The following is a 56,437-nucleotide window of genomic DNA, read 5'->3' on the forward strand; positions in this document are numbered from 1 at the left end:
ATCAGCGGGAAACCGTCCGGGTTGAACGGGCCGGCGTGGGTGATGTGCAGCACGCTGGCGTCCTGCACGCTGGTGCGCGCACCGATGCGGATGCGGTGCATGTCGCCGCGCACCACGGTCATGGGCCAGATCGAGCTGTCTTCACCGATCTCCACGTCGCCCAGCACCACCGCCGAACGGTCGACGAAGGCACGTAGTCCAACTTTCGGAGTGTGTTGCTGGAAGCTTCGGATGGCCATGATAGCGTCTCTCATCTGTGCCGATAGGCAGGCTGCCTGCTGCGGTCGGCGTCGATTGTAATTAAGATGGGGCAGTGTTTCTTCTGCCAAGGTATCCAAACCGTGACTGCGAACAACCCGCTTCTGCAATCCCACGATCTGCCGCCCTTCTCGCAAATCCGTGCCGAACACGTGTTGCCGGCGATCGAAGCGATCCTGGCCGACAACCGTAAAGCCATTGCCGAGATCCTCTACAAGCAGGGCAAGGCCCCTACCTGGGCTGGCCTGGTGCTGGCCATGGACGAACTGAACGACCGCCTGGGCGCTGCCTGGAGCCCGGTCAGCCACCTGAATGCGGTGTGCAACAGCGCAGAACTGCGCGAGGCCTACGAGTCGTGCCTGCCGGCGTTGAGCGCCTACTCTACCGAACTGGGCCAGAACCGTGCGCTGTTCGATGCCTACCAGGCTTTGATCAACAGCCCTGAAGCCGCCGGTTTCGACGTGGCGCAAAAGACTATTCTGGAGCATGCGCTGCGTGACTTCCGCCTGTCGGGTATCGACCTGTCGGCAGACAAGCAGCAGCGCTACGCCGAAGTGCAAAGCAAGCTCAGTGAGCTGGGCAGCCGCTTCTCCAACCAGTTGCTCGACGCCACCCAGGCCTGGACCAAGCACGTTACCGACGAAGCCGCGCTGGCCGGCCTGACCGACTCGGCCAAAGCGCAGATGGCTGCCGCTGCGCAGGCCAAAGGCCTCGACGGTTGGCTGATCACACTGGAGTTCCCCAGCTACTACGCGGTCATGACCTACGCCAGCGACCGCGCCCTGCGCGAAGAGCTGTACGCCGCCTACTGCACTCGCGCCTCGGACCAGGGCCCGAACGCCGGCCAGAACGACAACGGCCCGGTGATGCAGGAAATACTTGGCCTGCGCCAGGAGCTGGCCGAACTGCTGGGCTACAAGAACTACGCCGAGCTGAGCCTGGCCACCAAGATGGCCGAGTCCAGCGACCAGGTGTTGAGCTTCCTGCGTGACCTGGCCAAACGTTCCAAGCCGTTTGCCGCCCAGGACCTGGAGCAGCTGAAGGCCTACGCCGCCGAGCAAGGCTGCCCTGAGCTGGCCAGCTGGGACGCCGGGTACTTTGGCGAGAAGCTGCGCGAGCAGCGGTACAGCGTGTCGCAGGAAGCCCTGCGCGCCTACTTCCCGATCGACAAGGTGCTGGGTGGCCTGTTCAGCATCGTGCAGCGCCTGTACGGCATCGAAATCGCCGAGCTCAATGGCTTCGACAGCTGGCACCCGGATGTACGCCTGTTCGAGATCAAGGAAAACGGCCAGCACGTCGGCCGCTTCTTCTTCGACCTTTACGCCCGCGCCAACAAGCGCGGCGGTGCCTGGATGGACGGCGCCCGCGACCGCCGCCGCACTGCTGCCGGCCAACTGCAAAGCCCGGTGGCCAACCTGGTGTGCAATTTCACCCCGGCCTCACCCGGCAAGCCGGCGCTGCTGACCCACGATGAAGTCACCACCCTGTTCCACGAGTTTGGCCACGGCTTGCACCACATGCTGACCCGCATCGAGCATGCCGGTGTATCCGGTATCAACGGCGTGGCGTGGGATGCGGTCGAGTTGCCGAGCCAGTTCATGGAAAACTGGTGCTGGGAGCCGGAAGGCCTGGCGCTGATCTCCGGCCATTACGAAACCGGTGCTCCCCTGCCCCAGGACCTGCTGGACAAGATGCTGGCGGCAAAGAACTTCCAGTCGGGCATGATGATGGTGCGCCAGCTGGAGTTCTCGCTGTTCGACTTCGAACTGCATGCCACCCATGGCGATGGCCGCAGCGTGCTGCAAGTGCTTGAAGGGGTGCGTGACGAAGTGTCGGTCATGCGCCCACCGGCCTATAACCGCTTCCCTAACAGCTTTGCGCACATTTTTGCGGGCGGTTACGCAGCGGGCTACTACAGCTACAAGTGGGCCGAAGTGCTGTCGGCAGACGCCTTCTCGCGCTTTGAGGAAGAAGGTGTGCTCAATGCCGAAACCGGCCGCGCGTTCCGTGAGGCGATCCTGGCCCGTGGCGGCTCGCGTGAACCCATGGAGCTGTTTGTCGACTTCCGTGGGCGTGAGCCTTCCATCGATGCGTTGCTGCGCCACAGCGGCCTCACCGAAGACGCCGCAGCATGAGCGAGGTAGCCGTGAACAAGACCAAGAAGCGCTTCATTGCCGGGGCGGTATGCCCGGCATGCAGTGAACCCGACAAGCTGATGATGTGGAACGAGGACGGCGTACCGCACCGCGAGTGCGTGGCCTGCGGCTTTACCGACACCCTCAACGAACAGGGCCTGTCGGTGCCTAAAGAGCTGGGTACGCGGGTTAACCACCTTGCGCCCAAAGCCGCGCCGGCCAAGGTGCAGACGGTGCAGTTCTTCCCCAACCCGAAGCTGAAGAAACCGACCGAGTAAGTCTGTTGTGCCGCCCGGGCGCCATGCCCGGGTGGTAGATAGTCAGGCCACCCTCCGCCCAATGGCCGTGCACGCTCACCTGCTCTTCCTGCGAGCAAGGTGTTTCACCATGGGCAACCCGCTTCTGCAAAACAGCCATACCCCAGTCGATTACCCGGCAATCACCCTCGAAAACATGGCGGCTGCGTTCGACCACGTGCTGCTGCAGCATGCGCAAGGTATCGAGCGAATCGTTGCCGGGCAGCAGGCCATGCCTACCTGGGATGAACTGGTGCTGGCGGTTGATGAGCTGGACAGCCAACTGCTGGCGGTTTTTTTTGCAAGCACACCGTTGATAGGCCGGGGCGTGGACTGGGCCAACGCGATCATTGGGTTCTATGGCCAGGCCATGGCGCAGTTGGAGCAGAAGCTGATCAACAGCACGCTGCAGCATTTGTACGAGCGCTTGGCCAAAAGCGAAGTTGGCAAGCATCTGGATGCCGGAAAGCGCGCAGTCTTGCGGTGGCATCTCGACAAATTCGCTTCCTGCGGGGCATTGCTCGACAGCACGGGCAAGGCACGGCTCACAAAACTTCAGGCGCTGATCGGCGATGCACGCCAGGCGTTTCGCGCCAATATCAACCGGCCGGGGTTTGTGATTACCGATGAGGCCGAGCTTGGCGGTATCGCGCAACGGGTTCGCGATGAATTGGCCGCCAGGGCTGAGGAAGAAGGTGAGCAGGGCTGGCTGATAGCCTGCGAAAGCGTGGCTACCGAAGCAGTGCTCAAGCATGCCGACAACCGCGCATTGCGCGAGCGGGCGTACCGTGCGTATCACGCTCGCGGCGTCAGCCCGGAGCCTCGACTGGATAACCGCACCTACCTGGAGCAATTGGCCCGGCTGCTTGGGGAAAAAGCCCGACTGCTTGGTTATGCCAGCCACCTGGAATTGAGCTTTCAGCGCAAGAGTGCGGGGTCGGTTGCCCAGGTGCGCAGTTTTCTACACAACCTGGCCGGCCACGTGCGGCCGGTGATGTTGCAGTGGCGTGCGGATTTGCAGCGCCAGAGCACTGCCGATGGGCTGGGGGATCTCCAGCCCTGGGATATGCTTTACCTGCAGGCCTCGGCGCGCAGCGGCCGGGCCACCGAAAGCTTGCGCGAATACTTTCCGCTGAATGCTGTCATCACTGCTTTACAGCAGCTGGCGGAGCAGCTCCTGGGCGTAGCTCTGGTGGCCAAGCCGCTGGGGACCTGGCACGACAGCGTGCAAGCTTTCGAGGTATGGCAGGATCATGCGTTCATAGGTTTCCTGTACCTGGACGCCATGCAGCATCCCGGTAAGCAGCCAGACTCGGTGTTCACCACGTACATACGCAACCGCCGGGTGGATGCAGAGGGGATCTACCAGGCAGCGTCGGTGGTGGTCTACTGTGATCTGCCGCAAACACTGGCTGATGGTCAGCCATTGCTGGATCACCAGTCGCTGCGCAAGCTTTTCCATGAGTTTGGCCATGCCTTGCACCATTTGCTGGTACGCACCACCACCCATGTAATGTCCAGTATTACCGAACTGGGTAGCGATGGTGTGGAGCTGTTTGGCAAGCTGTTCGAGCGCTGGGTCTGGGATGCAGATTACCTTGTGTCGATTTCTTCGCCCCTGCGCGATGGCAGCCTGCTCACCCGGCATTCGGCCAAACTATGCCTGGATGACTTGCGCCAACTGGGCGTGGAGGAAATCGCGCGCAAGCTGAGCCTGGCGCTGTTCGACCTGGATCTGCACGGCACGCCTGATGATGGCCGGTCGTTGGAGCAGCGCTTGAATGAAGCCCGTGAGCGCTGTGGTTATTGGCCTGTGCACGACTACGAACACCCGGCGCATGCCTTCGACTACCTGGTGGGGGGCTATGATGCGGGCTACTATGCTTACCTGTGGTCCGATGTGTACGCCTTCGACCTGTTCACCCGCTTCGAGTCTGAAGGCTTGCTTGACCGGGCTGCAGGCCGGGCACTTCAGGAGACGCTGTTCGCCCCCGGAGCATCCCGCCCACTGCGCAAAAGCATCGAAGCATTTCTTGGCAGGCCAGCGAGCCAGGAACCCTACCTGCGCTGGCATGGGCTGAAATGACGCCGCGCTGACCGGAGGTGCTGGAAAGATTGCGATGCACACGATACTGTATATAACAACAGTATCCGGGGGTGGGTCATGATTTCTCCAGCACCGTTAAAAGGCCGTGGAACAGCGAACAATCCGCACAATCGCTTTGCCCCCAGCCATTCTGTGGTGGAGGACGACGGCTGGTACCAGGAAGTGCCTCAAACCCAAGGCACCGAGGTACGGATCGAGACGGCCAAGACGGTAATCAGCCGCAACACCTCACCTGATCTGCCCTTCGATCGCTCCATCAACCCTTACCGCGGCTGCGAGCATGGCTGTATTTACTGCTATGCCCGGCCCTCCCACGCTTATTGGGACCTTTCACCCGGCCTGGATTTCGAGACCAAGCTGATTGCCAAGACCAACGCCGCCGAGGTGCTGGCGCAGCAGTTGAGCAAACCTGGCTACGTGTGCGCGCCAATCAATTTGGGCTCTAACACCGACCCCTACCAGCCGATCGAGCGCGAGCAGTTGCTGACCCGGCGCCTGCTAGAAGTGTTGCTGCGGTTTCGACACCCGGTGACCATCGTCACCAAGGGTGCACTGGTGCTGCGCGACCTTGACCTGCTGGCTGAGATGGCCCGGCAGCGGCTGGCGCGGGTGATGATCAGCCTGACCACACTGGACGACGACCTGAAGCGAGTGCTGGAACCACGTGCGGCTTCGCCCAAGGCCCGTTTGCGGGCGATCCGGGTGTTGCGTGAGGCAGGTGTGCCCGTGGGCGTCTTGTGTTCACCGATGATCCCGATGGTCAACGACAGCGAACTGGAGCGCCTGCTGGAGGCTGCCAAGGATGCGGGTGCACAGAGCGCGGCTTACATGATGCTGCGCCTGCCCCTGGAGGTGGCGCCGCTGTTCGAGCAGTGGCTGCAAGACCACTACCCTCAACGGGCGACGCATGTGTTGAGCCTGATCCGCCAAAGCCGCGGGGGTGAGTTGTATGACAGCCGCTTTGGTGCGCGGATGCGCGGTGAAGGGGTGTTTGCCGATTTGCTGGCGCAGCGTTTTGCCAAAGCCATGAAGCGCCTGGACTTTGAAGGGCGGGAAGCGCAGGCGCTGGACTGCTCGGCGTTCTGCCCGCCCGGCGGGCAGATGGCGTTGTTTTGACATGCCCCTGTGGGAGCGGGCGTGCCCGCGAACACCGGCGCAGCCGGTGCCATACACCGAGTTGCTCTCTTCGCGGGCATGCCCGCTCCCACAGGGACTGTGCAGGTCTCAGGCTACAAGGTGAGGGCCTATTGCCACCCCTGAGTGCAACTAATCCGAGTTGATAATTTCGCTAATACATATTGGCAGCTGATGTTTTTTTGCTATTATCCATTTCCCGCCTTTTACATCTGGAACACCCGTTCTAGAGCCTTCGAATTAAGTTTCAGTTAAGTTTTCCCCGCTAGCGTAGGAAATCAGTCCACACCGACTGTGATCTATGGCCCGTGCGTGTCATCTAAATCCCTGCATAGCCAGAATCTTTCACCGGTAAAATGGATTTACCTACACACCGTCAAGAGGATGAATCATGCCCGTCAAGGACCCATCCAAGGTCGTTCCGCAGGTCCCCGCGGAGAGCGCCGATGCCGCCCTGAAGCACATTGTCGATGGCTTTCTGCGCTTTCACCATGACGTCTTCCCCGATCAGCAAGAGCTGTTCAAGAAGCTCGCCACTGCGCAAACACCGCGCGCCATGTTCATCACCTGCGCCGACTCGCGTATCGTCCCCGAGCTGATCACCCAGAGCTCGCCAGGCGACCTGTTCGTAACCCGTAACGTAGGTAACGTGGTACCGCCATACGGCCAGATGAACGGCGGCGTCTCCAGCGCCATCGAGTACGCTGTACTGGCACTGAAAGTGCACCACATCATCATCTGCGGCCACTCCGACTGTGGCGCGATGCGCGCGGTGCTCAACCCGCATTCGCTGGACAAGATGCCGACCGTCGGTGCCTGGCTGCGCCACGCCGAAGTGGCCCGCACCGTTGTCGAGAACAACTGCTCGTGCGGCAGCGAACACGAAACGATGCAGGTGCTGACCAAGGAAAACGTCATCGCCCAGCTGCACCACCTGCGCACCCACCCTTCGGTGGCCTCGCGCCTGGCCGCTGGCGAACTGTTCATCCATGGTTGGGTGTACGACATCGAGACCAGCAAAATCGAAGCCTACGACGCCGCCAGCGACAGCTTCATGCCTTTGGCTGCTGGCGAGCCAGTCCCCTGCGCCACCCCGAGAGGCCGCTACTAAGCGACCCATCCACCGCTAGAACCTTGATAGCCGGCTGCACCCTGTAGGGGTGTGGCGCGGCCTTCTGCTGCCTTGAATTCCCTGACTGCCTTGCCGGCACGCCTGCTGGCGGCCCGCGCCTGCGCGTTTGTCAGGGGCAAACGTGCCCACGGCCAGGGGAATGGCCGTGCGACTAAGAAAGGAGAAACACGGTGAACATTACACAGTTGAAAGCGGCCCTGCCGCGCGAGTTACTGGCGTCGGTGGTGGTCTTTCTGGTGGCCCTGCCGTTGTGCATGGGTATCGCGATTGCCTCGGGCATGCCGCCGGCGAAGGGCCTGATCACCGGCATTATCGGCGGCATTGTGGTGGGTTTGCTTGCCGGTTCGCCGCTACAGGTCAGCGGCCCCGCTGCCGGCCTGGCGGTACTGGTGTTCGAGTTGGTGCGCCAGCATGGCATGGCCATGCTCGGGCCGATCTTGCTGCTGGCGGGGCTTTTGCAGTTGCTGGCCGGGCGCCTGCGCCTGGGGTGCTGGTTCCGCGTCACTGCGCCAGCGGTGGTGTATGGCATGCTGGCGGGCATCGGCGTGCTGATCGTGCTGTCGCAGGTGCATGTGATGTTCGATACGGCGCCGCAGCCTTCCGGGTTGCAGAACTTGCTGGAATTCCCCTCCACCGTTGCCGCAGCCCTGCCACAGGAAAGCACAGGCTCCGGCTGGATGGCCGGTGCGCTGGGCCTGGGCACCATTGCCATCATGTGGGGTTGGGAGCGCTTGCGGCCGCAGCGGCTGAGGTTTGTCCCTGGTGCCTTGCTGGGTGTAGCAGCCATGACCGCGATCAGCATGTGGCTGGCCTTGCCGGTAAACCGGGTGCAAGTGCCGGCAGACCTGTCCGAGGCCATCGACTGGATTCGCCCGGATGACCTGATGCAACTGGCCGACCCTACCCTGCTGGTCGCCGCCTTCGCCCTGGCTTTCATCGCCAGTGCGGAAACCTTGTTGTCGGCCGCGGCGGTAGACCGCATGCACAGCGGCCAGCGCTCGGACTTCGACCGTGAGCTGTCGGCCCAAGGCATCGGCAACATGCTATGCGGCGTGTTGGGTGCATTGCCAATGACCGGGGTGATCGTGCGCAGCTCGGCGAATGTGCAGGCGGGCGCGCAAACCCGCGCGTCGGCGATCTTCCATGGCCTATGGCTGCTCGCGTTCGTGGTGGCGTTGAGCAGCGTGCTGCAGCAGATTCCGGTGGCGAGCCTGGCGGGTGTGCTGGTGTTCACCGGGGTCAAGCTGGTCGACTTCAAGGCGTTTCGCGGGCTGGGCCGTTATGGCCGCATGCCGATGTTTACCTACGCGGCGACAGCGCTGGCGATCATCTTTACCGACCTGCTGACTGGCGTGCTGCTGGGCTTTGCCCTGACCTTGCTGAAGCTGGCGTTCAAGGCGGCGCGGCTGAAGATCAACCTGGTGGGCCTGGAGAAGGCTGGGCATATGGAGTTGCGGCTGAGTGGTGCGGCGACGTTCCTGAAGGTGCCGGCGCTGACCCAGGTGCTGGACACCGTACCGGCGGGGACCACGTTGCATGTGCCGCTGGGTAACCTGAGTTACATCGACCACTCGTGCCTTGAGTTGCTGGAGGACTGGCACCGAAGTAATGCTGCAAACGGGTCGCGGTTGTTGATCGAGCAGCGGCGGTTGAAGCGGCGGATCGAGGGGCGGTTGCGGACTACGGCGGGGGTTGGGGCCTGAAGCTTAAGTTTTGTATTGCCTGAACTGGCCTCTTCGCGGGCTCGCCCGCTCCCACAGGGACCGCACACAACTCAGATGCTGTGCGGTCCTTGTGGGAGCGGGCGTGCCCGCGAAGAGGCCGGAGCAGGAGTATCAGGCCGGTTGACCCAGCTCGACACCCAGCTGACGCGACAGGCACGGCCAGCGCTTCCACGCCTCACCGGTTGCCGGGCTACTCAGCTTCTCGCGGTAGGCTTCCACCGACTCCACCGCAAAGCTTGCGTCATTGAGCATCTCATCCACCGAGTGGTGCACCACTTCATCCAGCTGGTTGGCAAATTCTTCGCCAATCAACTGGTGGGCAATCAGGTTGGCAACAGTGGTGTCGACCGGGATCAGCGGCTGCTGGAAATGGCGGATGTACAAGTCATTCACCTCTTCCACCAGGCGGTGCGCCAGGTACGCCTCATCCAGCAGGCAGTCCAGCCCCACATGCCCGTTCATGACTTCGGGTGGCTGCAGGAAGTAAGCCTCGGCAATTTTCAATACAGGTTTGATCTGCGACTCGATCCCGGCCTCGCGGGCAACCGCGTGTGCGGCTTCCAGCAGTTCCGGAACCTGGTCGATGTAGGCGCTGACGAAGCGCGCCAAAGTACCCTGGGCGTCCTGCTCAGGCAGTTGGATCGAGGGGTGCAGGTGGGGCAGTTGCAGCTCGAGACGCTGTTTCAATTGGCCGGTCTGGCCTTCATGTTGATGGGCTTGGCTTACCTGCTCGCGTACAGCAGCGATGTTCATGACAACTCCAGGGACATTACGTTTCAAACGGAAGACACTAAATTAGCTCGGTATACAGAATACCTAAGACGCATTTGTTATAAGCCGCGCAAACGTGTGCGCTCTCGGGCATATCGAGGTGCCATTATCTGGCCGTGAGCTCTCAAGCCTGCGGTTTCCAGGGCATCTGGCCATTTCGTGAAGTTCATTTCACTGCCTTCATTGCGTGCCATTGGTCGCTGACTATACTCCCGGTGAACGTGATTCGTTGATGAGGCCCGACTGCTTTTGCAGGGGCTCGGTCGTCGAAGCCAGGCAGTCTTGACCGCCGTTCCCTCTTGCCGCAGGCCACGCCTCCGGGACAACAAGAATTAGAAGGGGAACCCGCAATGATGCGACATCCACATGTCTGGATGGGCCTCCTGTTGTGGTCGGTTTTTGGTCAGGCGAACGCCGCCTGGACCGTGAACATGCACCCGGGGGCGACGGAAGTCTCCAACGCCGTCTTCGACCTGCACATGACCATCTTCTGGATATGCGTGATCATTGGCATCGTCGTGTTTGGCGCGATGTTCTGGTCGATGGTCATCCACCGCCGTTCCACCGGCCAGCAGGCCGCGCATTTCCACGAGCATACCTGGGTGGAGATCCTCTGGACGGTGGTGCCTTTCCTGATCCTGGTGGTCATGGCCATCCCGGCCACCAAGACCCTGATCGATATCTACGACGCCAGCGAGTCGGACATCGATATCCAGGTCACCGGCTACCAGTGGAAGTGGCACTACAAGTACTTGGGCCAGGACGTGGAGTTCTTCAGCAACCTGGCCACCCCCGCCGATCAGATCCACAACAAGGCCCCCAAGGACGAGCACTACCTGCTGGAAGTCGATCAGCCGCTGGTGCTGCCGGTGGGCGCCAAGGTGCGTTTTCTGGTAACCGCCGCCGACGTCATCCACTCCTGGTGGGTGCCGGCCTTCGCGGTCAAGCGCGACGCCATCCCCGGCTTCGTCAACGAAGCCTGGACCCGTATCGAGAAGCCCGGCATCTACCGCGGCCAGTGCACCGAGTTGTGCGGCAAGGACCATGGCTTCATGCCGGTGGTGGTCGAGGTGAAATCCAAGGCCGACTACGACACCTGGCTCGGCGAACGCAAGGCTGAGGCCGCCAAGCTCAAGGAACTGACCAGCAAGGAATGGACCCTGGAAGAGCTGGTGGAACGTGGCGACAAGATTTACCACACCACCTGTGTGGCCTGTCACCAGGCCGAAGGCCAGGGCCTGCCGCCGATGTTCCCGGCGCTCAAGGGCTCGAAGATCGCCACCGGGCCGAAAGAGGGCCACCTGAGCATCGTCTACCACGGCAAGCCCGGCACCGCCATGGCCGCCTTTGGCAAGCAGCTGTCGGAAGTCGACATCGCTGCTGTGGTCACCTACGAGCGCAATGCCTGGGGCAACAACAAGGGCGACATGGTCACGCCGAAGGACGTGCTGGCGCTGAAGCAGGCAGAAGCCAAGTGAGCCGGGTTACTCGCGGCAATCAATGGATTGCAGGAGACAGGACATGAGCACAGTGATCGACGACCACGCCCACGGCCATGAGCACGCCCACGGCCCGGCCAAGGGCCTGATGCGCTGGGTGCTGACCACCAACCATAAAGACATCGGCACGATGTACCTGTGGTTCGCCTTCATCATGTTCCTGCTCGGCGGCTCGTTCGCCATGGTGATCCGCGCCGAGTTGTTCCAGCCAGGGCTACAGATCGTGGAGCCGGCGTTCTTCAACCAGATGACCACCATGCACGGCCTGATCATGGTGTTTGGCGCGGTGATGCCGGCCTTCGTCGGCCTGGCCAACTGGATGATCCCGCTGATGATCGGCGCGCCCGACATGGCCCTGCCGCGCATGAACAACTTCAGCTTCTGGTTGCTGCCTGCGGCGTTCCTGCTGCTGGTCTCGACCTTGTTCAGCCCTGGCGGTGGCCCCAACTTCGGCTGGACCTTCTACGCCCCGCTGTCCACCACCTACGCCCCGGCCAGTGTCACCTTCTTCATCTTCGCCATCCACCTGATGGGCATCAGCTCGATCATGGGCGCGATCAACGTGATCGCCACCATCCTCAACCTGCGCGCACCGGGCATGACCCTGATGAAAATGCCACTGTTCGTCTGGACCTGGCTGATTACCGCGTTCCTTTTGATTGCAGTAATGCCGGTGCTGGCGGGCGTGGTGACCATGATGCTGATGGATATCCATTTCGGCACCAGCTTCTTCAGTGCCGCTGGCGGCGGTGACCCGGTGCTGTTCCAGCATGTGTTCTGGTTCTTCGGCCACCCCGAGGTGTACATCATGATCCTGCCGGCGTTCGGCGCGGTCAGCTCGATCATCCCGGCGTTCTCGCGCAAGCCGCTGTTCGGCTACACCTCGATGGTGTACGCCACCGGCGCAATTGCCTTCCTGTCGTTCATTGTCTGGGCTCACCACATGTTCGTGGTCGGCATCCCGGTGGTGGGTGAGTTGTTCTTCATGTACGCCACCATGCTGATTGCCGTGCCCACCGGGGTGAAGGTGTTCAACTGGGTCAGCACCATGTGGGAAGGCTCGCTTACCTTTGAAACGCCGATGCTGTTCGCCATTGCCTTCGTCATCCTGTTCACCATCGGCGGCTTCTCCGGGTTGATGCTGGCCATCGCCCCGGCGGACTTCCAGTACCACGACACCTACTTCGTGGTGGCGCACTTCCACTACGTGCTGGTGCCCGGGGCGATTTTCGGCATCTTTGCCTCGGCCTACTACTGGCTGCCGAAATGGACCGGCCACATGTACGACGAAACCCTTGGCAAGCTGCACTTCTGGCTGTCGTTCATCGGCATGAACATGGCCTTCTTCCCCATGCACTTCGTGGGCCTGGCAGGCATGCCGCGCCGCATCCCTGACTACAACCTGCAGTTCGCCGACTTCAACATGGTGTCGTCGATCGGTGCCTTCATGTTTGGTGCAACGCAGATCTTCTTCCTGTTTATCGTCATCAAGTGCATCCGCGGTGGGGCACCGGCACCGGCCAAGCCTTGGGATGGCGCCGAGGGCCTGGAGTGGTCGATCCCCTCGCCTGCGCCTTACCACACCTTCCAGACGCCACCGGAAGTGAAATAGGGAACCCGCCATGAAAGGCCTGTCGCTGAAACGCCTGGTAACGCGCCTGCTGATGCTGACGGTGGTGATGTTCGCCTTCGGCTTTGCCCTGGTGCCGATCTACGACGTGATGTGCAAGGCGTTTGGCATCAACGGCAAGACCGGCGGGCAATACGAGGGCAGCCAGGTCAGCGACCCGTCGCGCTCGGTGCGGGTGCAGTTCATGTCGACCAATGCCAGCGACATGGTCTGGGACTTCTATTCCACGGCTGACCAACTGGAGGTCAACCCGGGGGCGGTGAACCAGATGATCTTCATTGCCCACAACCCGACCGACCGGCCGATGAGTGCGCAAGCGATACCCAGCATCACCCCGGCCGAGGCCGCGGCGTACTTCCACAAGACCGAGTGCTTCTGCTTTACCCAGCAGGTGCTGCAGCCCGGCGAACGCATCGAGATGCCGGTGCGCTTCATTGTCGACCGCGACCTGCCGGCCAGCGTGAAGCACCTGACACTGGCCTACACCTTGTTCGACATCACCGCTCGCCACCCGCCGGTCGCTCATGTTGCGGCCCAGGACGTCCAGGGCGCCCGTTAAGGGAAGGAGAACAGCAATGGCAAGTCATCAGCACTACTACGTTCCGGCGCAGAGCAAGTGGCCGATCATTGCCACCATCGGCATGTTCATCACGGTATTTGGCCTGGGCACCTGGTTCAATGACATGAAGGCTGGGCACCCGGATTCGCACGGGCCGCTGATTTTCTTCATTGGTGCGTTGTTCCTGGCCTACATGCTGTTTGGCTGGTTCGGTGCCGTGGTGAAAGAGAGCCGTGCGGGGTTGTACAGCCCGCAACTGGACCGCTCGTTCCGCTGGGGCATGAGCTGGTTCATCTTTTCCGAGGTGATGTTCTTCCTGGCCTTCTTCGGTGCGCTGTTCTATGTGCGCGTGCTGGCCGGGCCTTGGCTGGGCGGTGAAGGGGCCAAAGGGGTTGCGCACATGCTGTGGCCAACCTTCGAATTCACCTGGCCGCTGCTGCACACACCGGACCCGAAACTGTTCCCGCCGCCCAAGGAAGTGATCGACCCGTGGCACCTGCCGCTGATCAACACCATTTTGCTGGTGAGCTCCAGTGTGACCATCACCATCGCCCACCATGCGTTGCGTCGTGATCACCGAGGGCCGCTTAAGTTCTGGATGGCGCTGACCATCCTGCTGGGCCTCAGTTTTATTGCGCTTCAGGCTTTCGAGTACCACGAGGCCTACACCAAGCTGGGGCTGACGCTGGGGTCGGGGATCTATGGTGCGACGTTCTTCATGCTCACCGGCTTCCACGGTGCCCACGTGACCTTGGGCACGATCATCCTGATCGTGATGTTCGTGCGAATTTTGCGGGGGCACTTCAACCCGGAGAAACACTTCGGCTTCGAGGCAGCCAGTTGGTACTGGCACTTCGTTGATGTGGTTTGGGTGGGGTTGTTCATCTTTGTGTATGTGCTTTGAAGGCAGACAGAGAACCCTGTGGGAGCGGGCGCGCCCGCGAATGCGTCGGCACATTCAACATCGCATTCGCGGGCATGCCCGCTCCCACAGGGTCAGGTGAAAACTTCAGAAAGGGGCGTGGGAGACGAGCTGACCACTGATGAAGCCCCAGGCGACCAGCCCTATGGTCAGCGCCGCCAGGGTCACCCGCACAGTCAGCGCTTTCAGCAGGCGGGTCGAGTTTTCATCGTCTTTGACCAGGAACACCAGGCCACTGAACAGGCTGGCAATCGTGGCCATCAGCATCAGGACAATCGCGGCCTTGAGCATGGCGCTACTCCGGGGGGATGCGGTGATGTGGATAAGTATAGCGAGGCGCCCGTGAGGCCGTTTCGCCCAGGCTGGGTACCCACCTTGGTGGTGCTTGCACTGCTACCGGGGCTGATCGCGCTTGGCTGCTGGCAACTCGGCCGGGCCGAGGTAAAGCGCGCATTGCTGGCCAGCTACGCCGAGCGACGTATCGAAGCGCCGCTGGCGACCAGCCAGCTGAATGGCAACGAAGACAACGCCTTCCGCCGCGTGCACCTGTATGGCCGCTTCGACGCCGAGCACAGCGTGCTGCTGGACAACCGCCTGCGTGACGGTCAGGCCGGCGTTGAATTGCTGCAACCCTTCCACGACCAGGCCAGCGGCCTGTGGCTGCTGGTCAATCGCGGCTGGCTGCCATGGCCAGACCGCCGCGTACCGGTGCACTTCGATACCCCTGCCCAGGCCTTGGCCCTCGACGCCTCGGTGTATGTGGCACCCGGCAACACTTTCCAGTTGCACCCGGACCCAGTCGGCGGCCAATGGCCGCACCTGCTGACCGCCATCGACGCCGCTCAGCTATGGCCGCAGTTCGGTCGTGAAGGTTATGCCCACGAACTGCGCCTGGAGCCCGGCCCGGCAACCTACCGCCTGGACTGGCCGGTCGTGGCCATGGGCCCGGAAAAACACCTCGGGTACGCCGTGCAGTGGTTTGCCCTGGCGACCGCGCTGGTTCTGCTCTACCTCTACTTCGGCTGGCACCAAAACAAGGAGAAACGCCATGGCCACCGCCACTCCGCTGGACGTGCCTGAACGTAGCAAACCCAGAGCCCGCGGGCGTTTGCAGCTGTTGCTGATCCTGCTGGTGGTGCTTGGGCCGATGATTCTGGCCACCAGCATGTACAAGCTCAACTTCTGGGTGCCGGAAGGCCGCAGCTACCACGGCGCCATGATCGGCAATGGTGAGACCCGTGCGGATATCGGCGTGGCGGGTGAAGACCAGCGCTGGCAGCTGCTGGTCAGCGCGCCCGAGGCCTGCGCCGAGGACTGCCAGCGCCTGGTGTACCTGGCCCGGCAGATCCAGGTCGGCCTGGGCCGCGATGCCAGCCGCGCCAGCCATGCGCTGGCCGCTGCCCAACCGCTAAGCGCTGACTACCAGGCGCTGCTGGGCCGCGAGTACCCGCAACTGCAACGCTACCCGCTGGACGCACCACGCTACTTGCAGAAGATCGGTGAGCCCGGCCCGCAACTCTGGATCGTCGACCCCCACGGCAACCTGGTGCTGCGCTATGACGGCAAGGTCAACGGCAAGCATGTGCTGGACGACCTGCGCCACCTGCTCAAGCTGTCCAACATCGGCTAGGAGCCTGCCATGGCCAGACCCGGATTCCGCTTAGCTGTGTTCGCCACCCTGCTGGCATTGCTGGTCGTGCTGCTGGGTGCCTATACCCGCCTGACCCACGCTGGCCTCGGTTGCCCCGACTGGCCGGGTTGCTACGGATTCATCAGCGTGCCCAAGAGCGAAGCCCAACTTGCCCATGCCGAGCTGCACTTCCCGGATCACCCGGTGGAAGAGGCCAAGGGCTGGGCCGAGATGGTCCATCGCTACTTCGCCGGCACGTTGGCCATGGTAATCGCCCTGCTGGCCTTCCAGGCGGTGCGCCGGCATGCCCGCGACGGTCAGCCTTATCGTCTGCCTGTGCTGTTGCTGGGCGTGGTGCTGGCACAGGCGGCCTTCGGCATGTGGACGGTTACCCTGAAGCTGTGGCCACAGGTGGTCACCGCGCACTTGCTCGGCGGCTTCACCACGTTGAGCCTGCTGTTCCTGTTATCCCTGCGCCTATCCCGGGCGTTTGCGCCATTGCCCAAGTTGCCGTTGAGCTTGCGCCGCATCGCTGCGTTGGCCCTGCTGGTGGTGATCGGCCAGATCGCCCTGGGCGGATGGGTCAGTGCCAACTATGCGGCCGTCGCCTGCATCGACCTGCCCACTTGCCACGGCCAGTGGTGGCCGGCGGCGGACTTCAGCAACGGCTTCCACCTGACCCAGCACGTCGGCCCCAATTACCTGGGTGGGCAACTGGACAGTGATGCGCGCACCGCTATCCACATCAGCCACCGCCTGGGTGCGCTGCTGGTGATTTGCGTGCTGCTGATGCTCAGCTGGAAGCTGCATCGCTGTGGCCTGCCCGGCTTGGCACGGCTGGTACTGCTGGCGCTGGCCCTGCAAGTCGGCCTGGGCATCAGCAACGTACTGTTCCACCTGCCGTTGGCTGTCGCGGTGGCGCACAACGCGGGTGGCGCGCTGTTGCTGCTGAGCATGGTGCTGGTGAACTACCGCATTCGCGTAGTCGACAAGGTGCGCGTGGGTGTAGGCCACGGCTGGCGCTTGCGGCCCGTGACCGGTGTGGGCATTTCCCATCACATGAGGAACGATTCGTGGCGACGCTTCTGAGTGCACGGCGAGCCAGCTGGCGCGATTACCTGGAGCTGACCAAGCCCAAGGTGGTGGTGCTGATGCTGATCACCTCGCTGGCAGGCATGTTCCTCGCCACCCGCGCGGGCGTGGACTGGAGGGTGTTGCTGTTCGGCAACCTGGGGATTGGCCTGTGTGCTGGCAGCGCGGCGGTGGTCAACCATGTGGTGGATCGGCGCATTGATGCGCTGATGGCCCGCACCCAAAAGCGGCCCTTGGCCCAGGGCCGGGTCGAGCCACTGCCGGCGCTGTTGTTCGCCCTGGCCCTGGCGCTGTCGGGCATGGCCTTGCTGCTGGAGTTTACCAACGCCCTCACCGCCTGGCTGACGCTGGCTTCCTTGCTCGGTTATGCGGTGCTCTACACCGGCTTTCTCAAGCGTGCCACGCCACAGAACATCGTTATTGGCGGCCTGGCCGGCGCCGCCCCGCCGCTGCTCGGCTGGGTGGCGGTCAGCGGCCATGTCAGCGCCGAGCCCTTGCTGCTGGTGCTGATCATCTTCGCCTGGACCCCGCCGCACTTCTGGGCCTTGGCCATTCACCGCAAGGAGGAGTACGCCAAGGCCGATATCCCGATGCTGCCGGTGACCCACGGCGAGCGTTACACCAAGCTGCATATCCTGCTGTACACCCTGATTTTGCTGGCGGTAAGCCTGCTGCCGTATGCCATCCACATGAGCGGCCCGCTGTACCTGGCCTGTGCCCTGGCCTTGGGCCTGCGCTTCCTGCATTGGGCCTGGGTGTTGTACCGTGGCAGCCGGCCGCACGCGGCGATTGGCACGTTCAAGTACTCTATCGGCTACCTGTTCGCGCTGTTCATCGCGTTGCTCCTCGACCACTACCTGTTGCTGAACCTATGACCCGAACCCAGAAAACCGTCTTCATCCTCGTTGCCCTGGTCGCGCTGATCATGGGCCTTACCGTCAACAAGGTGCTCAATGGCCGCGACCAGCCCAACCCCACCGAGCTGATCGATGCGGGCATCATCCTGCTGCCGCAGAGCCGCACCGTGGCCGATGTGACCATGACCAACCAGGATGGCCAGCCGGTGCAACTGGATGACCTGAAAGGCAAATGGTCGCTGCTGTTCTTCGGCTACACCTATTGCCCGGACATTTGCCCGACCACCCTGGCCCAGTTGCGCCAGGTGAAGAGCGAGCTGCCCAAGGAAGCCGTCGACCGGCTGCAGGTGGTGCTGGTGAGCGTGGACCCGAACCGCGACACGCCGAACCAGCTGAAGCAGTACCTGGGCTATTTCGACAAGGATTTTGTCGGGGTGGCGGGGTCGATCGAGGATACCCAGAAGCTGGCGAATGCCTTGAGCATTCCGTTCATTCCGGCGGATACCAGCAAGCCGGGGTATACCGTGGATCACAGTGGCAACCTGGCAGTTGTGGGGCCGGACGGGCGTCAGCGCGGGTTCATTCGTGCGCCGTTCAACAACCAGAAGCTGGTGGCGCAGTTGCCGGGGCTTGTGAAGCGGGATTGATGGGGCATTAAAAGCTTCGCGGGCGCGCCCGCTCCCACAGGGATATCACAAGGCCTGAGGCTAGCGATGTACCTGTGGGAGCGGGCGTGCCCGCGAAGAATGCAGCGCGATTGTTCGGCTTAGAACGCCGGAACCACAGCGCCCTTGTACTTCTCGTTGATGAACTGCTTCACCTCTGGCGAGTGCAGTGCAGCCGCCAGTTTCTTCATGTCTTCCGAGTCCTTGTTGTCCGGGCGGGCAACAAGGATGTTCACGTAAGGCGAGTCGCTGCCTTCGATGGCCAGCGCGTCCTTCTCCGGGTTCAGCTTGGCTTCCAGCGCGTAGTTGGTGTTGATCAGGGCAGCATCGACCTGGGTCAGCACGCGCGGGATGGTGGCCGCTTCCAGCTCACGGAACTTGATGCCTTTCGGGTTCTCGGCAACATCCTTCACGGTGGACAGGATGTTCTTGTTGTCCTTCAGCTTGATCACACCGGCCTTGTCCAGCAGCAACAGGGCGCGGCCGCCGTTGGTGGCATCGTTGGGGATGACCACGGTGGCGCCGGAGGACAGTTCGTCCAGCTTCTTGATCTTGGTCGAGTACACGCCCAGCGGCTCGATGTGCACGCCGGCTACGCTCACCAGGTTGGTGCCCTTGGCCTTGTTGAACTCATCCAGGTACGGCTGGTGCTGGAAGAAGTTGGCGTCCAGGCGCTTTTCGGCCACCTGTACGTTCGGCTGGATGTAATCGGTGAATTCCTTCACCTTCAGTTCCACGCCCTCTTTCGCCAGTTGTGGTTTGACGAAGTTGAGGATCTCGGCGTGTGGTACCGGGGTGGCGGCAACGGTCAGGGTATCGGCGTGGGCCGAGAAGGCCGCGACAGCGGCAGCAACAGCAAGCAGCTTCTTCATCAATCACTCCTTGTGAGGGCCGCGACGGCCCCCGAACGGGTCGGCCGGGCCGACCCCATTGGGGTTACTTACGGGAAAAATGCACGACCAGTTTGTCGCCCACGCTCTGCAGTACTTGAACCAGTACCAGCAGCAGCACCACGGTCACTACCATCACATCGGTCTGGAACCGCTGGTAACCGAAGCGGATAGCCAGGTCGCCCAGGCCACCGGCACCGACCACACCGGCCATGGCGGTGTACGACACCAGGGTAATGGCGGTCACGGTAATGGCTGCGAAGATGCCCGGGCGGGCCTCTGGCAGCAGTGCACTGGTGATGATCTGTCGGGTGGTGGCGCCCATCGACTGGGTCGCCTCGATGATGCCGCGGTCCACTTCACGCAAGGCAGTTTCCACCAGGCGGGCAAAGAACGGCGTGGCACCCACCACCAGCGGCGGGATGGCGCCGGCAACGCCCAGCGAAGTGCCGGTGATCAGCACGGTGAACGGGATCATCACGATCAGCAGGATGATGAATGGCAGCGAGCGCAGGATGTTGACCACCAGCGACAGCAGCGCATACACGCCCTTTTGTTCGAACATCTGCTTGGGCCCGCAGAGGAACAGCAGCACGCCCAGCGGCAGGCCCAGCAGCACGGTGAAGAACAGCGAGCCGAACAGCATGATCATTGTATCGACGGTGGCCAGCCAGATTTCGGCCCAGTCGACGTTGGCAAAGAAATTCAGGGCGTCCATCAACGCAGTACCTCCATATGTACGTCAGCTGCCTTGAAGCGGGCGAACGCCGCTTCCATGTCACCGCCGATCAGGGCGAGTGTGAGCTGGCCATAGGGGACATCCTTGATGCGGTCGATACGCCCGGCGAGGATGCTGTAGTCCACACCGGTTTCGCGTGCCACGGTGCCCAGCAGCGGCGCGTAGGTGGCGTCGCCCTGGAAGGTCAGGCGCACGATGCGGCCCGGTACGTGGGCGAAGTCGTCGCGCTGCTCGCCTTCGTCGACCTGCTCGTCTTCCTGGACGAAGCGCTTGGTGGTGGGGTGTTGCGGGTGCAGGAACACCTCGGCCACCGAGCCTTGCTCGACGATCACGCCGGCGTCCATCACCGCCACGCGGTCGCAAACGCGGCGGATCACGTCCATTTCATGGGTGATCAGTACGATGGTCAGCTTCAGCTCACGGTTGATCTCGGCCAGCAATTGCAGGACCGAGGCCGTGGTTTGCGGGTCGAGGGCACTGGTGGCCTCGTCGCACAGCAGGATCTTCGGGTTGGTGGACAATGCGCGGGCGATGCCGACGCGCTGCTTCTGGCCGCCAGACAATTGCGCCGGGTACTTTCTGGCGTGGTCCGAGAGGCCAACACGAGCCAGCAGCTCGGTGACGCGCTTGTCGATTTCGCTGCGCGACAGCTCGCCGGCCAGGGTCAGTGGCAGGGCGACGTTGTCGGCAACGGTCTTGGAGGCCAGCAGGTTGAAGTGCTGGAAAATCATCCCGACCTGCTGGCGGAAGCCACGCAGCTGGTTGGCGTTGAACGCGGTGACGTCTTCGCCGTCGACGATGATCTTGCCGCCGGAAGGCTCTTCCAGGCGGTTGATCAGGCGCAGCATGGTGCTTTTGCCGGCGCCGGAATGGCCGATCAGGCCGAACACCTGGCCATCTTCGATGGTCAGGCTGGTCGGATTCAGTGCGGGGATTTCCCTACCGGCAACGCGGTAGGTTTTATGTACCTGTTGGAACTCGATCACGTAGCGAACCTTGTGGGGCGCATGGAAATTGGGGTCAGCGGTTAGCTGGGGTCGCGCATTTTAGCCTTTTCCCATAGCTGTTCTTAGCATTTATTTCGTAATGCACCAATCCTTCGGGCATATCGCGACAACCGGTAATCCTGATTGAACGCTCGGCAAAGCCATCCAGTCACTAGTTGAACAAGCCCGAAACGGGCACGCCTGAAGACTGACGAGGAGAGCCGACCATGCCCAGCAAGAAAACGGACGCGCCCAAGCACAGTGAAGCCGCTGGCACCCAGACCCCGGACCGGGCCAATACCAATGCCAAGTTGCAGAGCCTGGAAACCTTCCGCAGCGATGCCACCGGCCAGGCCCTGCGCACCAACCAGGGGGTGAAGGTTGCCGACAACCAGAACAGCCTCAAGGCTGGCGCACGCGGGCCGTCGCTGCTCGAAGACTTCATCATGCGCGAGAAGATCACCCACTTCGACCATGAGCGCATCCCGGAGCGCATCGTGCATGCCCGTGGTACCGGGGCGCACGGCTATTTCCAGAGCTACGGTTGTCATGCCGAGCTGACCAAAGCCGGCTTCCTGCAAGACCCCGACAAAATCACGCCGGTGTTCGTACGCTTCTCCACCGTGCAGGGGCCGAGAGGCTCGGGCGATACGGTGCGTGACGTGCGTGGTTTTGCCGTCAAGTTCTATACCGATGAAGGAAATTTCGATCTGGTTGGCAACAACATGCCGGTATTCTTCATTCAGGATGCCATCAAGTTCCCGGATTTCGTACATGCCGTGAAGCCCGAGCCGCACAACGAAATGCCCACCGGTGGTTCTGCCCACGACACATTCTGGGATTTCGTTTCACTGGTGCCGGAGTCGGCGCACATGGTCATCTGGGCCATGTCCGACCGCGCCATCCCGCGCAGCCTGCGGATGATGGAGGGCTTTGGCGTACACACCTTCCGGCTGATCAACGCCGAAGGCGTGGCAAGTTTCGTCAAATTCCACTGGAAGCCGCGCGAGGGTGTGCACTCGGTGCTGTGGGACGAGGCGCAGAAACTGGCGGGCAAGGATGCTGACTATCACCGCCGGGACCTGTGGGAGGCCATCGAATCCGGTGATTACCCCGAATGGGAGCTGGGCGTGCAGGTCGTGCCCGAGGCCGACGAGCACAAGTTCGACTTCGACCTGCTCGACCCGACCAAGCTGATCCCCGAGGAACTGGTGCCAGTGACGCTGCTGGGCAAGATGGTGCTCAACCGCAACCCGGACAACTTCTTTGCCGAAACCGAACAGGTTGCCTTCTGCCCGGGGCATATCGTGCCGGGCATCGACTTTACCAACGACCCGCTGTTGCAGGGCCGGTTGTTCTCCTACACCGATACGCAGATCAGCCGCCTGGGCGGGCCGAACTTCCATGAAATCCCGATCAACCGGCCGGTGGCGCCCAACCACAGCAGCCAGCGCGATGCCATGCACCGCATGACCATCGACAAGGGCCGGGCTGCCTACGAACCCAACTCCATCGACGGCGGCTGGCCCAAGGAAACGCCGCCCGCGGCGCACGATGGCGGTTTCGAGAGTTATCAGGAGCGTATCGACGCGCACAAGATCCGCCAGCGCAGCGAGTCGTTCGGCGACCATTTCTCGCAGGCACGGCTGTTCTTCCAGAGCATGAGCGAGACCGAGCAGCAGCACATCATCAAGGCCTACAGCTTTGAGCTGGGCAAGGTGGAGCGTGACCCCATTCGCGAGCGTGTGGTGAATGAGATTCTGGCGAACATCGATTTGAAACTGGCGGCAGCTGTAGCGGACAACCTTGGGTTGCCGGCGCCCAAGCGTGGCACGGTCAAGGTGAAAGGCAGCAAACCTGCGCAGTCAAAGGCGTTGAGCCAGATGAGCCACACGGGTGAAGTGGGCATAAAGGGGCGCAAGGTTGCTGTGCTGGTAGCGGACGGCGTGGATGCTGCGAGTGTGGACAGGCTGGTCAAGGCACTGGAAGCCGTGAGTGCGCGGTTGATGCTGCTGGGGCCCACGTCGGCGCCGGTGAAGGCAGCGGATGGCAAGCAGTTGGCGGTGGATGCGTCAATGGAAGGAATGCCTTCGATCATGTTCGACGGCATTGTTGTGCCGGGGGGCAAAGCCTCGACGGATGCCCTGGCGGGTAGCGGGGTGGCCAAGCATTTTCTGCTGGAGGGCTATAAGCACCTCAAGCCCATGGTATTGACCAAAGACTTGGCGAAGGGCCTTGGGCTGAAGGAAGACAAAGGGTTGCTGCTGGGGGATGAACAGAAGGTGGTGGATGCCTTTGTGAAAGCGGTTGAAGGGCATCGGGTGTGGGAGCGGGAGGCAGCTGCACAGGCAGTGCCGGCCTGATAGGGCCTCTTCGCGGGCAAGCCCGCTCCCACAGGAATCGTGCGAGGCTACAGGCCTGCGCTGTACCTGTGGGAGCGGGCTTGCCCGCGAAGCTTTTACTGTTGATGCGGGACCAGAACCACCTGCGCCGGCAGCGAGCGCTGAATTTCATGCTTCTGTTTCAGATCAAACCCGCTGTCGATCTTGCGCACGCGCTTCTCCAGCAAGGTTTTCAACCAAGGCGCGTCGTCGGTGCGCGGTACCTGGAACACCACTTCGCAGTCATAGCTCACCACATCGGCAGCAATGTCATCGAGCTGGCGACGCAGGGCGCGGTTGTCGGTGGTCTTCAAGGCCACCACCGTGCTTGGCGCTGTCGGGTCGATGATACGTGCCCTGGGCTTGGCCTCAGCAGCCTTCAAGGCAGCTTCTGCCTTCTCCAGCTCGGCCTTGCGCGCCTGTGACAGGGGGTCGCCACCGGTCACTGCCGGGGCTTGCGGCATCAATGCACGGGCACGAGCCAGTGCGGTTGCAGCCGCATTCACATCACCCTTTTGCAGCACGATCTGGCTGCGTTGCAGGTAGGCCTCGGCCAACTGCCGCTGGTATTGCTCCAGGCGTGCGTCGTCAGGTGACTGGGCCTGCAGGGCTGCCAGCTGGTCTTCGGCGGTGGCCAGCTCGTTGCTGGCGATGTTCTGTTGCAACTGCTGCCAGGCATCGGCTTGGGCAGGTACGGCGGCCTGCTCGACCGGCGCGCTGGAACAGGCAGCCAGGAACAGGGAAAACGCGGCAACAAGCAGATAACGGGAGGCGAACGGCTTCATTCCTGCGACTCTCTATTTGCGCAAAAAGCGAGCAAGTCTACACCCAGGTGCGCACGCTCGAAAACAGGTCTTACAGACCCTTTACCCGGCAAAAGGTTGCAAGGCGTGCCATCACACGCCCTGTATTTCAACGTTTTGGCAGGGCCAGGCTCAGCAAGAATAGCACCGCCGCGCAGACCACGATCGACGGGCCGGCAGGGGTATCCTTGAACCAGGACATTGCCAGGCCCCCGCAGACGGCGGTAACGCCCAGCAGGCTGGCGCCCAGGGCCATCTGCTCGGGTGAGCGGGCGTGACGTTGCGCCGCAGCGGCGGGGATGATCAGCAGTGAAGTGATCAGCAATACACCGACGATCTTCATGGCGACGGCAATGACCACTGCAATCAGCAGCATCAACGCCATGCGCAGGCCCGCAACGGGCAGGCCTTCGACCATGGCCAGTTCCTCGTGCACGGTCACGGCCAGCAGCGGCCGCCACAGCGCAGCCAGCAGCACCAGCACCAACGCACTGCCGCCGAGGATCCAGGCCAGGTCGGTGGTGCTGATGGCCAGCAAGTCGCCGAACAGGTAGGCCATCAGGTCGATGCGAACATCGTGCATGAAGCTCAGTACCACCAGGCCCAGCGACAAGGTGCTGGGGGCGAGGATGCCGAGCAGGGTGTCGGAGGCCAGCGGTTGGCGTTGCTGCAAGGTTACCAGCAGGATTGCCAACAGCAGGCAGCCGACGGTTACCGCCAGTGCCGGGCTGACATCCAGGGCAAAGCCCAGGGCCACGCCGAGCAGGGCCGCGTGGGACAGGGTGTCGCCAAAGTAGGCCATGCGCCGCCACACCACGAAGGATCCCAGTGGGCCGGCCACCAGCGCCAGGGACAAACCGGCAAGCAGGGCGTAGAGAAGAAAATCAGCCATGCTTGCAGTGCTCTCCGTGAACATGGGGGCCAGGGGCGACCACAGAGCCGTGAAGGTCGTGGCTGTGGTCGTGGTGGTGGTGGTAGATGGCCAGGCTCGGCGCGGTGTTGCCGAACAGTTCGACGAACGCCGGGTCGCCGCTGACTTGCTCTGGGTGGCCGGAGCAGCACACGTGGCGGTTCAGGCACACCACCTGGTCGGTGGCGCTCATCACCAGGTGCAGGTCGTGGGACACCATCAGTACGCCGCAGCCATGGCGGTCGCGCAGGCGGGTAATGAGGTTGTACAGCTCGGTCTGGCCGACCACGTCCACGCCCTGCACCGGCTCGTCCAGCACCAGCAACTGGGGTTCGCGCAGCAGGGCACGAGCCAGCAGTACGCGCTGCATCTCACCGCCGGAAATGGTCTGGATCGGGCTGTCGATAACCTGTTCGGCGCCCACTTCCTGTAGTGCCGACAAGGCTGCCGCGCGGTCTACGCCGGGCACCAGGCGCAGGAAGCGCAGCACCGAGAGCGGTAGCGTGGCATCGACCTGGATCTTTTGCGGCATGTAGCCAATGCGCAGCTTCGGTTTGCGCCATACCTTGCCGCGGTGCGGCTTGAGCAGCCCGAGCACGGCGCGCACCAGGGTGGTCTTGCCCGCCCCGTTGGGGCCGATCAGGGTGACGATCTGGCCAGGTGCGACCGACAGGTCGATGTTGTCGAGCACTGCCTCGCCGCCAAAGGTAACGCCAACCTGCTCCAGGCGGATCAGCGCGTCACTCATGCCGCGCTCCGGCAGCTGCCGCACAGGCCGACCACTTCCACGGTCTGGGTTTCGACGGTGAAACCCACGCCTTTGGCGCTGTTGATGATGGCTTCGCTGATGCTGTTCTGCTCCAGCTCGATGGCCACATGGCAGGCGCGGCAGATCAGGAACTGGCCCTGGTGCACGTGCTCGGGGTGGCTACAGCCGATGAAAGCGTTGAGCGAGGCGATGCGGTGCACCAGGCCGTTTTCCAGCAGGAAGTCCAGCGCGCGGTATACCGTAGGCGGGGCGGCGCGGCGGCCGTCCTGCTCGCTGAGCACGGCGAGGATGTCGTAGGCGCCCAGCGGCTTGTGGCTTTGCCACACCAGCTCCAGCACACGGCGGCGCAGCGCAGTCAGGCGCAGGCCCTGGCGGGTGCACAAGGCATCGGCTTCAGCCAGTGCGCTGTGTACGCAATGGGAGTGATCGTGAGGACGGTTGGCCAGCGGCGTGATGGACATGGGCAGCGACGGTTCTGGATGGAGACGTTATTATGTTACCTGTTTCTGACGACTCGAGTATCCACCGTGTCCCGATTCCTAGCTCTGTTTGTCGCTTTCATCGCATTTTCCGCCCAGGCCGATGTGCGTGTGCTCACCAGTATCAAGCCCCTGCAGCAGATTGCTGCCGCCGTGCAGGATGGCGTTGGCAGCCCGGACGTTTTGCTGCCGCCAGGCGCCTCGCCGCACCACTATGCCCTGCGCCCGTCCGACGTACGGAAGGTGGGTGATGCCGACCTGCTGTACTGGATCGGCCCGGACATGGAGAACTTCCTGCCGCGGGTGCTGGGCAGCCGCAGCAAGCCTACGGTGGCCGTACAGTCGCTGACTGGCATGAAGCTGCGTCATTTTGGCGAGGACAGCCATTCCCATGAGGAAGAAGACCACGACGATCACGACCACGATCACCGCCCGGGCAGCCTGGATGCGCACTTGTGGCTATCGTCGGTCAATGCGCGGGTAATCGCGGCAAAAATGGCGGCTGACCTGGCTCAGGTCGATCCGGCCAACGCTACCCGCTACCAAAGCAACCTGAAGGCTTTTGACGAGCGCCTGGATGCGCTGGATGGGCGGATCAAGGCGCGGGTGGCTGGTATTGCCGACAAACCGTACTTCGTGTTCCACGAGGCGTTCGACTACTTCGAGGCGGAGTATGGCCTGAAGCACACGGGTGTGTTCAGCGTGGCGTCCGAGGTACAGCCGGGGGCGCAACATGTGGCGGCGATGCGCAAGCGCTTGCAGGAAGTGGGTAAAACCTGCGTGTTCAGCGAGCCGCCGCTGCGGCCAAGACTGGCCGAAACCCTGACGGCCGGGTTGCCGGTGCGCCTGGCGGAGCTGGATGCACTGGGCGGTACCGACCCGGTGGATGGCAAGGGTTATGAGCGCTTGCTGGAGAAGCTGGGTGGTGATCTGGCTGGGTGCCTGGAGCAGTTGTAAGCCTGTTCCGACCTCTTCGCGGGCACGCCCGCTCCCACAGGTACAACGACAACCTTGAGGTTTGTGTTATCCCTGTGGGAGCGGGCGTGCCCGCGAAGAAGCAGACGCGGTCTAGAGAGCGAACGGCAGGTGCAAAGCCACCTGCTGGCGCTGAGCCAGACGTACTTCGAACTCGCTCGGGTCATGGATCATCACATCCATCCCGGCAAACGACTCCGCCGCAATCAGGCGCGACAGCCAGAAGCGCACACAGCCTACCCGCAACATTTCCGGCCATAGCTCGGCTTCGGCCGCCGTGAACGGCCGCAGCGCCGCATAAGCCGCCAGCAGCGCCTGGGCACGCGGTACATCTACTGCACCCTTCTCATCCAGGCACCAGTCGTTCACGGTGATGGCGATGTCATACAGCATCGGCCCCGAGCAGGCGTTGTAGAAGTCGATCACGCCGGTCAGGTGGGTGCCTTCGAACATCACGTTATCGCGGAACAGGTCGGCATGCAGGTTGGCCCGTGGCAAGGCCAGGATCTGCGCCTTGTGCGCGGTGATTTCATCCAGCGCCGGTTGCAGCAGTGCGGCTTGTTCGGCAGTGAGGCGTGGCAGCAGCTCGGCACCGGAGGCCAGCATCCAGTCCAGGCCACGGTCGGTGCGGCGCTCGATGATGTGCTCGCGGGTGGCCAGGTGAATGTGGGCCAGCAGTTCGCCGACCTGGGCGCAGTGCTGGTTGTTCGGCGCCTTGATGTGTTTGCCCGATAACCGTGGTTGCAGCAGTGCCGGCTTGCCGCACAGCTCGCGCAGGCCATTGCCGTCGCGGTCACGAATGGCATAGGGCACCGGCATGTCGGCAGCGTGCAAGGTGTCGAGCAGTTCGATGAAGAACGGCATGTCTTCGCTTGGCCCACGCTCGATCAGCGTCAGGACGAACTCCCCCTGTTCGAGGCTGACGAAGAAATTGCTGTTCTCGGTGCCGGCGGCAATGCCCTGGAAGTCGAGCAGACGGCCCAGCTCGTACGGCGCCAGAAAGGTTTCCAGCTCAGGCCGGGTCACGGGGGTGAAGACTGACATGATGAAAAATTGCCCATACGGGCACTTCCGCCGGGAAGTGCCGGGTTGATGTGAACGGTGCGCGTCAGATTACCACTCGAAGATCTTCCAGGACGGAATCAGCATGTCCGGCTGGTCGGATCGAATGAAATTGGCATCAGTGCCATCGGCGCGTACCAGAAAATAAGGCTTGCCGTTTTTCGGCGTGATCTTGATCGCATACAGGAACCCGTTCTGCCGGTATTCCTGGATGGTTTTATCGCCTTCCGTGCGAATGGTCACCTCGGGATCGGCCGAGGGGGCGTCGTCCGCCGCCAGGGTAACGACAGGCATGGTTGCCAACAGGCCGAGCAGTAACAGGCGATTGAGTGTACGCATGATAACCTAGTCCCTTTGTCGTCAATGATTCTGGCTATTCTAGCGCCGGACCCGTCGAAAAGGTTGATTCTGCTCATGAGCCAAGCGCCCCTCGTCCTGGTGGACGGTTCCTCCTACCTGTACCGCGCCTTCCACGCCTTGCCCCCGCTGACCACGTCCAAGGGCATGCCGACCGGTGCGGTGAAGGGTGTGCTGAACATGCTCAAGAGCCTGCGCAGGCAATACCCTGACAGCTTGTTTGCGGTGGTGTTCGACGCAAAAGGCGGCACGTTCCGCGATGCCATGTTCGCCGAGTACAAGGCCAACCGCCCCAGCATGCCGGACGATCTGCGGGTGCAGGTCGAGCCGTTGCATGCCAGCGTGAAGGCGCTGGGCTACCCGTTGCTGTGTGTCGAGGGCGTCGAGGCTGACGACGTCATCGGCACCTTGGCCCGCAGCAGCGCCGCCCAGGGGCGCCCGGTGATCATCTCGACCGGGGACAAGGACATGGCGCAACTGGTGGACGGCCACGTGACCTTGGTCAACACCATGACCGGCAGCGTGATGGATGTTGCCGGCGTGCACGAAAAGTTTGGCGTCGGCCCGGAACACATCATCGACTTCCTCGCCCTGATGGGCGACAAGGTCGACAACATTCCCGGCGTGCCGGGCGTAGGCGAAAAGACCGCGGTCGGCCTGCTGACCGGTATCGGTGGCGGCCTCAGCGACTTGTACGCCAACCTCGACAAGGTTCCGACCCTGGCCATCCGCGGCGCCAAGACCTTGCCGGCCAAGCTCGAGGAACACCGCGATTCGGCGTTCCTGTCCTACGAACTGGCCACCATCAAGTGCGATGTGCCGCTGGATGTCGAGGTCGAGGCGCTGGTGTGCGGCGAACCGGACCGCGATGCGTTGCTGGCGCTGTACACCGAAATGGAGTTCAAGAGCTGGGTCGCCGAGGTGCAGCGCGAGGCGAGCAAGGCGGGCGATGATCTCGCCCCGGTGGTCGACGAGCCCGCGGCCAAGGTTGAACCGAAATACGAAACCATTCTTGGCCAGGCCCGTTTCGACGCCTGGCTGGAAAAGCTGCGCCAGGCGCCGCTGTTCGCCTTCGACACCGAGACAACCGGCCTGGACGCCCAGCAGGCGCAGCTGGTCGGCCTGTCGTTCGCCGTCGAACCGCATGAAGCAGCCTATGTGCCGTTGACCCATGACTACGAAGGCGCGCCGGCCCAGTTGGACCGCGAGGCGGTGCTGCTGGCGCTGAAGCCGCTGCTGGAGGACCCGGCCAAGGCCAAGGTCGGGCAGAACGCCAAGTACGACATCAACATCCTCGCCAACGGCTCGCCCGCCATCGAGATGCGCGGGGTGGCCTATGACACCATGCTCGAATCGTACGTGCTGAACTCTACCGCCACCCGCCACGACATGGACAGCCTGGCGCAGAAGTACCTCGACCACAGCACCATCGCCTTCGAGGACATCGCCGGCAAGGGCGCCAAGCAGCTGACCTTCAACCAGATCAACCTGGACAAGGCCGGCCCTTACGCCGCTGAAGACGCCGACATCACCCTGCGCCTGCACCAGGCGCTGCAGGCCCGCCTGGCGCAGACGCCGAGCGTGCAGCCGGTGTTGATGGACATCGAGATGCCACTGGTACCGGTGCTGGCCAAGATCGAGCGCCAGGGTGCGTTGGTCGATGCTGCACTGCTGCACGTACAAAGCGGTGAGCTGGGCGTGAAAATGGCCGAACTGGAGCTGCGTGCGTACGAGCTGGCTGGGGAGGAATTCAACCTCGGTTCGCCCAAGCAGCTGGGTTCGATCCTTTACGACAAGCTGGGCATGCCGGTGCTGAGCAAGACTGCCAAGGGCCAGCCATCCACCGCCGAAGCCGTACTCGACGAGCTGGCCGAGCAAGGTTACCCGCTGCCCGAAGTGCTGATGCAGTACCGCAGCCTGAGCAAACTCAAGAGCACCTACACCGACAAGCTGCCGGGGCAGATCAACCCGCGCACCGGGCGGATTCACACCTCGTACCAGCAGGCGGTGGCGGCCACAGGCCGGCTGTCGTCGAGCGACCCGAACCTGCAGAACATCCCGATCCGCACCGCCGAAGGCCGACGTATCCGTCAGGCCTTCATTGCCAGCCCGGGCTACAAGCTGCTGGCGGCGGACTACTCGCAGATCGAGCTGCGCATCATGGCCCACCTGGCCAAGGACGAAGGCTTGCTGCATGCCTTCCGCAACGACCTGGACGTGCACCGTGCCACGGCGGCGGAAGTGTTCGGTGTGGCGCTGGAAGACGTCACAACCGACCAGCGCCGCAAGGCCAAGGCCATCAACTTCGGCCTGATCTACGGCATGAGTGCCTTTGGCCTGGCCAAGCAGATCGGTGTCGACCGCAAACAATCGCAGGACTACATCGACCGCTACTTCGCCCGCTATCCGGGCGTGCTGGCCTACATGGAGCGCACCCGCGCCCAGGCCGCCGAGCAAGGCTTTGTCGAAACCCTGTTCGGCCGCCGCCTGTACCTGCCGGACATCAACGCCAAGAACCCGGCCCTGCGCAAAGGCGCCGAGCGCACGGCAATCAACGCGCCGATGCAGGGCACCGCGGCCGACATCATCAAGCGGGCAATGGTCAATGTGGACAACTGGCTGAGCGAGAGCGGGCTGGATGCCCGGGTGATCCTGCAGGTACACGACGAACTGGTGCTTGAGGTGCGTGAAGACCTGCTTCAGCAGGTGAAAGATGAAATTCGCCAGCACATGAGCAAGGCCGCGGAACTGGACGTGCCGCTGCTGGTTGAGGCAGGAATTGGTGCGAATTGGGACGAAGCTCACTGATTGAGCGGGGAAAGCTGTGTAGGATCTGCGACGTAGTGACGCGGATCCTGGCACCGCTCAGTGCCATTGGTACTGAAGTTTCATGAAACTATCGCAAATAGTTTTGAGGGCTTTGGAACTAAACCGGTGAACCGGAACTCAGAGTAACTGAATGGCTGGTGAAGCCCTTCGATGCTCCTATGTTGTGTTAAGTGTTGGCAGATATCTGGACCCCGCCCTAGCGGTCCGGACTTGGACCCCGAACTTCCCCCTCCCCATACGAAGTCCGGGGTTTTTTTTGCCCGGAATTCGACCCGGGCCTGATGAAGAACACTGTGGGAGCGGGCGTGCCCGCGAACCTGGGCGAAGCCCAGGCCATGCTCCGTGCTGGATTCTTCGCGGGCACGCCCGCTCCCACAGTTCAATGTCCGCCAGTGAGGACGCTGCGGGCCTCAGGCCACCGGCTTGTCTTCCAGCTCCATCCAGTCCGCCAGTACCCGGTAGGCATCTTCCACGCCCAGGCGCTTGGGCGCCGAGAACAGCTGGATGGTCACGCCATCACCCCAACCCTTGCGGATTTCCGACTGCACTTTCAGCAACGTGTTCTTGCCCGCGCCGTGGGTCAGCTTGTCAGCCTTGGTCAGCAGGATGTGCATCGGCATGCTGCTGGCCTTGGCCCAGTCGAGCATCATCTTGTCGAAGTCGGTCATCGGGTGGCGCACGTCCATCATCAGGATCACGCCACGCAGGCACTCCCGGCTGCCCAGGTAGGCTTCCAGGTGCTTCTGCCAGTGCTGCTTGAGCGGAATCGGCACTTTTGCATAACCGTAGCCCGGCAGGTCGACCAAACGCCGTTCATCGTCCAGACTGAAGAAATTCAACAGCTGGGTGCGCCCGGGGGTTTTCGAGGTACGCGCCAGGCTGGCATGGGTCAGGGTGTTGAGGGCGCTGGATTTGCCGGCGTTGGAGCGGCCGGCGAAAGCCACCTCGTAACCCTGGTCGTCCGGGCATTGTTCGACCTTGGCAGCGCTGAGGGCGAATTTGGCTTTCTGGCAGAGGCCGAGGATGGGGTTCTTGACTTGCATGGGATATCCGATGTGGGTGTTGCCAAAGCCTAGGCCGGCAAGCGGTGTCGTTTCCGTTTGGCTGACAGAAGTATATAATGCCCCAGTTTTTGTGTGCCCTTTCTCCCAGCGAAGGAGAGCGGGCATGGGGTGCCGAACTATAGCTTGCGCATCAGAACGCAGCGCGTCCCCCAACCCTGTCAGGTCGTTTCGCCTGGCGAAATGGTTGCTAGCTGTCGGTATGTTCCTGCCGTATTTCAGCGCACAGGCTACACAGGATCCCGAGGTGTTGTACAACCGCACGTGTGCGGCCTGTCACACCGGGCAGTTGCCACAGGCACCCAGGCAGGGTGACCGGGCAGCCTGGGAGCCAAGGCTGGCGCAAGGCATGGATGTACTGGTGAAGCACGTAACCCAGGGTTTCAAGGCTATGCCGCCGCGTGGATTGTGCATGGACTGCAGTGCCGAGGACTACCGTTTGGTCATCCTTTGGATGAGCGGCAGTCCCGATACATAACATTTCACCCTTAGCCGTGTTGGATTAGCTGATGAACAAACTAGTCGTGAGTCTGCTGTTGACCCTGGGTGTCGCAGGTGCGGCCACTGCTGCACAACCTGTCAAAGGCGATGCCGCCGCCGGCCAGGCCAAGACGGCCGTCTGTGGCGCCTGCCACAACCCCGACGGCAACAGCCTGGCACCCAACTTCCCGAAACTGGCCGGCCAGGGCCAGCGTTACCTCGAAAAACAACTGCACGATATCAAGTCGGGCAAGCGCACGGTGCTGGAGATGACCGGCATGCTCGCCGCATTCAGCGACCAGGACCTGGCCGACATCGCCGCCTACTTCTCCAGCCAGAAAGGCAGCGTGGGGGCTGCCGACCCCAAGCTGGTCGAACGTGGCCGCGCACTGTTCAATGGCGGCGACCTGGAAAAAGGCATGCCGGCCTGCACCGGCTGCCACTCGCCCAACGGCGGTGGCATCGCCCTGGCCGGCTTCCCGCACCTGGGCGGGCAGCACTCGCAGTACGTGACCAAGCAGCTGACCGATTTCCGCGAAGGTAACCGCACCAACGATGGCGACGCGATGACCATGCGCACCATCGCCGGCAAGCTGAGCAACCACGACATCGAAGCGTTGGCCAGCTACATCCAGGGCCTGCACTGACTGGCGGCCTGGGCCGTTGTGGGAATTTGATGAGCCTGCGCGATCCCTGTGGGAGCGGGCGTGCCCGCGAACACCGGCAAAGCCGGTGCCATCCACTGCGTTGCCTGTTTCGCGGGCGCGCCCGCTCCCACAATGATCGCGTCCCACAGCGAGCGCGATGGTCGTGCCAGATGGCTGCATTAACTTTCAGTTAATGTTGTAGGCCAATGATGAAAGGGCGGCTGGACCGCCCTTTTTTCCGTCCGCTGCCGTTACACTACAGAACTCGCGCCCTTCCCGACCTGTCCCAGTATTGGTCCCGTCGTGGCGACCCATGAATGCTCAGGAGTAAAGCATGCGTAAACTGATTCTCAGCGCTGCGCTGGTCGCCGCCAGCGTATTTGGTATGACTGCCGTCCATGCCGCCGAGCCTGTGGCTGGCAAGGAATACATCGAGCTGAGCAACCCTGTTCCGGTTTCCGTGCCTGGCAAGGTCGAAGTGGTCGAGCTGTTCTGGTACGGCTGCCCGCATTGCTACCACTTCGAGCCGGTCATCAACCCATGGGTCGAAAAACTGCCCAAGGATGTCAACTTCAAGCGCGTACCGGCCATGTTCGGTGGCCCATGGGACGCACACGGCCAGATGTTCCTCACCCTCGAAGCCATGGGCGTCGAGCACAAGGTGCATGCCGCAGTGTTCGATGCCATCCAGAACCAACACAAACGCCTGACCGACAAGAACGACATGGCCGACTTCCTCGCCACCCAGGGCGTGGACAAGGACAAGTTCCTCGCCACCTTCGACTCATTCGCCATCAAGGGCCAGGTCAACCAGGCCAAAGAGCTGGCGAAAAAGTACGAAATCACCGGCGTACCGAGCATGGTCGTCAACGGCAAGTACCGCTTCGACCTGGGAACCGCTGGCGGGCCGGAAGGCGTGCTGAACGTTGCCGACCAGCTGATCGACAAGGAGCGCGCCGCCAAGTAGGCGGCGTAACCATGCCCCGCTTCAGAGCTACGCGTGGCATTGGCCTGCACCAGCCGCAGGTCAACGAGCATCACCTGCAGGCCTCCGGCCTGCCCGAGGATGGTCGCCTGCGGCTGCTCAGTTTCAACATCCAGGTGGGTATCAGCACTGAACGTTACCGGCATTACCTGACCCGCAGCTGGCAGCACTTGCTGCCGCATAACGGGCGTGCCGGCAACCTGCAGAAAATCGGTGATTTGCTGGGCGACTTCGACCTGGTGGCCTTGCAGGAAGCCGATGGTGGCAGCCTGCGCTCAGGTTACGTCAACCAGGTCGAGCACCTGGCTCAACTGGGGGCCTTCCCTTACTGGTACCAGCAACTCAACCGCAACCTCGGGCGTTTCGCCCAGCACAGCAATGGTGTGCTCAGCCGCCTGAAGCCGCAGTTGCTTGAAGACCACCCGTTGCCCGGCCCTGCCGGCCGCGGGGCGATCCTTGTGCGTTTTGGTGAAGGTGAAGACGCGCTGATCGTGGTGATGATGCACCTGGCGCTCGGTGCCAAGACCCGCGCCCTGCAACTGGGTTACATCCGTGAGCTGATTGGCGGCTACCGTCACCAGGTGCTGATGGGCGATATGAACACCCATGCCACCGACCTGCTGGAGCACTCGCCGCTGCGCGACCTGGGCCTGATTGCCCCGCAAGTCGAGGCCACCTTCCCCAGCTGGCGACCCCAGCGTTGCCTGGACCATATCCTGCTCAGCCCAAGCCTCACGCTGGAGCGTGTCGAGGTGCTGGCACGGCCAATTTCCGACCACCTTCCCGTTGCTGTCGAGATTCGATTGCCTGATGCATTGACTGTGGATACGCTGCCGGTCTTGAGCTAATTGCCATCACCGTTTGCGGACCCGGGCATGACTGAAGACGCTGAGCGCTGGAAAGAAAAATACCTTAAGAGCATCGAGCAGCAAGAAAAGCTCGAGCGCCGTTGGGACGCCCGTCTCGACCTGCTGCGCCGTGGCCTGGTGCGTAGCAGCCTGGCTGCCGAAGGCAGTGACAAGGTAGTGGACGCGTGCATGAAGGAAATGCGCGAAGTCATTCGCAGCGACAACATGGACGCCGGCCTCGCCGGGTTGATCCCGCGCCTGGAAAAAGCGGTGCTGGACTCCGAACAGCGCCGGGAAACCCGCATGAACCAGGTAAGCGACGCGTTGACTGCGCTGGTTGGCCAACTGCAAGGCTTGCCGCTGCCCAGCGATGTCTCGCGCCCTTTGAAGAAGCTGGCCAAGAAACTCGATGGGGGTGTTGCCCAATCCCGCGACCTGCCGCCCTTGCTGGGTGAGTTGAGTGGCTTGCAGGGCCGTGCCCTTTCAGCACTCGGCAAACCGGAGGATGAAACCCGGCCCGGCTTTTTGCAGCGCTTGTTCGGTAGCCGCGAAGACGACCCGCAAGGCGAACCAGTGCCTGTGCCGGTAACAGCACCTGCCGCCCAAGCGCCTCCTCAGGCTGCACAGGCCAGTATCGAAGCCCTGCAGCCCGATGATGTGGATGCGCTACAACCGTTGGCAGCCCCTGCCGCTGAAGTGAGCCTGACGCCCCTGCCGGAGCGTGAGGTAGCGGGCCCGGCGCTGATCGAAACGGTTGACATACCCGCCTTCCAGCCGCCGCGGGAGGCTGAAGTACTGGAACCGGAAGCGTCCATCGACGAACCCCTGGCAGACGCACAACCGGCACCCACGCTCGAAGAGACGTTCGGCGAAGACGGGCCCTATGGCCTGCCCTATGCCGTCGAGCCGCCCTACAGCCAGGTTGCCGCGCACATCGAGCAGACCCTGATCGGCCTGCTCGACGACCTCAGCCTGCCCGAGCGGCACAAGGCCCAGGCGTTGGCAATGCGCGAGCGGGTTGCCCGTGGCCTGAACTGGTATGAGCTGATCCCGGTGCTGGATGACCTGGCTGTGCTCATGCTGGCAATCACCGACAGTGGCCAGCACGAATTCGAAACCTACCTGCAGCAGCTCAACGAACGCCTGGAAGGTTTTCAGAGCCATTTACAGGAGGCCAGCGCCGGCCATGCCGACAACAGCACCGCTGCCCGCGAGCTGGATACCCAACTGCGTGAGCACGTCGACGGCCTGCAAAGCAGCGTGCAAGGCGCAGCCGATGTGGACAGCCTCAAGCACATCCTGGATAACCGCCTGGAAGGCCTGCTGGTTACCATGGACGAGCACAAACATGAGCGAGATCGTCGCGAACAGGAACTGGCCGGCCGCCTGCAAGGGCTCTCCGAGCGGGTGGCGAACATGGAGCATGAGGCGCTCGGTTATCGCGAGCACCTGGAAGAACAGCGCCAGAAAGCCCTGCTCGACCCCCTCACCGGCCTGCCCAACCGTGCAGCCTGGAGCGAGCGGGTCGAACGCGAAATACTCGAATGGCAGGAGAACGGTGGCCATCTGGCCATGGCGATCCTCGACCTGGATCACTTCAAGCGTATCAACGACAGCTATGGGCACCTGGCCGGGGACAAGGTACTGAAGATTGTCGCCGACCAACTGCGCAAACGCCTGCGCGGTCGAGACTTCATCGCCCGTTTCGGTGGTGAGGAATTTGTCCTGTTACTGCCGCAAACGTCGCCAGCGGCCGCCGCGCAGGTGGCGGAGGTACTGCGGGCCACGGTGGAGGCCTGCCCGTTTCACTTCAAGGGCGAGCGGGTGGTGATCACCACGTCCATCGGCGTGGGGGCGTTCCGCTCTGGCGAGCGCGGTGACCAGGTGCTCAAGCGCGCTGATGCGGCGCTGTACCGGGCCAAGGAGCTGGGGCGCAACCGCGTGGAACAGGGCTAGCCCTGCGAACCCTGACCCGCGGTAAGCGCAGCCATGGGGAGCACGTTATACTGTAGCGCTCATTCGCTGAGGCCACTGACGTGCTTTCCACGCTAAAAAAAACGCTGATTTCCTTTTTGCTGTTGTCTGTCGCCGGTTGCTCGACGGGCCTGCGCATCGACCGCAGCCACCCCTCCGCCAACCAGGACAACCGTATCCAGTTCGTTGTGCTGCATTACACCAATGCGTCGCTGGAGCGCTCCCTGGCGTTACTTACCCATGGTGAGGTCAGCAGCCATTACCTGATTGGCGATGGCCCGGCGACGGTGTACCAGTTGGTGGATGAAAACCGCCGTGCCTGGCATGCCGGTGATAGCCAGTGGCAGGGGCGCACCTGGCTGAACTCTTCGTCGATTGGTATCGAGATCGTCAACCCGGGGTTCACCGACACGCCGAATGGCCGGGTCTGGCACCCTTACAGCGAAGCGCAGGTCCAGTCGCTGATCGCGTTGCTCAAGAACATCGTCAAACGTAACAACATCGAGCCGCGGCACATCATTGGCCACAGTGATATCGCACCATCACGCAAGCTGGACCCGGGGCCACTGTTCCCCTGGAAGCGCCTGGCCGATGCGGGGCTGGGTATCTGGCCCGATGCCAACGCAGTAGCACGCCAGCAGGCGTATTTCAGCGTCAACCCGCCAAGCATTGGTTGGTACCAGCAGGAACTGGCGCGGTTTGGCTATCAGGTCGAGCAGACCGGCGTGCTGGATGCTGCCACCCGCCATGTGATTGCCGCATTCCAGATGCGTTTCCGCCCGCAGCGTTTCGATGGCATGCCGGATGTGCAGACGGCGGCAATCCTGCAGGTGCTCAACCGGATGCGTTGAGCCAGCAGTGAGGCGCCCAACGGCGAGGATGATTCTTCATTCAGTTGCTATACCTTGGTAATCAACTGGATGCCTTCGATGTCAGCTCTCATTTCTACGTTGCGCCAATTTTTTTACCGCCCCTGGATGCTGGCCACCTTGGCAGCATTGGCCAGCGCAGCACTTTTGCTCTCTGCCAGCATCGGCATTGCCTTGCAGCAGATGAAGCAGAGCGAGAGCGAACAGATGAACGCCCAGGGCGAGCGTTTTCTTGACCGTCTCGAACAGGTGTTCGGCCAGCTGCGTGAGGGGGTAGACCTGTTGCAGGCACAGCCCTTGCGTGGCTGTAGCCCAGCGATGCAGGCTGCATTGCAGCAGGTTGGCCTGAGTTCGCGCTTCATTTATGAAGCGGCTTATGTGGACGGTGACGTCGCTTGCTCCAACCGTGGCGATGAGCGGGCGTTCGAGCCCCTGCGGGCACCTGACATCCAGGGGCCGACCTACAGTTACTGGTTGAACACCACGACCGAACCCAACGAAAACCTGGCTGCGCTGATGCTGGGTCGAGGCAAGTTCGTGGTCTCCACTTCCCGCGGCCACCTGACCGACGTGGTTGACCTGCCCCCGGGCGGCAGCCTGGTGGTGGTGCTGGACAACGGCGCACGCGCCATCCCCGTGCTGGGCCCGCCACAGGTCTGGCCGCCGCCCTCGGCCTGGTCGACCAGCCACAAGTCGCTGCTCGAACTCAGCGACCGCCTGATCTACCGCATGCCGACCAAGTCGCCGGATTACCAACTGGTGCTGATTGCCCCGCGGGCCAGCCTGCCATTGAGGATGAACGGCATGCTCTGGCTGCTGTTCCCCGGCAGCGTACTGGCGGCCTGCTGCATCGGTTGGCTGGTGTTGCAACTGATCCTGCAACGGCGCTCGATGAGTTCGGAGTTACAGAATGCCTTGCGCCGTGGGGAACTGCAGGTGCTGTACCAACCGATCTTCGAGCTCGACAGCCGACGCTGCGTGGGCGCCGAAGCACTGGTGCGCTGGCGACGCCCGGATGGCACCCTGACCAGCCCGGACTTGTTCATCCCGCTGGCAGAAAATACCGGGCAGATTCGCCAGATTACCGATTTTGTCCTGCAGCGCGTGCTCGAACAGCTGGGGCAGCTGCTGCGCTCGCACCCCAAACTGTACATATCGGTGAACCTGGCCGCCTGCGATGTGATGGTGCCGCGCATTGGCCGGGTGGCGGCGCGCCTGTTGGCGTTGCATCGAGTGGCGCCCAGCCAGATCGCCTTCGAGGTGACCGAGCGCGGCCTGGTCGACGTGGTGGTTGCCCGTGACAACCTGCAAGCGCTGCGCGCTGTGGGGCATCAGGTGCTGATCGACGACTTTGGTACGGGTTATTGCAGCCTGGCGTACTTGCAGACACTGCCGGTGGACTGCCTGAAGATCGACAAGGCGTTCATCGATGCACTGGGCCACGATGCCGCCAGCAGCGGCGTTGCGCCGCATATCATCCGCATGGCCCATGACCTGCACCTGCGGGTGATTGCCGAGGGCATCGAATGTGAAGACCAGGCGGTGCTGCTGAACAGTGAAGGGGTCAATTACGGCCAGGGCTGGCTGTTTGCCCGGCCGCTGAATGCCCGGCAATTTGCCGAGCTGGTCACCCGCGGCCAGCTGCCGCGGCGGGTGGAACATTGAGACATCCTGTACCGGCCTCTTCGCGGGCACGCCCGCTCCCACAGAGATAGCGTCGCACCTGAGACCTGTGCAGTACCTGTGGGAGCGGGCGTGCCCGCGAAGAGGCCGGTACAGGCAATACTCAAACCGGCAGGGCCATGTAGAACTGGGTCCCCTGCCCCGGCCGGGAAAACACGCCCATGCGCCCGCCATGCAGCTGCACGATCTCCTTGCACAGCGCCAGCCCCAACCCAGCGCCACCTTTCTTGCGCCCTACCTGCACGAATGGCTCGAAAATGCGCCCCTGCTGCCCGTAGGCAATACCTTCGCCGTTGTCCTCGACACTGATGATCACCCGTTCCGCATGCCGCCGCGCATGCAGGCGGATTCGCCCGCCGTTGGCCGTATGGCGGATGGCATTGTGCAGCAGGTTGTCCAGCACGCGGTCCAGCTGGGCGACATCGGCCTGGATGCGTGGCAGCGGTGGTTCCATCGCCTTGACCAGTTCGATCTGTTTGTTTGCCGCCTGCTCGGCAAAGCGCAGCTGCGCCCGCTCCAGCAGTTCATCAAGGGCGCAGGGTGCCAGGTCTAGCTTCTGCAGCCCGCTCTGGTAGCGGCTGAAATTGAGCAGGTCGTTGATAAGCTGGGTCAGGCGCTGCATTTCTTCGCCAATGGTTTCCAGCAGGTCGTTCTCGCGCGCCTCGGGTGGGAACTTGACCCGCTCGCGCAACAGGCCGAAGGCCATGTGCATGCCGGTTACCGGCGTGCGCAGCTCGTGGGAGGCGCGCAGCACGAATTCGCTGCGCACGCGTTCGAAGGCCCGTTGTTCGGTGACATCGTGCAGCACCATCACCGCACCCAGGATCGGCCCTTGCGGGTGGCTGACCGGCGTCAGGCTGTAGGTCAGCAGGCGCGTTTCTTCATCCACCTCCATGTTCAGGTCTTCCGGCGGCCGGTCCAGGCTACCGCCGCGCAGCACCTGACGCAGCTGCTGCTCCAGCTCTGGTCGCCGCAGGGCTTCGGCCAAGCTGCTGCCCACCCGGCTGTCGTTCCAGCCCAACTGGCGCTGCGCCACCGGGTTGAGGTGTTCCAGGCGGCCCTGGCGGTCAATGATCAGCAGGCCATCGTCGATGCTGTCCAGCACCGCTTGCAGGCGATGCTGGCCGGCGAGCAGCTCATCCACATTGGTGGCCTGGTGCCTGCGCAAGGCATCGGCCATGAGGCCGAAGCGGCGGGTCAGCTGGTTCAGTTCGGTGGCCTGGGTGACGGGCAAGGTGACGTCAAAGTTGCCCTTGCCGAGCTGGTCGGCCGCTTTGGCCAAGGCTTCGATCGGCTGGCCGAAGCGGCGGGCGATGTTGTGCGCGGTGATGAAACCCAGCACCAGCACCACCAGGCCCATCAGGCCAAGCACTCCGCTGACCAGCAGGGCGCGGTCACGCGTGTGTTCCTCGCTGCGGGTGATCAGGTCCAGGGCCTGCCTGTGGGAGTCGATAAGGTCGGTGCGCACCTGGTTGAACGCGGCGCCCAGCGGCTGCTCCACACCCATGCTGCGCGCCGGTGCAGGGCTGTCGCGGTAAGCCTGGAGAAAGGCCTGGTAGTTACTGCTGGTCTTGCTGAAACCGGTGCGCTCGCCGCCTTGCTCCAGGCCCTGAGTAAGCAGGGCCTGGAAGTTGTCCTGCAGCAGCCGCAGGTTTTCCGGGGCGGTGTCTTCATCCAGGATGAGCGTCAACTGTTCGCCAAGGTTCTGCCGCAGCTTCAGCCCCACTTCCAGGGCGTGGGTGGTGTCGCGCACCAGTTGCTGTTGCACGGTGGCCATCTGCAGCACACTGACCAGGCCCAGCAGCAGCCCGAGCAAGGCCACGGTGACCAGTGCCGAGATACTCAGGAAAAGCCGCGTGCGCAGCTTCATGGGCGGCCACTTCATAGGTTGTACTGCTTGCGCTTGCGGTACAGGGTGGATGCGTCGATGCCCAAGGTCTTGGCGGCCTGGTCAAGGGTGTCGCTGGTGGCCAGCACTGCGCCGATGTGCGCGCGCTCCAGCTCGTCCAGGCTTAGCGCGGCACCGACGCGCGGGGCATTGCCGGCAGGCTGCTCGCCCATGCCCAGGTGGCTGATTTCCACACGCTCCTGTGGGCAGATGATGCTGGCCCGCTCTACCACGTTACGCAGTTCGCGAATGTTGCCGGGCCAGCGGTAGTTGAGCAGGGCCGCACGTGCTTCATCGCTGAAGCCCCGAGCGGGCCGGGAGTACTCCTTGACGAAGCGGGCGAGGAAGCGGTCGGCCAGGGTCAGGATGTCTTCACTGCGTTCGCGCAGCGGGGGCAGGTGCAAGGTGATGACGTTCAGGCGATACAGCAGGTCTTCGCGAAAGCGGCTTTCGCGCACCATTTCTTCGAGGTTGAGGTTGGTGGCCGCCAGGATGCGGACATCGGCGCGCCGGGTCACGGGGTCGCCAACGCGCTCGTACTCCTTGTCCTGAATGAAGCGCAGCAACTTGGGTTGCAAGGTCAGCGGGAAATCGCCGATCTCGTCGAGAAACAGCGTGCCACCGTCGGCCTGGCTTACCCGCCCCAGGGTGCTTTCGCTGGCGCCGGTGAAAGCCCCACGGGTGTGGCCGAACAGTTCGCTTTCCATCAGTTCGGCATTCAGCGACGGGCAGTTGATAGTCACACAGGCTTTGCGCGCGCGCTTGCTCCAGCCATGGATGGCACGGGCCAACTCGCCTTTACCCGTGCCGGATTCACCCAGAATGAGGATGTTGGCGTCGGTGGTGGCGACCTGGCGGGCGGTTTCCAGCACCGCCATCATGGCCGGGCTGTGCGAGTCGAGGCCGTCCTTGGGTTTGCGCACTTCACCTTCCAGGGCCTCCAGGCGCGCCGAAAGCTGGCGGACTTCCAGCTGCTTGGCGGTGGCCAGGCGCAACTGGTCGGGGCTGCATGGCTTGACCAGGTAGTCGGCTGCGCCGGCCTGGATGGCGTCTACCGCCGTGTCGATCGCCGAGTGTGCAGTGACGATCACTACGCGCATCCAGGGTGCCTGGATGCGCATTTGCGCCAGTACGTCCAGGCCGTTGTCCTCGCCCAGACGCAAATCCAGGAAGCACAGGTCGAACACCTGGCGCTGCAACAGCGCTTCGGCCTGGGCGGCGCTGTTAGCCGTGGCCACGCTATAGCCTTCGTCTTCCAGGCAGTAGCGGAAGGTGCGCAGGATCGCGGACTCGTCATCCACCAGCAGAATGCGGCCTTGGTTGTCCTGGGCTGATTCCATTTCCTGCGCTCCTTAGGGATAGGTCTTCATTTAGTGTGGGAAAAATCGGGCAAGTTGCATGGTCAATTCTGAAGGATTCTGTCCTTTGCATGCTAGCCAATGGCCAAATGCTGCCTGCAGACCGTGATATTCCAATGATTTGCTTAGAGGCAGCGGTGGCACATTGGTTGCGACGATTTTCACCTTTTGCCCAAAAACGAGGTACTGACATGCCATTTTCCTTTCGTACCGCCGTGTTGGCAGCCACATTGTTGCCAGTGTTCACCCCGGCATTGGCCGACCCTGTGCAGGACGCGCGCCTGGAAGGCGCCCTGCAAACCGCCCTGTCGCTGAACCGCATGCTCGACCCGTTCCGCATCCGGGTTGAAGTGGACGGCAAGCAGGCACGGCTTTCCGGCGAGGTGGAGAACGAGGTCGAGCGGCAGCTGGCCGAAGATGTGGCCCGTGCCACACGGGGCATCGAACAGGTTGAAAACCAGCTGCAGGTCAACGCCCAGCTGGTTGAGCGCCCGTTGGAGCTACGTGCCTACGCCCAACGCCTGGAGGACGCCACCCTGGCGGCGGTGATCCGTGCCCGGCTGTTGTGGAGCCGCACCACCGAAAAGGCGCCTATAGAAGTGCAAAGCAGTGAAGGCGTGGTGACCTTGCGCGGCAAGGTCGACAGTGCCGAAGCCAAGGAACTGGCCGGTGTGGTGGCCCGCACCACCGACGGTGTCCACCTGGTCAACAACCTGGTCAGCCTTGATACCGCCGCCATGGCCAAGGCCCGTGAAAGCCCGGTAGGGGCGCCAACCGGGCCGCAGCCAAGCGACAGCTGGATCATCGACAAGATCCAGAACAGCTACCGCTTCAGCCGCAACCTCGATGGCCTGAACCTGAGAGTGGCCAGTGAAGAAGGCATGGTACGGCTGTCGGGCGAGGTGGTCAGTGCCGAGCAAAAAACCATCGCTGTGGAGATTGCCCGGCAGATCATTGGCGTGCGCGGGGTGGATGCTGACCTGCTCAAGGTGGCGACCAAGGTTGAAGGCTGATCGTGCAATTCGCACGACCACCGGGACGGCATCGTGCAGTATACGTGCCCGGCGATTGCCTGTATCTTATGTAAGTGATTGATTTATAAGTATTTTATAAAAATAAAAATACTGGCATGCAGGCTGCAATTACCTGTTCAGGTTTGAACAAAAATTACAGCAGGAGGAGCCGGCATGAACCGCCAATCCGTCAACCGCTCGCAGAACGCCGCACTGCCCCTGCGCCAGATGCTGTCACTCGGCATGGCGCTGCTGCTGACCTTGGCCGCTGGCCTCTTCTACTACAGCTGGCAGACCGCGCGTCTGGCTGAGCAAGTGGCAGCGCAGACTGCCCTGTTGACGCAAATTCAGGCTTCCCGTGCCAACACCCTGGTCAAGGCGGCTGACCCATTGCCAGCCGGCCAGGCCACTGCCTCGCCGGCCACCCTGGAAACTGTAGTACCCCAGGACCGCTGGGTCTTCTGACCTGCCGGGCGGACCGATTCTGAAAAAGAAAGGAGAACCACCATGCTGAGCTGGGCTATCACTTTCCTCATCATCGCCATTGTCGCTGCCGTACTGGGCTTCGGTGGTATCGCCGGCGCTGCGACGGGCATCGCGAAGATCCTGTTCATTGTCTTCCTGGTGCTGTTCGTAGCTTCCTTCTTCTTTGGACGTGGACGAGGTTGAAGATGGGCAGGAAGCTTACTGCAGCCCTGGCTGCCGCCCTGTTGCTGGGCGGCAGTGCGGCGGCGATGGCGGCCAATGACGGCCAGGTCCGGGTCGACCAGCTGCTCGGCTCGGACCCGGAGTACCGGGAAACCTGGCAGGACACGATCAAAGGCGAGGAACGCCTGCCCGATTGGGTGGTCAATCTGACCGGCAGTGCCCAGCAGCAGATGTCCGCCGTTACCGAAGATGGCGACAAGTACCTGGTCGGCCCGCTGTGCGAGGCGCAGGACAAGTGCACTTACAAGCGGCTGATCGTTGCGTTCAGCTGGGACAAGGACGATGCCTACGGGATGCTCGTGGAGGTACCCGAAGGCTTGCCGAGCGACAAGTCGCCCACCCGCCATGCGCAGTACCGCTGGCTGGGCGAACCGGACGACGGCATGAAAGCGATGCTGCAGGAGCAGCTCAAGCGTGACCCCAACTGGTACTGAGCATTTATTGCGAGTACTGATGAAAGGTTACCGACTGTCACGTAATAGAAGCTGAACCTTTCTATATTTCAGCCTTCTATGATGCGCCGCCCCGAGGAGGGGTTGCACATGACCAAGGGGCCGGGCTGTTCTGATTGTTGCAGGATCGGAGTGGCCTAGGGGTACAGGGAGTGCCTCCAGCGATGGGCCGGGTCAGGAAAGGCGGAATCGGAAGTATCAGGTCGGCGGTGTCATAGGGGATACCTGGCCAGACCTGACTTCCGAGGAGCCATGCAGAGTCGCTGCGGTCCTTGCGCGATTTTCCCCTTGAGACACATTTTGTCTCGACCGTACATCAACTTTTTTTCGACCTCGATGGCGCTTCTTCAAGTGTCATTTCCGCCATTCGGATTGTCGAACAAGCCATCTTCTGTGCCCTTTTCCTACCGTCAAATCTGCCTAAATATGGCGGTTTGGTCTTGTTCGGGATTCCGAACGTTATAAATCAAGCACTTGCGAGCGGCCTGTTTTGGTGCAAATCAGTATGCGCAAACGGTATAGGGTATGCGTTTCCGGCATTAGATTTCCCCCTTTGCCATCGCAATAGTTGCCGCCTTTTTCGCTGGCCAGAGCGCCCTGTCGCTCGCCTGCGCTGTCCTTACATGAAGTCGCCGGATGGAATGATCTACGGCCCGTGACCTTGCCAACAGCTCTGTCACGGGCGTTTTCGTCCGGTGCCATGACCACTAGAACAAAGGGTAAAGACATGAAGAAGGCAAAACTGAGCCTCGCCTGGCAGATCGTCATCGGTCTGGTCCTGGGCGTTGCAATCGGCGCGCTGCTGAACCACTTCAGCGCGGAAAAGGCCTGGTGGATCAGCAACGTCCTCCAGCCCGCCGGTGACATCTTCATTCGCCTGATCAAGATGATCGTCGTCCCGATCGTGATTTCGTCGCTGATCGTGGGTATCGCCGGGGTTGGCGATGCGAAGAAACTGGGCAGCATCGGCCTGAAAACCATCATCTACTTCGAGGTGGTGACCACCATCGCCATCGTTGTCGGCCTGGTGCTGGCCAACCTGTTCCACCCGGGCGCCGGCATCGACATGAGCACCTTGGGTACTGTGGACATCTCCAAGTACCAGGCCACTGCGGCCGAGGTGCAGCATGAGCACGCCTTCATCGAGACCCTGCTGAACCTGATCCCGTCGAACATCTTCGCAGCGCTGATGCGTGGCGAAATGCTGCCGATCATCTTCTTCTCGGTCATGTTCGGCCTGGGCTTGTCGAGCCTGCAGGCAGAGCTGCGCGACCCGCTGGTACGCACCTTCCAGGCCGTATCGGAAACCATGTTCAAGGTCACCCACATGATCATGAACTACGCCCCGATCGGCGTGTTCGCCCTGATTGCCGTGACCGTGGCCAACTTCGGCTTCAGCTCGCTGCTGCCGCTGGCCAAGCTGGTGCTGCTGGTGTACTTCGCCATCGCGTTCTTCGCCTTCATGGTGTTGGGCCTGGTTGCCCGCGTGTTCGGCTTCTCGGTGATCAAGATCATGCGCATCATGAAAGATGAGCTGATCCTGGCCTACTCCACCTCCAGCTCCGAAACCGTGCTGCCGCGCGTGATCGAGAAGATGGAGAAGTACGGTGCACCGAAGTCGATCTGCTCGTTCGTGGTACCGACTGGCTACTCCTTCAACCTGGACGGTTCGACCCTGTACCAGAGCATCGCGGCCATCTTCATTGCCCAGCTGTACGGTATCGACCTGTCGTGGAGCCAGCAGCTGCTGCTGGTACTGACCCTGATGGTCACCTCCAAAGGTATCGCTGGCGTACCGGGCGTGTCGTTCGTGGTGCTGCTGGCCACCCTGGGCAGCGTGGGCATCCCGCTGGAAGGCCTGGCCTTCATCGCCGGTGTCGACCGCATCATGGACATGGCCCGTACCGCGCTGAACGTTGTAGGCAACGCCCTGGCTGCACTGGTCATCGCGCGTTGGGAAGGCATGTACGATGCGGCCAAGGGCGAGAAGTACTACGCCTCGCTGATGGCCGGCAAGCAGGAAGCCGCAGTGGTTGGCGAAGTCGCCAAGCGCTGAACCTGTTAGCTGTTTGACGAAGAGCCCCGACTTGTCGGGGCTTTTTGTTGTCTGTGAAATTCCGGGCCGCTTTCTTGAGGCCTGTACGATTCCTGTGGGAGCGGGCTTGTCGGGGCGCCGAACCGCCGCGAACACCGGCGAAGCCGGTGCCATCCACCGCGTTGCCTGATTCGCGGACTCGCCCGCTCCCACAGTGTCTTCAGTCAGGTCTGATCTCCAGCCTTACGCACCGATACGCTATCATTCGGGCATTTTTCAGGGGGAACACACGGATGCTCAACGGCCTTTGGCTCGGCTTTTTCCTGGTGGCGGCAGTGTCCGCCCTGGCCCAATGGCTGGTGGGTGGCAATGCCGGGATCTTCGCGGCAATGGTCGAAAGCATCTTCGCCATGGCCAAGCTGTCGGTCGAGGTGATGGTGCTGCTGTTCGGCACGCTGACCCTGTGGCTGGGCTTTCTAAAGATCGCTGAAAAGGCCGGCATCGTAGAATGGCTGGCCAAGGTGTTGGGCCCACTGTTCGCCCGCCTGATGCCGGAAGTGCCACCTGGTCACCCTGCCTTGGGCCTGATCACCATGAACTTCGCCGCCAACGGCCTGGGCCTGGATAACGCGGCCACGCCGATTGGCCTGAAGGCCATGCGTGCGCTGCAGGAGCTGAACCCCAGCAGCACCACCGCGAGCAATGCGCAGATCCTGTTCCTGGTGCTCAACGCCTCGTCGCTGACACTGCTGCCGGTAACCATCTTCATGTACCGGGCCCAGCAGGGCGCGCCAGACCCGACCATGGTGTTCCTGCCAATCCTGCTGGCGACCAGCGTCTCGACCCTGGTGGGCCTGCTGTCGGTGGCAGTGATGCAGCGCCTGCGCCTGTGGGACCCGGTGGTGCTCGCCTACTTCATCCCCGGCGCGTTGCTGCTGGGCGGTTTCATGGCTTTCCTCGGCACCCTGTCGGCCGCCGCGCTGGCCAGCCTGTCGTCGATTTTGGGCAACCTTACGCTGTTCGGCGTGATCATGCTGTTCCTGGTGATTGGTGCCCTGAAGCGGGTCAAGGTGTATGAAGCCTTTGTCGAAGGCGCCAAGGAAGGCTTCGATGTCGCCAAGAACCTGTTGCCCTACCTGGTGGCGATGCTGGTGGCGGTCGGTGTGCTGCGTGCTTCTGGCGCCCTGGAGCTGGCCCTGGACGGTATCCGCCATGCGGTGAACTGGATGGGCCTGGACACTCGCTTCGTCGAGGGCCTGCCCACCGCGCTGGTCAAACCATTCTCTGGCAGCGCAGCCCGGGCGATGTTGATCGAGACCATGCAGACCCAGGGCGTGGACAGTTTCCCGGCGCTGGTAGCGGCAACCATTCAGGGCAGTACCGAAACTACCTTCTACGTGCTGGCCGTGTACTTTGGCGCGGTGGGTATCCAGCGCGTGCGCCACGCGGTTGGTTGCGCACTGCTGGCCGAGTTCTCAGGCGTGGTAGCGGCGATCTTCGTCTGCTACTGGTTCTTTGCCTGATCCTTGCGTTGTGCCTGGCTGGCCTGGGCGACAGTCCAGGCCACAACCTGCCCCACCAGCTGGTCGCTGGCCTGGCCGAAACCGGCGACCACGGCTGACACTTGTTTGTCGGCAAGCGGCTGGCGGATTTCGAAGCGCTTGCTGGCCAGAATGCGCTGGTTGCGGCCCTGAACCAGCCTGGCGTCATAGCGAATCACCACCTCCACCGCCCCGCCCGGGCGGTACTCACTCTGGAATGCCTGTAGCTCGCCAGCCAGCTCGTAGTCGGCCTGCAGGTTGCTGTCGTCGGCGCTCAGGCGCTGTACCTGGCCATCGCGCTGGAAACCATCGAGCAGGCGGTTGCGCAGCAGCACCGGGGCGGCATCGCTCCAGCGTGCTCCTTTGTAGCTGCTGACCACATCGCCCTGAGGAATCACGGCAATGCGCGGGCCGGCCAATACTTCACTGGCCAGAGGCTTGTTCAGGCGCAATGACCAGTCCAGTGGCGCTGCCGTGCGGCTGGGCTGGTTAACCGGCAGGCGATAGAGGTCGACGGGTTCGCTTTTGGGCAGGATCGAGCAGGCACTGGTCAGGCTCAGCGAGGCTGCCAGGGCCAGCAGGCGCAGCGACGGTTTCATGGCTGGAACTCCTTGTTGTTGTCGCGGCCGAGCAGGTAGCCGCTCGGGTCGGCCTCCAGTTGCCGGGAAATGCCCTTGAGTGCGTTAAGGGTTTCGCGCAGTTCGCGAATGGCAGGCGTGAGCTGGTTCAGGCCCTGGGCGCCGTCGCCAATGGCCTCGCTGTTGTTTTTCAGCAGATTGTTGATGGTGGCCGTGCTTTCGGCCAGCGACTGCATGGCCTGCTCGGCGCTGCCGATCGCCTGTTTGCCTTCGCTGCCCAGCAGGCCGTTGGCATTGCGCATCAGTGTCTGGGTTTCGACCAGGGTGGCGCTGGCCTGCTTGCCCACCTGCACCAGTTGCTCGATGGCCTCGGCAATGCTGCCGTGCTGGCCGGCGAACGCTCCGGTGGTCTTGTCGAGGTTGGCCAGGGTGCTGCTGAGGTGGCCGATGTTGTCCTCGGAGAACATCTGGTTGGCGTTGTGCAGCAGCAGGTTGATGTTGGTGACCAGGTCGCTGCTGTCGTTAAGCAGGCGCGAGATGGGCGACGGCGAGGCGATGATCACCGGCAGCTTGCCGTCCTTGCCCTTGAGTTCAGGGCTTTGTGGGGTGCCGCCGCTGAGCTGGATGAACGAGTTGCCTGTCACGCCGGCCAGGGTCAGTTTGGCCTGGGTGTCTTCTTTCACCGGGGTATCGCCGCTCAGGCGCACCCGGGCCAGTACCCGGCGCGGGTCTTTCGGGTCCAGGCGCAGCGTGGACACATCACCTACCTTGATGCCGTTGTACTGCACCGGGCTGCCGCGTGACAGGCCGGAAACGGCTTCGTTGAACACCACTTCGTAATCCTTGAAGGCGTCATCGACACTGGACTTGGTCAGCCATAGGCCAAACAGCATGGCACCCGCCACCACCAGAACGGTGACAAGGCCTATGAGAACGTGATGGGCTCGGGTTTCCATTGCTCAGCGCTCCTGCCCGGCACGGCTGGCGGCCTGTTCGGCTGCGCGCCCGCGTGGGCCATGAAAGTATTCTTGAATCCAGGCGTCGTTGGTCTGCTCGACCTCGGCCAGCGGGCCGGCTACCAGGACCTTTTTCTGCGACAGCACCGCGATGCGGTCGGTAATGGTGTACAGGGTGTCGAGGTCGTGGGTGATGAGGAACACCGACAGGCCCAGGGCATCGCGCAGGGTCAGGATCAACTGGTCGAATGCGGCGGCGCCGATCGGGTCCAGGCCAGCGGTGGGCTCGTCGAGGAACAGGATATCCGGGTCCAGTGCCAGGGCGCGGGCCAGCGCCGCACGCTTGATCATGCCCCCCGAAAGCGAGGACGGGTACTTGTCGGCGGCCGAGATGGGCAGCCCGGCCAAGGCCAGCTTCACACCGGCCAGGTGCTCGGCATCGGCGCGGGACAGCCCGGCGTGCTCGATCAAGGGCAAGGCGACGTTTTCGGTCACCGTCAGCGAAGAGAACAGCGCGCCCTTCTGGAACAGCACGCCGAAGCGCCGTTCGACCAGCGAGCGCTGTTCTTCGCGCAGGCCCGCTAGGTCCTGGCCGAATACCTTGATCAGCCCTTCGTTGGGCCGGCGCAGGCCGATAATACTGCGCAGCAGTACCGACTTGCCGCTGCCCGAACCACCGACCACAGCCAGGATTTCGCCTCGGTACAGGTCCAGGTCCAGGTTTTCATGCACCACCTGGCGGCCGAAGCGGTTGCACAGGCCACGGGCTTCGATCACGTTTTCCCGATCAGTCACCAGCCCATCTCCATGAAGAACAGGGCGGCCACTGCGTCCAGCACGATGACCACGAAAATCGACTGCACCACCGCCGAGGTGGTGTGTGCGCCCACCGATTCGGCGCTGCCGCTGACTTTGAAGCCTTCGAGGCAGCCGATGGCGGCGATCAGGAAGGCGAAGAATGGCGCCTTGGCCAGGCCCACCAGAAAGTGCTGCACGCCGATGTCGCTTTGCAGCAGCGACAGGAACATGGCCGGCGAGATGTCCAGCGACAGGGCGCAGACCACTGCGCCGCCGACGATGCCGCAGATCATCGCGATGAAGGTGAGCAAGGGCAGCGAAATCAGCAGTGCCAGTACCCGTGGCACCACCAGCAGCTCCATTGGGTTCAGGCCCAGTGTGCGGATGGCGTCGATTTCCTCGTTGGCCTTCATCGAGCCGATCTGCGCGGTGAACGCGCTGGCAGTGCGGCCGGCCATGAGAATGGCTGTGAGCAGTACGGCGAACTCGCGCAGGAACGAAAACGCCACCAGATCGACGGTGAAAATGGTCGCGCCGAACGCGGCCAGCACCGTGGCACCGAGGAAGGCCACCACCGCGCCGACCAGGAAGGTCAGCAAGGCGACGATGGGGGCGGCGTCCAGCCCGGTCTGCTCGATGTGTGCCACGACCGGGGTGATGCGCCAGCGGTGCGGTTGCAGGGCGCGGCGCAGCAAGGTCTCGAGGATTACGCCGACGAAGCCAAGCAACTGCATGGTGTCTTGCCACAGGGTGCCGACGGCGCGGCCGATGCGTTCCAGCAGCATCAGCAGTACGTTGCGCTCGGGCTCCTTGATCGGGATGCAATAGTCCTGGACCGAACAGTAGACGTTCTTGAGCAGTGCGCGGCTGGCGTCGGGCAAGTCCTCGGTACAGTGCGACAAACGCTCGGAGCCGAGCAGCTCGGCCAGCAGTGAAGCCCCTGCGGTGTCCAGGCGGCCCAGCTGGCTGAGGTCGGCGACGGTGTCGGCAGTGAATTGCGCGCGTAGAGGCTCGCTCTCGCGCTTGAGGCTGGCGTAGTGCGCCAGGGTCCAGTCACCGGTTATGCGCAGGCAGGCCGGTTGGCGACTGGCGTCCAGGGTGGCGCTGGGGGTGGTCACAGGCTCCATGCATTTGACTCGGCGCTAAGGCTTAAGGGCTGATCATAGCGCAGCAGGCATGGGCTGTTTGGTGCTTATGTGCTGTGTTTGGGTGCGTTGGGGGCCGCCTTGCGGCCCATCGCCGGCAAGCCAGCTCCCACAGAACTGCACATCACTTACTGATTTAGCAGGGACCCTGTGGGAGCGGGCAAGCCCGCGAACACCGGCGCAGCCGGTGCCATGCACCGAGTTGGATTCTTCGCGGGCATGCCCGCTCCCACAGAGGCCGGGTCTACCTGTTCAATGTGGGCGCTGGCGTGTCGTCTACCACCTTGAAGCGCAGCACGCCAATCACCTGGCCATCCTCGGTCAGCACCCTCACCTGCCATTTGCCCACCGGGTTCGGCGGGAAGTTCTGCTTGTGGGTCCAGGCCCGGTAGCCTTCCTTGCGCCCGCCATGGATGTCCAAGGCGATGCGGTCGACCTCTTTACCGTCCTTTTGCCACACATGGTAGATCCGTTCGTTCAGGCCGCGTGGTGCGTTGATGGCGGTGTAGGCGTACAGGCCGCTGCTGCGGATACGGCTGGCGGCGATTTCGTCCAGCGACTCGCCTGGCTGGCGGTTGATGACTTCGGTACTTACCGCTACGTCGGTCATCCATAAGGTTGCCGGTGGCACCCACGAACGCAGCAGCCAGCCGCCGGCACCGACCGACAGGGTAACCAGCACCAAGGCCACGCCGCGGCGCCAGGTGTTGATCGGGAAGCTGCTGGCCAGGCTGGGGAACGACAAAACCATGGCCGCAATTAGCGCCAGCTTGAAGCTTTGCGCGGTGGTCAGGTGCAGGATGATCGGCAGCGCGGTCAGCAGGGCTGCAAACAGCGTCAGGGTATGCAGTGCCAGGAACAGCCAGCGGCGCGGAGCCAGCCACTTGTAGTACAGCGGGTCGGTGATCGAGATCAGGCCGGCTGCGCCGAGCAGACCGGTGAACACCAGCTGGCCGCTGTTCCAGGTGGTGGTGATGAAGAAGAACGGCAGCACGAAGAACAGCGTTTCCTGGTGGATCATCTGCGTCGCGTAGCGCAACAGCGGCTGCGGGATTTCGCGGTTGAAGGTACGTGCGAACAGGCCGGTGAGGGTGTTTTCCAGCATCAGCCAGACCCAGCTGACCAGCATCAGGATGGCGACCCAGCTGGCCAGGCCAGCCTGGCGGTCGACCAGGATGAAGCTGCCGATACCGGAGAGGAAACCGCCGAGCGCGATGATGCCGGGGTAGCGTTTGAGCAGTTCGATGATGCGCAGGGCGACTTGAGGGATTTGGGGCATTGGGGGCTACAACAGGGAGGAATGGGGTGGCTGTGCCGGCCTCTTCGCGGGCATGCCCGCTCCCACAGGGTTCGGCGTTAACGCGATCATTGTGGGAGCGGGCGAGCCCGCGAAAGGGCCGGTACTGGCAAAAGGATACCGCCGATTCACCGCTGCCGTGTAGCACCACTCGGCCGTTCAGGCCCATGCCGGCGCCAGCGCAGCAACCCCGCCGCCAGAATCAGCCCCACCAGCAAGGCGACCAGCCCGTAAAGCTCGTCATAACCCAGCAGCGGCTTCTCGATCCGTACATATCCGTCCTCTTTCAGCAGGTCCTTCAACGCCTCATTGGCCTGCTCCAGGCTGACCTGGCGCAGCTTGCGCACCGGGTTGGCAAAACGCCCGTCGGTATAGTCGTTCAGCGCCCCCCAGTAGTAGTCGGCCAGGGCGCTGTTGCCTTGGGTGCTCCAGCTTTCCTTGGCCGCGCTGGCGTCCTGGATGCGAGCAAAGGTGTCCGGGTCGAGGCCTTCCTTGCGCAGGTGGTCGAACAAGCCCTGCATCACCTCGACCGCCTTGTCGATGTCATCACGTTCCAGGTCGGCATTGAGGCTGAGCAGGCCAGTGTCGCCAAAGCTCTCGCGTTGTACCGAAGGTCCGTAGGACAGCCCGTTGCGCAGGCGCAGCTGGTCGTACAAGGCCCAGTCCAGATACCGCGACAGCAGGTCGAGGGTGGCCTGGTGGTCGTTGTCCAGCACGGGCTCGATGAACAGCCAGTGCAGCTTGACACTATCGCCCAGCCAGCCGCGGGTCAGGTCGCGACGCTGCTCGGCCTGTTGGGTGATGCTCTCCAGGTTGCGGCGTTCTTCAGGTTCGGTGGCGGGTAGCTCACCAAACGTGCGCTCCAGGTAGGCGGGCAGCAGGCGGTCGAGGCCACCGACCATGATCAGGGTCATGTTGTTGGCGGCGTACCAGCGTTCGCGCAGGGCCTGTACCTGCTCCAGGGTCATGTCGTCGATGTTGGAGCGCTCAGGGCATTTCAGGCCCAGTTCGGTCGCCAGCTGGTCGCTGGCCGGGTGGCCGATGTCTTGACGGTCGAGCCAGCGTTGCAGGTGGCCATAGTGGCCGCCATCCTCGCGTTCGATGATGCGCTTGGCGGTGGCCAGGGCCTTGGCGTCGATACGGGTGTCGCGGATGACTGCCAGCAGCAGGTCGAGTACTTTGCGCTGGTTGCGCGCCGGGGCCTCGATGACGAAGGTGGTGTCGGCGCTGCTGGTGTAGGCATTCCACTCGCCACCCAGCGATTGCAGGCGCTCCTCCAGGCCGCCCTCGCCGGTTTCGTCGATGCCGCTGAACAGCAAGTGTTCAAGCAGGTGAGGCAGCTCTTTCTGCTCGCAATCGAAGTCGTCCAGGCCCACCCCGACCACCAGGCGGATCGCCACATGGTCGCGTTCGTAGCCGTTTTTCAGGATGACCTGCAGCCCGTTGGGCAACAGGTAGCCCTCAACCCGGGAGCGGTCGAGGGCCAATGAGGGCAGGCTGCAGATCAGCAGGCAAACGAACATCAGGCAACGCATGGGCGAGCTTGGGTCCTCAGGTACGCGAAATCACGGCAGACGGGCTTCGTCCGGCACGCTGTCGAGCATCAGCCCGCCGGTGTCCGAACCGCCCAGTACCACATAGGCACTGCTGCAGAACAAAGAGTTCAACCGCTTCATGTCGGCGATCAGCTCCAAGTGTAGCGAACTGGTCTCGATACTTTGCACCACCTTACGCTGCAGGCGGCTGACATGGGCGTGCGCCAGGCGCCGTTCCTGGGCGCGAAAACGGCGCTTTTCCCGCAGCAGCAAGCGGGCGCTTTCCGGGTCGGCACTGAGGAATACCGACAGGCCCAGGCGCAGGTTCGCCAGTAATTGCTCTTGCAGGCCGGTCAATTCTTCGAGGCCCGTCTGGGAAAATTCCCGGCGCTGGCTGGTTTTCTGCTGCTGGACCTTGCGCAGCATGCGTTCAGTCAAGTCGCAGGCCAGCTTGAGGTTGATTGCCAGCTCGATGATCTCGGCCCAGCGGCGGTTGTCCTGCTCGCTGAGGTCTTCGCGCGGCATCTGTGCCAGGTATAGCTTTATGGCGCTGTACAAGGCTTCGGCGTCTTCGCCTAGGGCGCGGACCTGCTGTGGCAAGGCCGTCTGTGTACCGCGCAGCGCACCGAGCATGGCTTCGAGCAGGCTGTCGACGATATCGCCAAGCCGCAAGGTTTCGCGGCAGGCGTTGGCCAGGGCCAGTGTGGGGGTTTCCAGGGCCGAGGCATCGAGGTGGCGTGGGCGGATCTGGCCATTGCCGTTTTCCCGCTCGGGAAGCAGGGTATTGCACAGCCGGCCCATGAGTTTGACCGTAGGCAGCATGAGCAGGCAGCGCAGCGTGTTGTAGAGCAGGTGGAACCCGATTACCAGCTCTTGCGGGCTGAAGCTGAGGGAGTCCATCCACTGCACCAATGGGTGCAGCGCAGGGATGATCAACAGCAGGCCGATCAGCTTGTAGAGCAAGCTGCCCAACGCCACGCGGCGCCCGGCAGTGT

Annotated in this window: 53 protein-coding genes (2 of these 53 running past the window's edge); 31 read left to right on the forward strand and 22 right to left on the reverse strand. The window is 62.6% G+C overall.

What is annotated here, in order from left to right:
• Nucleotides 1-239 carry the 5' end (the start) of a gamma carbonic anhydrase family protein gene (locus ACFY9W_RS16110; protein WP_016497395.1) on the reverse strand. It extends 310 nt beyond the left edge of the window, so the window shows 239 of its 549 coding nt (coding positions 1-239); its start codon is at nt 237-239; its stop codon lies off the left edge, out of view.
• A 66-nt stretch (nt 240-305) separates the two neighbouring features.
• Here ACFY9W_RS16110 and prlC point away from each other — a divergent pair, with 66 nt between their 5' ends.
• The 6 genes from prlC (at nt 306) to ACFY9W_RS16140 (ending at nt 8,765) form a co-directional block, all read left to right on the forward strand.
• The gene (prlC, locus tag ACFY9W_RS16115; RefSeq protein WP_391131931.1) at nt 306-2,393 is read left to right on the forward strand and encodes an oligopeptidase A; all 2,088 of its coding nucleotides are present in this window, start codon (nt 306-308) and stop codon (nt 2,391-2,393) included.
• On the forward strand, nt 2,390-2,671 hold the full coding sequence (locus ACFY9W_RS16120; protein ID WP_391131933.1) for a YheV family putative zinc ribbon protein: 282 nt from the start codon (nt 2,390-2,392) through the stop codon (nt 2,669-2,671). Before prlC ends, ACFY9W_RS16120 begins: the two co-directional genes overlap by 4 nt.
• A 109-nt stretch (nt 2,672-2,780) precedes the next feature.
• Nucleotides 2,781-4,775 (forward strand): M3 family metallopeptidase, encoded by a 1,995-nt coding sequence (locus tag ACFY9W_RS16125; RefSeq protein ID WP_391131935.1) that lies wholly within the window; start codon nt 2,781-2,783, stop codon nt 4,773-4,775.
• Between the two features lie 78 nt (nt 4,776-4,853).
• On the forward strand, nt 4,854-5,912 hold the full coding sequence (locus ACFY9W_RS16130; protein WP_391131937.1) for a PA0069 family radical SAM protein: 1,059 nt from the start codon (nt 4,854-4,856) through the stop codon (nt 5,910-5,912).
• Between the two features lie 409 nt (nt 5,913-6,321).
• Nucleotides 6,322-7,041, forward strand: a complete 720-nt coding sequence (locus ACFY9W_RS16135; RefSeq protein WP_201206648.1) for a carbonic anhydrase — start codon at nt 6,322-6,324, stop codon at nt 7,039-7,041.
• A gap of 191 nt (nt 7,042-7,232) precedes the next feature.
• Nucleotides 7,233-8,765 carry a SulP family inorganic anion transporter gene (locus ACFY9W_RS16140; RefSeq protein WP_391131939.1) on the forward strand — a complete coding sequence of 511 codons (1,533 nt, stop codon included), beginning with the start codon at nt 7,233-7,235 and terminating at the stop codon, nt 8,763-8,765.
• Nucleotides 8,766-8,897: 132 nt separating this feature from the next.
• Here ACFY9W_RS16140 and ACFY9W_RS16145 read toward each other — a convergent pair whose 3' ends face one another.
• Nucleotides 8,898-9,539 (reverse strand): hypothetical protein, encoded by a 642-nt coding sequence (locus ACFY9W_RS16145; protein ID WP_391131941.1) that lies wholly within the window; start codon nt 9,537-9,539, stop codon nt 8,898-8,900.
• 368 nt (nt 9,540-9,907) lie between these two features.
• Between ACFY9W_RS16145 and coxB the strand changes: the two genes are divergently transcribed.
• Genes coxB through ACFY9W_RS16165 form a run of 4 tightly spaced genes read left to right on the forward strand, consistent with a single transcriptional unit; the run spans nt 9,908 to nt 14,149 of the window.
• Entirely contained in the window at nt 9,908-11,035 is a 1,128-nt protein-coding gene (coxB, locus tag ACFY9W_RS16150; RefSeq protein WP_391131943.1) for a cytochrome c oxidase subunit II, read from the forward strand.
• A gap of 43 nt (nt 11,036-11,078) precedes the next feature.
• Entirely contained in the window at nt 11,079-12,668 is a 1,590-nt protein-coding gene (gene ctaD / locus ACFY9W_RS16155; protein WP_198751928.1) for a cytochrome c oxidase subunit I, read from the forward strand.
• Nucleotides 12,669-12,678: 10 nt separating this feature from the next.
• A complete protein-coding gene (locus ACFY9W_RS16160) occupies nt 12,679-13,245 on the forward strand; it encodes a cytochrome c oxidase assembly protein (RefSeq protein ID WP_198751925.1) in 567 nt (188 codons plus the stop codon).
• A 16-nt stretch (nt 13,246-13,261) separates the two neighbouring features.
• Nucleotides 13,262-14,149, forward strand: coding sequence for a cytochrome c oxidase subunit 3 (locus tag ACFY9W_RS16165; protein ID WP_391131946.1), 888 nt, complete (start codon nt 13,262-13,264; stop codon nt 14,147-14,149).
• Nucleotides 14,150-14,254: 105 nt separating this feature from the next.
• Here the strand turns inward: ACFY9W_RS16165 and ACFY9W_RS16170 are convergent, their stop codons facing one another.
• Nucleotides 14,255-14,458, reverse strand: coding sequence for a twin transmembrane helix small protein (locus ACFY9W_RS16170; RefSeq protein WP_391131948.1), 204 nt, complete (start codon nt 14,456-14,458; stop codon nt 14,255-14,257).
• 51 nt (nt 14,459-14,509) lie between these two features.
• On the opposite strand from ACFY9W_RS16170, the gene ACFY9W_RS16175 reads away from it, so the two are divergent.
• From ACFY9W_RS16175 to ACFY9W_RS16195, 5 genes are read left to right on the forward strand one after another with little or no spacing between them, the layout of a single operon-like run.
• Complete coding sequence (locus ACFY9W_RS16175; RefSeq protein WP_391131949.1) at nt 14,510-15,247, forward strand: SURF1 family cytochrome oxidase biogenesis protein; 738 nt, start codon at nt 14,510-14,512, stop codon at nt 15,245-15,247.
• On the forward strand, nt 15,216-15,797 hold the full coding sequence (locus ACFY9W_RS16180) for a hypothetical protein (protein ID WP_391131951.1): 582 nt from the start codon (nt 15,216-15,218) through the stop codon (nt 15,795-15,797). The genes ACFY9W_RS16175 and ACFY9W_RS16180 overlap by 32 nt, the downstream gene beginning before the upstream one ends.
• 9 nt (nt 15,798-15,806) lie before the next feature.
• Complete coding sequence (locus tag ACFY9W_RS16185) at nt 15,807-16,886, forward strand: COX15/CtaA family protein (protein ID WP_391131953.1); 1,080 nt, start codon at nt 15,807-15,809, stop codon at nt 16,884-16,886.
• Nucleotides 16,871-17,764 carry a heme o synthase gene (gene cyoE, locus ACFY9W_RS16190; RefSeq protein WP_391131956.1) on the forward strand — a complete coding sequence of 298 codons (894 nt, stop codon included), beginning with the start codon at nt 16,871-16,873 and terminating at the stop codon, nt 17,762-17,764. Before ACFY9W_RS16185 ends, cyoE begins: the two co-directional genes overlap by 16 nt.
• On the forward strand, nt 17,761-18,393 hold the full coding sequence (locus tag ACFY9W_RS16195; protein ID WP_060499831.1) for an SCO family protein: 633 nt from the start codon (nt 17,761-17,763) through the stop codon (nt 18,391-18,393). Before cyoE ends, ACFY9W_RS16195 begins: the two co-directional genes overlap by 4 nt.
• Before the next feature lie 119 nt (nt 18,394-18,512).
• On the opposite strand, the gene ACFY9W_RS16200 is transcribed toward ACFY9W_RS16195, so the two are convergent.
• The 3 genes from ACFY9W_RS16200 to ACFY9W_RS16210 form a co-directional block, all read right to left on the reverse strand.
• Entirely contained in the window at nt 18,513-19,283 is a 771-nt protein-coding gene (locus ACFY9W_RS16200) for a MetQ/NlpA family ABC transporter substrate-binding protein (RefSeq protein ID WP_391131958.1), read from the reverse strand.
• Between the two features lie 64 nt (nt 19,284-19,347).
• Complete coding sequence (locus ACFY9W_RS16205) at nt 19,348-20,019, reverse strand: methionine ABC transporter permease (RefSeq protein WP_010951513.1); 672 nt, start codon at nt 20,017-20,019, stop codon at nt 19,348-19,350.
• Nucleotides 20,019-21,026: an ATP-binding cassette domain-containing protein gene (locus ACFY9W_RS16210; RefSeq protein WP_391131961.1), complete on the reverse strand. Its 1,008-nt coding sequence runs from the start codon at nt 21,024-21,026 to the stop codon at nt 20,019-20,021. The genes ACFY9W_RS16205 and ACFY9W_RS16210 overlap by 1 nt, the downstream gene beginning before the upstream one ends.
• 227 nt (nt 21,027-21,253) lie before the next feature.
• On the opposite strand from ACFY9W_RS16210, the gene katE reads away from it, so the two are divergent.
• Nucleotides 21,254-23,389 carry a catalase HPII gene (gene katE, locus ACFY9W_RS16215; protein WP_391131963.1) on the forward strand — a complete coding sequence of 712 codons (2,136 nt, stop codon included), beginning with the start codon at nt 21,254-21,256 and terminating at the stop codon, nt 23,387-23,389.
• Nucleotides 23,390-23,484: 95 nt separating this feature from the next.
• On the opposite strand, the gene ACFY9W_RS16220 is transcribed toward katE, so the two are convergent.
• The 4 genes from ACFY9W_RS16220 to zur all read right to left on the reverse strand — a co-directional run bounded on the left by ACFY9W_RS16220 (nt 23,485) and on the right by zur (nt 26,350).
• Nucleotides 23,485-24,192 carry a PA5502 family lipoprotein gene (locus ACFY9W_RS16220; RefSeq protein WP_391131965.1) on the reverse strand — a complete coding sequence of 236 codons (708 nt, stop codon included), beginning with the start codon at nt 24,190-24,192 and terminating at the stop codon, nt 23,485-23,487.
• Nucleotides 24,193-24,319: 127 nt separating this feature from the next.
• Entirely contained in the window at nt 24,320-25,102 is a 783-nt protein-coding gene (gene znuB, locus ACFY9W_RS16225; protein ID WP_391131967.1) for a zinc ABC transporter permease subunit ZnuB, read from the reverse strand.
• Nucleotides 25,095-25,868 (reverse strand): zinc ABC transporter ATP-binding protein ZnuC, encoded by a 774-nt coding sequence (gene znuC, locus ACFY9W_RS16230; RefSeq protein ID WP_391131969.1) that lies wholly within the window; start codon nt 25,866-25,868, stop codon nt 25,095-25,097. The genes znuB and znuC overlap by 8 nt, the downstream gene beginning before the upstream one ends.
• Complete coding sequence (gene zur / locus ACFY9W_RS16235; RefSeq protein WP_391131971.1) at nt 25,865-26,350, reverse strand: zinc uptake transcriptional repressor Zur; 486 nt, start codon at nt 26,348-26,350, stop codon at nt 25,865-25,867. The genes znuC and zur overlap by 4 nt, the downstream gene beginning before the upstream one ends.
• Before the next feature lie 18 nt (nt 26,351-26,368).
• Here zur and ACFY9W_RS16240 point away from each other — a divergent pair, with 18 nt between their 5' ends.
• Nucleotides 26,369-27,325: a metal ABC transporter solute-binding protein, Zn/Mn family gene (locus tag ACFY9W_RS16240; protein WP_391131973.1), complete on the forward strand. Its 957-nt coding sequence runs from the start codon at nt 26,369-26,371 to the stop codon at nt 27,323-27,325.
• 111 nt (nt 27,326-27,436) lie between these two features.
• Here the strand turns inward: ACFY9W_RS16240 and ACFY9W_RS16245 are convergent, their stop codons facing one another.
• Nucleotides 27,437-28,387 (reverse strand): homoserine kinase, encoded by a 951-nt coding sequence (locus tag ACFY9W_RS16245; RefSeq protein ID WP_086976484.1) that lies wholly within the window; start codon nt 28,385-28,387, stop codon nt 27,437-27,439.
• A 69-nt stretch (nt 28,388-28,456) separates the two neighbouring features.
• Entirely contained in the window at nt 28,457-28,744 is a 288-nt protein-coding gene (locus ACFY9W_RS16250; protein WP_010951520.1) for a DUF2782 domain-containing protein, read from the reverse strand.
• Between the two features lie 75 nt (nt 28,745-28,819).
• Between ACFY9W_RS16250 and polA the strand changes: the two genes are divergently transcribed.
• Nucleotides 28,820-31,570: a DNA polymerase I gene (gene polA, locus ACFY9W_RS16255; protein WP_391131976.1), complete on the forward strand. Its 2,751-nt coding sequence runs from the start codon at nt 28,820-28,822 to the stop codon at nt 31,568-31,570.
• 431 nt (nt 31,571-32,001) lie between these two features.
• Here polA and yihA read toward each other — a convergent pair whose 3' ends face one another.
• Nucleotides 32,002-32,634 carry a ribosome biogenesis GTP-binding protein YihA/YsxC gene (gene yihA, locus ACFY9W_RS16260; protein WP_019099202.1) on the reverse strand — a complete coding sequence of 211 codons (633 nt, stop codon included), beginning with the start codon at nt 32,632-32,634 and terminating at the stop codon, nt 32,002-32,004.
• A gap of 193 nt (nt 32,635-32,827) precedes the next feature.
• Between yihA and ACFY9W_RS16265 the strand changes: the two genes are divergently transcribed.
• From ACFY9W_RS16265 to ACFY9W_RS16295, 7 genes are all read left to right on the forward strand, one after another.
• Nucleotides 32,828-33,130 (forward strand): c-type cytochrome, encoded by a 303-nt coding sequence (locus ACFY9W_RS16265; protein ID WP_391132045.1) that lies wholly within the window; start codon nt 32,828-32,830, stop codon nt 33,128-33,130.
• A gap of 31 nt (nt 33,131-33,161) precedes the next feature.
• The gene (locus ACFY9W_RS16270; protein ID WP_391131978.1) at nt 33,162-33,779 is read left to right on the forward strand and encodes a c-type cytochrome; all 618 of its coding nucleotides are present in this window, start codon (nt 33,162-33,164) and stop codon (nt 33,777-33,779) included.
• Nucleotides 33,780-34,113: 334 nt separating this feature from the next.
• Nucleotides 34,114-34,746, forward strand: a complete 633-nt coding sequence (gene dsbA / locus ACFY9W_RS16275) for a thiol:disulfide interchange protein DsbA (protein ID WP_391131981.1) — start codon at nt 34,114-34,116, stop codon at nt 34,744-34,746.
• Nucleotides 34,747-34,757: 11 nt separating this feature from the next.
• Entirely contained in the window at nt 34,758-35,612 is an 855-nt protein-coding gene (locus ACFY9W_RS16280) for an endonuclease/exonuclease/phosphatase family protein (protein WP_391131983.1), read from the forward strand.
• Nucleotides 35,613-35,639: 27 nt separating this feature from the next.
• Nucleotides 35,640-37,568 (forward strand): diguanylate cyclase, encoded by a 1,929-nt coding sequence (locus ACFY9W_RS16285; RefSeq protein WP_391131985.1) that lies wholly within the window; start codon nt 35,640-35,642, stop codon nt 37,566-37,568.
• A gap of 80 nt (nt 37,569-37,648) precedes the next feature.
• The gene (locus tag ACFY9W_RS16290; protein ID WP_391131987.1) at nt 37,649-38,437 is read left to right on the forward strand and encodes an N-acetylmuramoyl-L-alanine amidase; all 789 of its coding nucleotides are present in this window, start codon (nt 37,649-37,651) and stop codon (nt 38,435-38,437) included.
• A gap of 78 nt (nt 38,438-38,515) precedes the next feature.
• Nucleotides 38,516-40,120: an EAL domain-containing protein gene (locus ACFY9W_RS16295; RefSeq protein ID WP_391131989.1), complete on the forward strand. Its 1,605-nt coding sequence runs from the start codon at nt 38,516-38,518 to the stop codon at nt 40,118-40,120.
• A 121-nt stretch (nt 40,121-40,241) separates the two neighbouring features.
• On the opposite strand, the gene ACFY9W_RS16300 is transcribed toward ACFY9W_RS16295, so the two are convergent.
• Both ACFY9W_RS16300 and algB read right to left on the reverse strand, forming a co-directional pair.
• Nucleotides 40,242-42,023: a KinB sensor domain-containing domain gene (locus ACFY9W_RS16300; protein WP_391131991.1), complete on the reverse strand. Its 1,782-nt coding sequence runs from the start codon at nt 42,021-42,023 to the stop codon at nt 40,242-40,244.
• Nucleotides 42,020-43,366 carry a sigma-54-dependent response regulator transcription factor AlgB gene (gene algB, locus ACFY9W_RS16305; RefSeq protein WP_391131993.1) on the reverse strand — a complete coding sequence of 449 codons (1,347 nt, stop codon included), beginning with the start codon at nt 43,364-43,366 and terminating at the stop codon, nt 42,020-42,022. Before algB ends, ACFY9W_RS16300 begins: the two co-directional genes overlap by 4 nt.
• Nucleotides 43,367-43,575: 209 nt before the next feature.
• Between algB and ACFY9W_RS16310 the strand changes: the two genes are divergently transcribed.
• From ACFY9W_RS16310 to ACFY9W_RS16335, 6 genes are all read left to right on the forward strand, one after another.
• Complete coding sequence (locus ACFY9W_RS16310; RefSeq protein WP_391131994.1) at nt 43,576-44,397, forward strand: BON domain-containing protein; 822 nt, start codon at nt 43,576-43,578, stop codon at nt 44,395-44,397.
• Between the two features lie 174 nt (nt 44,398-44,571).
• A complete protein-coding gene (locus ACFY9W_RS16315) occupies nt 44,572-44,862 on the forward strand; it encodes a hypothetical protein (RefSeq protein ID WP_391131996.1) in 291 nt (96 codons plus the stop codon).
• A 42-nt stretch (nt 44,863-44,904) separates the two neighbouring features.
• Complete coding sequence (locus ACFY9W_RS16320; protein WP_003252966.1) at nt 44,905-45,066, forward strand: DUF1328 domain-containing protein; 162 nt, start codon at nt 44,905-44,907, stop codon at nt 45,064-45,066.
• Nucleotides 45,067-45,068: 2 nt separating this feature from the next.
• Nucleotides 45,069-45,539 (forward strand): Ivy family c-type lysozyme inhibitor, encoded by a 471-nt coding sequence (locus ACFY9W_RS16325; RefSeq protein ID WP_391131998.1) that lies wholly within the window; start codon nt 45,069-45,071, stop codon nt 45,537-45,539.
• Nucleotides 45,540-46,284: 745 nt separating this feature from the next.
• Entirely contained in the window at nt 46,285-47,613 is a 1,329-nt protein-coding gene (gene gltP, locus ACFY9W_RS16330) for a glutamate/aspartate:proton symporter GltP (protein WP_391132000.1), read from the forward strand.
• A 272-nt stretch (nt 47,614-47,885) separates the two neighbouring features.
• Nucleotides 47,886-49,115 carry a nucleoside recognition domain-containing protein gene (locus ACFY9W_RS16335; protein ID WP_264361335.1) on the forward strand — a complete coding sequence of 410 codons (1,230 nt, stop codon included), beginning with the start codon at nt 47,886-47,888 and terminating at the stop codon, nt 49,113-49,115.
• Here ACFY9W_RS16335 and ACFY9W_RS16340 read toward each other — a convergent pair.
• From ACFY9W_RS16340 to ACFY9W_RS16370, 7 genes are all read right to left on the reverse strand, one after another.
• Nucleotides 49,097-49,732, reverse strand: coding sequence for an ABC-type transport auxiliary lipoprotein family protein (locus ACFY9W_RS16340; protein ID WP_391132003.1), 636 nt, complete (start codon nt 49,730-49,732; stop codon nt 49,097-49,099). The two genes, ACFY9W_RS16335 and ACFY9W_RS16340, sit on opposite strands and share 19 nt — an antisense overlap.
• Nucleotides 49,729-50,667, reverse strand: a complete 939-nt coding sequence (locus tag ACFY9W_RS16345; RefSeq protein ID WP_391132005.1) for an MlaD family protein — start codon at nt 50,665-50,667, stop codon at nt 49,729-49,731. The genes ACFY9W_RS16340 and ACFY9W_RS16345 overlap by 4 nt, the downstream gene beginning before the upstream one ends.
• 3 nt (nt 50,668-50,670) lie before the next feature.
• Nucleotides 50,671-51,462, reverse strand: coding sequence for an ATP-binding cassette domain-containing protein (locus tag ACFY9W_RS16350; protein WP_391132007.1), 792 nt, complete (start codon nt 51,460-51,462; stop codon nt 50,671-50,673).
• Nucleotides 51,459-52,592, reverse strand: a complete 1,134-nt coding sequence (locus ACFY9W_RS16355) for an MlaE family lipid ABC transporter permease subunit (protein WP_391132009.1) — start codon at nt 52,590-52,592, stop codon at nt 51,459-51,461. The genes ACFY9W_RS16350 and ACFY9W_RS16355 overlap by 4 nt, the downstream gene beginning before the upstream one ends.
• Nucleotides 52,593-52,854: 262 nt before the next feature.
• Nucleotides 52,855-53,889: a DUF5924 family protein gene (locus tag ACFY9W_RS16360; RefSeq protein WP_391132011.1), complete on the reverse strand. Its 1,035-nt coding sequence runs from the start codon at nt 53,887-53,889 to the stop codon at nt 52,855-52,857.
• 146 nt (nt 53,890-54,035) lie between these two features.
• Nucleotides 54,036-55,442 (reverse strand): insulinase family protein, encoded by a 1,407-nt coding sequence (locus ACFY9W_RS16365; protein ID WP_391132013.1) that lies wholly within the window; start codon nt 55,440-55,442, stop codon nt 54,036-54,038.
• 30 nt (nt 55,443-55,472) lie between these two features.
• Nucleotides 55,473-56,437 carry the 3' portion of a sodium-dependent inorganic phosphate transporter gene (locus tag ACFY9W_RS16370; protein WP_391132015.1) on the reverse strand. The gene runs 694 nt beyond the window's last position, so 965 of the gene's 1,659 nt are visible here — the last part of the coding sequence; the start codon falls outside the window, past its right edge; it ends in the stop codon at nt 55,473-55,475.

Source organism: Pseudomonas sp. NPDC008258 (assembly GCF_042956345.1).
Lineage (GTDB): Bacteria > Pseudomonadota > Gammaproteobacteria > Pseudomonadales > Pseudomonadaceae > Aquipseudomonas.

Bases quoted from the DNA above. Each gene is read 5' to 3' on its own strand.
- prlC (WP_391131931.1), top strand. From the start codon at position 306: ATGGGGCAGTGTTTCTTCTGCCAAGGTATCCAAACCGTGACTGCGAAC.
- ACFY9W_RS16120 (WP_391131933.1), top strand. From the start codon at position 2,390: ATGAGCGAGGTAGCCGTGAACAAGACCAAGAAGCGCTTCATTGCCGGG.
- ACFY9W_RS16125 (WP_391131935.1), top strand. From the start codon at position 2,781: ATGGGCAACCCGCTTCTGCAAAACAGCCATACCCCAGTCGATTACCCG.
- ACFY9W_RS16130 (WP_391131937.1), top strand. From the start codon at position 4,854: ATGATTTCTCCAGCACCGTTAAAAGGCCGTGGAACAGCGAACAATCCG.
- ACFY9W_RS16135 (WP_201206648.1), top strand. From the start codon at position 6,322: ATGCCCGTCAAGGACCCATCCAAGGTCGTTCCGCAGGTCCCCGCGGAG.
- ACFY9W_RS16145 (WP_391131941.1), bottom strand. From the start codon at position 9,539: ATGAACATCGCTGCTGTACGCGAGCAGGTAAGCCAAGCCCATCAACAT.
- coxB (WP_391131943.1), top strand. From the start codon at position 9,908: ATGATGCGACATCCACATGTCTGGATGGGCCTCCTGTTGTGGTCGGTT.
- ctaD (WP_198751928.1), top strand. From the start codon at position 11,079: ATGAGCACAGTGATCGACGACCACGCCCACGGCCATGAGCACGCCCAC.
- ACFY9W_RS16160 (WP_198751925.1), top strand. From the start codon at position 12,679: ATGAAAGGCCTGTCGCTGAAACGCCTGGTAACGCGCCTGCTGATGCTG.
- ACFY9W_RS16165 (WP_391131946.1), top strand. From the start codon at position 13,262: ATGGCAAGTCATCAGCACTACTACGTTCCGGCGCAGAGCAAGTGGCCG.
- ACFY9W_RS16170 (WP_391131948.1), bottom strand. From the start codon at position 14,458: ATGCTCAAGGCCGCGATTGTCCTGATGCTGATGGCCACGATTGCCAGC.
- ACFY9W_RS16180 (WP_391131951.1), top strand. From the start codon at position 15,216: ATGGCCACCGCCACTCCGCTGGACGTGCCTGAACGTAGCAAACCCAGA.
- ACFY9W_RS16185 (WP_391131953.1), top strand. From the start codon at position 15,807: ATGGCCAGACCCGGATTCCGCTTAGCTGTGTTCGCCACCCTGCTGGCA.
- ACFY9W_RS16195 (WP_060499831.1), top strand. From the start codon at position 17,761: ATGACCCGAACCCAGAAAACCGTCTTCATCCTCGTTGCCCTGGTCGCG.
- ACFY9W_RS16200 (WP_391131958.1), bottom strand. From the start codon at position 19,283: ATGAAGAAGCTGCTTGCTGTTGCTGCCGCTGTCGCGGCCTTCTCGGCC.
- ACFY9W_RS16205 (WP_010951513.1), bottom strand. From the start codon at position 20,019: ATGGACGCCCTGAATTTCTTTGCCAACGTCGACTGGGCCGAAATCTGG.
- katE (WP_391131963.1), top strand. From the start codon at position 21,254: ATGCCCAGCAAGAAAACGGACGCGCCCAAGCACAGTGAAGCCGCTGGC.
- ACFY9W_RS16220 (WP_391131965.1), bottom strand. From the start codon at position 24,192: ATGAAGCCGTTCGCCTCCCGTTATCTGCTTGTTGCCGCGTTTTCCCTG.
- znuB (WP_391131967.1), bottom strand. From the start codon at position 25,102: ATGGCTGATTTTCTTCTCTACGCCCTGCTTGCCGGTTTGTCCCTGGCG.
- znuC (WP_391131969.1), bottom strand. From the start codon at position 25,868: ATGAGTGACGCGCTGATCCGCCTGGAGCAGGTTGGCGTTACCTTTGGC.
- zur (WP_391131971.1), bottom strand. From the start codon at position 26,350: ATGTCCATCACGCCGCTGGCCAACCGTCCTCACGATCACTCCCATTGC.
- ACFY9W_RS16240 (WP_391131973.1), top strand. From the start codon at position 26,369: ATGGAGACGTTATTATGTTACCTGTTTCTGACGACTCGAGTATCCACC.
- ACFY9W_RS16245 (WP_086976484.1), bottom strand. From the start codon at position 28,387: ATGTCAGTCTTCACCCCCGTGACCCGGCCTGAGCTGGAAACCTTTCTG.
- ACFY9W_RS16250 (WP_010951520.1), bottom strand. From the start codon at position 28,744: ATGCGTACACTCAATCGCCTGTTACTGCTCGGCCTGTTGGCAACCATG.
- polA (WP_391131976.1), top strand. From the start codon at position 28,820: ATGAGCCAAGCGCCCCTCGTCCTGGTGGACGGTTCCTCCTACCTGTAC.
- yihA (WP_019099202.1), bottom strand. From the start codon at position 32,634: ATGCAAGTCAAGAACCCCATCCTCGGCCTCTGCCAGAAAGCCAAATTC.
- ACFY9W_RS16270 (WP_391131978.1), top strand. From the start codon at position 33,162: ATGAACAAACTAGTCGTGAGTCTGCTGTTGACCCTGGGTGTCGCAGGT.
- dsbA (WP_391131981.1), top strand. From the start codon at position 34,114: ATGCGTAAACTGATTCTCAGCGCTGCGCTGGTCGCCGCCAGCGTATTT.
- ACFY9W_RS16280 (WP_391131983.1), top strand. From the start codon at position 34,758: ATGCCCCGCTTCAGAGCTACGCGTGGCATTGGCCTGCACCAGCCGCAG.
- ACFY9W_RS16285 (WP_391131985.1), top strand. From the start codon at position 35,640: ATGACTGAAGACGCTGAGCGCTGGAAAGAAAAATACCTTAAGAGCATC.
- ACFY9W_RS16295 (WP_391131989.1), top strand. From the start codon at position 38,516: ATGTCAGCTCTCATTTCTACGTTGCGCCAATTTTTTTACCGCCCCTGG.
- ACFY9W_RS16300 (WP_391131991.1), bottom strand. From the start codon at position 42,023: ATGAAGTGGCCGCCCATGAAGCTGCGCACGCGGCTTTTCCTGAGTATC.
- algB (WP_391131993.1), bottom strand. From the start codon at position 43,366: ATGGAATCAGCCCAGGACAACCAAGGCCGCATTCTGCTGGTGGATGAC.
- ACFY9W_RS16310 (WP_391131994.1), top strand. From the start codon at position 43,576: ATGCCATTTTCCTTTCGTACCGCCGTGTTGGCAGCCACATTGTTGCCA.
- ACFY9W_RS16315 (WP_391131996.1), top strand. From the start codon at position 44,572: ATGAACCGCCAATCCGTCAACCGCTCGCAGAACGCCGCACTGCCCCTG.
- ACFY9W_RS16320 (WP_003252966.1), top strand. From the start codon at position 44,905: ATGCTGAGCTGGGCTATCACTTTCCTCATCATCGCCATTGTCGCTGCC.
- ACFY9W_RS16325 (WP_391131998.1), top strand. From the start codon at position 45,069: ATGGGCAGGAAGCTTACTGCAGCCCTGGCTGCCGCCCTGTTGCTGGGC.
- gltP (WP_391132000.1), top strand. From the start codon at position 46,285: ATGAAGAAGGCAAAACTGAGCCTCGCCTGGCAGATCGTCATCGGTCTG.
- ACFY9W_RS16335 (WP_264361335.1), top strand. From the start codon at position 47,886: ATGCTCAACGGCCTTTGGCTCGGCTTTTTCCTGGTGGCGGCAGTGTCC.
- ACFY9W_RS16340 (WP_391132003.1), bottom strand. From the start codon at position 49,732: ATGAAACCGTCGCTGCGCCTGCTGGCCCTGGCAGCCTCGCTGAGCCTG.
- ACFY9W_RS16345 (WP_391132005.1), bottom strand. From the start codon at position 50,667: ATGGAAACCCGAGCCCATCACGTTCTCATAGGCCTTGTCACCGTTCTG.
- ACFY9W_RS16355 (WP_391132009.1), bottom strand. From the start codon at position 52,592: ATGGAGCCTGTGACCACCCCCAGCGCCACCCTGGACGCCAGTCGCCAA.
- ACFY9W_RS16360 (WP_391132011.1), bottom strand. From the start codon at position 53,889: ATGCCCCAAATCCCTCAAGTCGCCCTGCGCATCATCGAACTGCTCAAA.
- ACFY9W_RS16365 (WP_391132013.1), bottom strand. From the start codon at position 55,442: ATGCGTTGCCTGATGTTCGTTTGCCTGCTGATCTGCAGCCTGCCCTCA.